The organism is Pantoea sp. 1.19 (assembly GCF_001922585.1).
Taxonomy (GTDB): Bacteria; Pseudomonadota; Gammaproteobacteria; order Enterobacterales; family Enterobacteriaceae; genus 1-19.
This window is the reverse complement of the sequence record NZ_MRBS01000008.1, coordinates 1-56,984: the sequence shown is the minus strand read 5'-3', so window position 1 is coordinate 56,984 and position 56,984 is coordinate 1. Positions and strand designations below refer to the sequence as shown.

The window sequence follows — 56,984 nt, the reverse complement described above, 5'->3', positions numbered from 1 at the left end:
TGGTTAACTGGACCGGCCATCCGGTGGGCGGCGTCTGCCCGTTCGGGCTGGAGACACCGCTGCAGGTATACTGCGATGTGTCGCTGAAAAGTTTTGATGAAGTGCTGCCCGCCGCCGGGTCGATTCGCAGCGCCGTGCGTATCTCGCCCGAGCAGATGGCCACGCTGACCGCGGCCAAATGGGTGGACGTTTGCCAGCTGCCGGAGGCCGGCCAGGACTAAGCCTTTGGGCGCCGGAGCCGACCGCGTGCGTCGATTACCGGCAGTCAGCCCCATGAAGCCTGCGCCCTTGGCTTCTCCGGTGCGGCATTGCGCTGCCCGCCCGTCACCGGGGCCTTTTCAGCGCAAAATTCGGTAAATAAGCGCCAGCCCCCTTCCGACAAACTACCGTAAATGGCCTGTTCGCGTATAATGAGCGCGCCTTTTTTAATGAGACCGATTGTGACCCTGCATCCGTGGCGCACCTCACGTCAACGTCCGGCCGGCTGGCTGGCTCTGTTGGCGATACTGTTGCTCTACCTCGCCCCGGCGATCTCCAAATCGTTGGCGGGGGCGCCCGCCCCTGCGCACCACGCGATGATGATGGACGGTGCGATAATAATGATGGACGACGCGATGCACGGTCGCGCGGTCAGTGACGTCCCTCTCGCGGAGCAGCACACCGCCCATCGGGCCATGTTCGATGACAGCGCCTGCGGCTACTGCATGCTGCTGGCGCACCTGCCGATGATAGCCGACAGCCTGCCGCGACCGTGGCAGCAGAGCCTGCAGGCGCGTGACGGTCCGCCACGCCTGGTTTCGCCCGCTCCGCTTTCCCGCCCGTTCTCCCCGTATCGCTCCCGCGCGCCGCCGCGCTCGCCCCTGCCCTGCTGATCTATTTCTGCTGTCGTTGACGGCATTCACCTGCACATCCCCATGCGGGAGAGGGTTGTATTATGTCTGAGTACTCCGCGCCGGTATCGCACCGGCACGCGCTAATGGCGCTGCTGCGCCGTCTGCACTTTTATGTTGGCCTGTTTATCGGCCCGTTTATTTTTGTCGCCGCCCTGACCGGTACGCTGTATGTCCTGACCCCGCAGCTAGAGAACCGTCTCTACGCCGACGTGCTGTTCAGTGACAGCCCGGGCGAGGCGCAGCCGCTGTCGCGCCAGGTCGCCGCTGCCCAGGCTTTTTACGGCACCGATAAGCGGATTGCCGCCGTCCGGCCGGCGCCGACCACCGGCGAAACCACCCGGGTAATGTTTGCTAATCCGGCGTTTGGCCCGTCGGAAACGGAAGCGGTGTTTGTTGATCCCGTCACCCTTCAGGTGCTGGGCGCCATGAAAGCCTACGGCACCAGCGGTATTTTACCGTTCCGTACCACGCTGGATTATCTGCACCGCAGCCTGCTGCTGGGCGATCTCGGCCGCAATTACAGCGAGCTGGCAGCCAGCTGGCTATGGGTTGCCGCGCTGGGCGGGCTGGTGCTGTGGATTGGCCAGCGCGCCCCGCGCGCGCGCGCCGGTGCCGCCGCCTCCCGCGGACAGCTGCGGTTGCGCAACCGCCGGCGCCATACCCTGCTGGGCGGCACGCTGCTGATCGGACTGCTGTTCCTGTCGGTAACCGGGCTGACGTGGTCTAACTGGGCGGGCAACAATATCGCCAGCCTGCGCCAGCACTTTGGCTGGCTGACGCCGCAGGTGAACACCGCGCTGGCGCCATCAACGACGCCCGCGGCGGCCGATCCTCACGCGGAGCACCATCACGCCATGGCCGGGATGCCGATGAGCGCCGATAAGGCACAGCCGGTCACCGCCGCGCAGTTTGACGGCGTGCTGCACAGCGCCCGCGCCGCCGGTATCAGCGCGGGTAAAGTGGAGATCCGCCCCAGCTACCTGGCCAATAAAGCCTGGACAGTCAGCGAAATCGATCGCCGCTGGCCAACCCGGGTCGATGCGGTAAGCATTAATGGCCATACCCTGCAGCCGGTCGACAAGGTGGAGTTCGCCCACTTTGGGCTATTAGCAAAACTGACCCGCTGGGGCGTGGATGCCCATATGGGCGTGCTGTTTGGCCTGGCGAATCAGCTGCTGCTGGTGCTGTTTGGCGTCGGTCTGTGTACGCTGATTGCCCTTGGCTACCGCCTGTGGTGGCTACGCCGTCCGGCGGTGAACAGCGCGCTCAGTCCGCTGGAGACCCTGACCGGCTGCTGGTGCCGGCTGGGTGCGCCAGGTAAAGTATTCATCCTGCTGCTGGCCGCGCTGCTGGGCTGGAGTCTGCCGCTGATGGGCCTGAGCCTGCTGGTGTTTATCGCGGTGGATCTGCTGCGCTGGCGACAGGCGCAGCGTCAGCTACAGCCCGCCTGAGGGCGATGATCCGACCGGCGGTGGAGTCAGGGAGGGCAGTCGGCCCGTTATCCGCTCCGCCGCCATCGGTTTCCCCAGCAGATACCCCTGCAGCGAATCGCAGCCAAGCCGGGTCAGAAACGCCTGCTGCTGTGCGGTTTCCACGCCTTCCGCCACGACCCGCAGATTCAGCGTTTTGGCCAGTGCCACAATCGCCGACACCAGCGTGGCGTCGTCGCCGGTGGTGCCCAGCTCACGGATAAACGCGCGGTCGATTTTCAACTCGCGGGCCGGTAGCTGCTTCAGGTAGAGCAGACTGGAATAACCGGTGCCAAAATCATCAATCGAGGTGTGCACGCCCATGGCGGCGAGCGCGGTCAGAATTCGCACGCTCTCCTGCGGATTGCGCATGGCGGTGGTTTCGGTCACCTCCAGCGTCAGCTGCGCGGGCGGGATCTGATGCGTCGCCAGCGCGCGGGGGATGGTGTCCAGCAGAGAGCGCTGTTCAAACTGCTGCGCCGAAAGGTTGACCGCCACCGACCAGCAGCGGTGCCCCTGCAGGTGCCAGATACGGAGCTGACGGCACGCCTCTGCAATGACCCAGTCGCCAATCGGCACAATCAGTCCGGTTTTTTCCGCCAGCGGTAAAAAGCAATCCGGCGTCAGCAGCCCACGCTGCGGGTGCTGCCAGCGCAGTAGCGCTTCAAAGCCCAATACCGGACCGTTCGGAGCGGCAAATTTCGGCTGATAGTGCAGCCGCAGTTCGCCCTGCGCCTGCGCCTGCCACAAGTCATTAATCAGCTGCAGCTGCTCCTGAGCGTTCGCCGTCATCGACGGTTGAAAAAAATGGTAGCCGTTGCGGCCGCTGTTTTTGGTGTGATACATCGCCGCATCGGCATGGAACAGCAGTTCACGCGCGTCCTTCCCGTCTCCCGGATAGAGCGCGATCCCGATGCTTAGCGAGACCATGACGTCGATGGGCGCAAGGGGAAACGGCGCCGCGATGGCATTGACCAGCATCGCCGCCACCGTTGCGGCATCGCTGCTGTCCGCAACGGCGATCAGCAAGACAAACTCATCACCGCCCAGTCGCGCCAGGGTGTAATCACCGTTCAGCCGCGCGCGCATCCGCCGGGTGACCTCCACCAGCAGGGCATCCCCCAGCGGGTGCCCCCAGGCATCATTGACCGCCTTAAAGCCGTCCAGATCCATAAACAGCAGCGCAAACGGGATCTTGTCGCGCGCGGCGCGCGCGATCGCCTGCTCCAGTCTATCTTCCAGCAGGATGCGATTGGGCAGTCGGGTCAACGTATCGTGCAGCGCCAGCTGCGCCAGTTCGCGATTGGCCTGCGCCAGCGACGAGGCCAGCAGCGAGGTGCGGGACTGAATTCGCGCATCCAGCATTGAGACCAGCAGCGTTATCCCGAGAATAAACAGCGTCACCACGGTGACCAGTATCGCCAGCCACTGGCTGTTAACTCCGCGATGCGTCGCGTGGCTACCGACAGGGAACTGCGCGGCGGCCATGCCGGTGTAGTGCATCCCGGCAATCGCCAGTCCCATCAGCAGGGCGGCGGCCAGCCGCCACCCGATCAGCCGCCGGTCGCCCTGCCGCAGCACAAACGCCAGCCAGAGCGCCCCTCCAGAGGCCAGCCAGGCGATGAGCACTGACAGGGCGCCCCAGCCCAAATGCCAGATAATCCCCGGCGTCACCAGCAGCGCCGCCATACCGGTATAGTGCATCGCCGCCACGCCGCTGCCCATCACCAGCGCACCGCCCAACAGCCGGCGGATTGAGAGATCGGTGCGGCACACCTGCCGGAGCGCAAACAGCGAGGCCGCGATGGCAATCAGCAGCGACAGCGCGGTCAGTGGCGCACTGTAGCTGAAGGACATCGGCATCCGCATCGCCAGCATGCCGATAAAGTGCATCGACCAGATCCCAATGCCCATAGAGACACTGCCGCAGATAAGCCACAGCCGGGCCACGTGGCCCCGGACAGTGGCAACCCTGCCGGCCATATCGAGGGCAGTATAGGCGGCGACCACCGCCACCAAAACAGAGACGATCACCTGCAAGCGATCGTATTGAGTGACAAGCATCATGTTGCATTCCTGGTGTCATTGCCAGTCACGCTGACCGGCCAAAAAACGTGCTTCCCCGATCGTACGCAGCGGGCGGGGGGGAGAGGGTTATCGGCAACGCCGGGGCTGGCTTTATCCTGCGGGAAAAAAATGCGCACGCGACGGGGCCGTGACCACCAGCGCGCATTCGCCGGGCGGCCATCGCCGCGACCCGCGGAGTAAACAGGCGCGACGACTGTGTTCAGTCCGCTGCCGTCATCCGGTGCAGGCACATTCGCTGACGATCGTTCGGGCCAAACGCATCCGTGCCGATTTGCCCCTAATGGAGAGCGCCTGGCGATGAGCGCCGCGCAGATAAGCGGCGTAATCTCCCCTCTTCGTCGCGAGGCGCGGATAGCGTGCACCGCAACAGACGGCAACGGAACCGTTCGCGGTCGCCTTTCAGGTATCGTGCATTCCGGCCATCGCCCCGCGCGGCGCAGCCTGCGCCATGTGCACGTCAACGCAGGCGCGGCAGCCGCAGTCCGGGACGTGTACGCCCTCCCATTAAGCATTAAATTTATGTGTGTATTATTCCTTCCGGACATCGCGAAGGGGGGGGTAACACTCCCCTACCCAATCATAAAACGCTCTCTCCGTACAGAAAAATAATGATTAATACATTTAAATCATCAAGATAAAAAAGAACCCAGAAAATTCTTAGTTTTGCTGACAACCCCGTTCCGACTGCGTTATAGTAAATCTGACTTATGTATAACTCATAATTTATGGCCAGGTATCGGCTGCGACTAAGCAATCATTCTCACGCCCAGCGGGCACGTTGCCGCGTGAAGCTGACATCACCGGGTGAAAACTTCTCTTCTCCACTCCGTTTGGTAAGGAATGATGATGAAATTGAAGATTTTTTTCGCCACCTGCGGCCTCAGCGCCGCACTGCTGCCCGCCGCCTGGGGGGCCTCTACGACCGGTACCATCAATGCCACACTGACCCTGACCACCGGCTGTCTGGTGAACGGGCAGTCAGGGACCAGCGGGGTAAGCTTTGGTACCCTTGACTTCGGCGCGCAGGCTGCCACCTTCGATACCCTCAACGCAACGCTGCAAAACAGCGCCGGCAGCGGTATTTTTGTGCGCTGCACCACCGATCAGAGCTATAACGTTCGCATCACCAACAGCAATACGGCGCCGGCCACGGTGTACGGCGATCGCACCGCCGCGCCGCGCTACTTGCGTCTGAGCTCAGATAACACCGTCGGCATCGCCTACAGCCTGTACGGTTCTACCAGCTACACCACGCCCATCGCCAACGATACCGATCTGGTCGCGGTCGGCACGCCGGATCCGGTGAACGGTGATAACTACCCGATATACGGGCGCATCACCGGTGGCGGCTTCAATGCCGCCATCCCCGCCGGGACCTACACCGACACCATTAATGTGGCGGTGAACTACTGATTGCCGGGATGCGACCGCTGTTTCTCAGCATCGCCTTCGCGGTAGGCGGAGGGATGAGCACGGCGGCGCAGGCGCTGCCGACGCAGACTTTTCAGGTCACTGCTTCGGTGGTGGCCGGCTGCGTGGTCACCGGCGCCAGCAACGGCGTGTGGGGTACGCTGAATTTTGGTCAGTGGTCGGCCATCGACACGCGACCGGTCAGCGCCAGCTTCGTTGCCAGCAGCGCACTGCAGCTCGCCTGTACTCCCGGCACCACGCTCAATATGGCTATCAATGGCGGCAGCCACTTTACGACTACCCGTAATTTAAAGATCGCCAGTAACAGCGAGCGGGTGGCCTACCGGCTGTACCGCGAGGCTAACCACAATGCGTCCAGCGAGATTGGCGTTAATCAGAGCGTCGGCATCAGCTACGGCGATGCTAACCATATCACCCTCCCCATTTACGGGCTGCTGCAGCTGAGCGGACCCACGCGGGCGGGAGTGTACAGCGATACGCTGACCGTCACGCTGAGTTGGTGATCCCGGATGTGAAAAGGATTGTATGATGAATCTGTTGGCGACTCTGCTGCTGTGCGGCAGCCTGTTTTTTTCCGCCCTTGCGACCGCCGCTAATGCCCTGCTGATCTGGCCGGTTGACCCGACGTTGAATGAGGGCCAGCGGGCGACGGAACTCTGGCTGGAGAACCGCGGCGCGGAAACCACCCTGATGCAGGTGCGTATTTTTGGCTGGCAGCAGCGCGACGGTCGGGAACAGTTTTCCACCCAGCAAAACGTGGTCGCCAGCCCGCCGCAGGTGCGTATTGAGCCTGGCAAGCGCCAGCTGGTGCGGCTTATCGCTCAGCAGCCGGCTCCCGCCGGTCAGGAAGCAGCATTCCGGGTGGTGCTGGATGAGATTCCCACGCCGCCGGCGCCGGGCTCTTCTCCGGGCGGTCTGAACCTGCAAATGCGCTACTCGCTGCCGCTGTTTCAGTACGGCAGCGGACTGGACAAGGCCAGTGCCACACCGGTGCTGCAGTGGCGGGTGATTCAGCAGGCGGGCAAACCGCAGCTGCACATAGTGAATCGCGGCCGCGGCCACGCCCGCCTGAGTCGGGTCTCCCTGGCAGGACGGCCGATTAACGATGGTCTGCTAGGTTATGTATTAGCGGCCAGCACTCAGCGCTTTCCGCTGCCGTTTGCCGCCGGTAACAGCGGGGAGCTGCGCGCCGAGTTAGGGGGGCAGCGCACCCCGTGGCGCAGCCACAGCGCGCAGCCATAACGATGCGCGGCCGCGTTCTTCTCACCTCTCTGTCGCTGGCGGCCAGCGCGCCGCTGCTGCTACCGGTGGCGGCACGCAGTGAAACCTATAGCAGCCTGCCGCCGCCGCCCAGCGCCAGCAGCGCGCAGGATAAACAGCAATACTTACTGGATTTACAGGTGAATGGTCGCGTGAAAAACCAGCTGGTTACGGTAACTTTTCGCGATGGCCACTACCTGGTGCGGGCGGCGGATCTGATCCAGGCGGGGATTCCCTCGTCGCAAATCACCTCCACCGAGATGGATGTGTCGACGATGCCCGACGTTCGCGCCGAATACGATTCCCGCGGCCAGCGCCTGCTGCTGAGCGTTCCCCCGGCGTGGCTGCCGGCACAACATTTTGCCGGTGAGAGCGATAAGATTCGCTATCCGGGCAACACCTCACGCGGCGCGCTGCTGAATTACGATCTTTACGCCAGCAATACCCGCAGCAGCAGCAGGCTGTCGCTATGGAATGAGCTGCGGCTGTTTGGCGACAGCGGCCAGCTGGTAACCAACGGCGTCTGGCAGCACACCCTGCGCGGTAACGATAATACCGCCGGCGATCGCTGGCTGCGCTATGACAGCTGGTGGGCCGGTCAGGATGAAACCCGGGCGATCGGCTGGCGCGTCGGCGATCTTATCAGCGATGCCCTTGCCTGGAACAACAGCGTGCGGCTGGGGGGCGTACAAATCAGCCGCGACTTTTCAATCCGTCCCGATATTGTTACCTGGCCACTGCCGGGTTTTTCCGGGCAGGCCGCGCTTCCCTCAACCGTGGACCTGTTTATTGATGGCTATCGTAATACCCGCACGGCGGTTCAGCCCGGTCCCTGGTCGCTAACCAACCTGCCGTTTGTTAACGGCGCCGGTAATGCGGTGGTGGTCACCACCGACGCCGTGGGGCGCCAGGTGACCACTACCCTGCCGTTTTACGTCGCCAGCGATTTGCTGAAACCGGGGCTCAATGACTTTGCCTTCTCGGCCGGCGCGCTGCGGGAAAATTACGGCCTGCGCAGCGCCGACTACGGCGAAGTGGCGACGACCGTCTCCTGGCGACACGGCCTGCTGGAGTGGCTGACGCTGGAAAGCCACGCGGAGACGGCGCAATCGTTGGCGCTGGCCGGCGGTGGCGTGCAGCTGCGCGCCGGGGCGCTGGGCGTAGTTAACGGTGCGCTGGCGCGTAGCCAGCTCGCCGGCAGCAGCGGGCAGCAGCTCAGCGTCGGCTATCAATATCAGCATCCGGGGTTCAGCGTCGGCGCGCAGCACATTCAACGCAGCGTCAGCTACGGCGATTTGGCGCTGTATGCCGCGCGGCGCGCGGCGCCGCGGCAGGCGGAAAACGCGACCCTCAGCCGCCGCAGCACCACCCTCAACGGCAGCGTTTCGCTGCAGCGCTTCGGTAGCCTTGGCGCCGCCTGGATTGACGTCACCGGTGGCGAAGGTGACCGTACCCAGCTGCTCAATCTGACCTGGAGTAATAGCGTCTGGGGCAACAGCACGCTGTACCTCTCCGCCACCCGCGATCGCACCCGCGATAACTGGAGCGGCAGCCTGTCGCTGATTGTGCCGCTCGGCAGCCTGAGCAATCTCAGCGCCAGCCTCGAGCGCACCGCCGAAGGCCAGCAGGCGCAGCGGCTCGCCTGGTCGCGGGCGATGCCCTCGGACGGCGGGGTAGCGTGGGATGCTTCCTGGGGGCCGCCAGCAGCAGCATCGTGATTACCGTCAGGCCAGCCTGCGCTGGCGTAATCCGCAGCTGGAGGCCGGCGCCGGCACTTACGGCGACAGCAATGCCCGCGTTGACTGGGGCGAGCTGACCGGCTCTGTGGTACTGATGGATGGCCACGCCTTTGCCGCTAATCAGGTGAACGACGCCCTGGTACTGGTAAAAACCGGCTGGCCGGGCGTCGGCGTTCGCTATGAGAACCAGCGGGTCGGTACCACGGACAGCAACGGTTACCTGCTGGTTCCGCGCATCAACGCCTGGTATCCGGCACGCTACGAAATCGACGCGCTGGATCTGCCCGCGAACCTGACCGTAGCCACCACCGAGCAGCGTCTCGCCGTCCGGCGGCAGAGCGGTTACCTGCTGAACTTCCCGGTACAGCCGCTGCACGCCGCCAGCATCATACTGCACGACAGCCGCGGACAGCCGCTGCCGGTTTCCACGCAGATTATACGCCCCGGACGCCCAACCGGCTATGTTGGCTGGGACGGGCTGGTGTGGATGGAGACCCTGAGCACCAACAATCCGTTCGAGGCCATTACCCCGGATGGCGAACGCTGCCACGGCCGCTTTGTTCTTCCAGCCGGCACCTCGCCCACCCTTACCCCCTACGGACCGCTAACCTGTTCGCCCGGAGCCTTACCATGAATCTGTTTTGCCGTACCCTGCTGTTACTGATAGTTAGCCTGTGTGGCGGACGGGCGCTGGCCGCCTGCGGCCTGCCCGCCTCCACGGCCAGCTTTGGTACCCTGACCTCGTTTACCCTCAACAGCAGCACCGCCACCACCTCCGGCCAGGCCAATGTCAACTGCGGAAGCGGTAGCGTGCTCTCGCTGCTGGCGAATAACCGCATTATTCTGTCCCTGAGCGGCGCCAGCAGCACCCGCGGTAATCGGGCGACCCTGACCCGCAGCGGTGGCGACAGCGGCGATGTGATCCCACTGCAGCTCTGTACCGACGCCGCCTGCAGCAATGAACTGTTTGTCGGCAGCGGCTCCCGCACCTACAACAACGTTCAGCTGCTGGATCTGATTGGCTTACTGGGGGGGCTGAACTTCACCATGACGCTGACGCTGCGCACGGTGCCGGGGGCGGTGGTCTCTGCCGGCACCTACAGCGGGATCCTTAACGTCAACGCCGATTACCGCATCTGTACCGGGATCAGCCTGATCGGTCTCTGCCTGCTGGGAGCGGAGCGGTCCGGCAGTGGGCTGATTCCCCTGACCGTCACCCTCAACGTCAGCAATGACTGCACAACGATCGTCGCGCCGAACGTCAGCTTTGGCAGCGCGCCGCTGGTCAGCCGCTTTAACAGCGTCACGCAGAGCATCAATGTGATTTGCACTAAAGGCAGCAGCTACAGTGTTGGGCTGAGCAACGGCAACCACGCGGTCAACGGCGCGCGCAATATGGCCAACGGCAGCGCGCTGATGCGCTATGAGATTTATAAGGCCGCCAGCAATGACCGCTGGGGCCCCACCGGCAGCGAGCGCTGGCCCAGCGTCAGCGCCAGCGGCGTCAGCAGCGACGGTCTGACCCGCACCTACAACTATACGGCGCGGGTGCTGACCAGTCAGAGTACGCCGGCTGCCGGTGACTACAGCGACAGCGTGGTGGTGGATCTGGCCTTCTGAACGGGGTGCTCGACGCCCCGGCGGAGCGTCAGGCCGCCACCGGCGCGGCCGGCGGATGCTGACGCTGGTAGCGGACCACCAGCCGCTTGATCAACAGCGTGCCCAGCAGGCCGCAAACCGCGGCAATCGTCAACCAAATACCGGGCATCGCTTTATCGCCGGTGCTGTGAATCAGGTAGCTACAGACCGCCGGCGTGAAGCCACCAAACAGCGCGGTTGCCAGGCTGTATGCCATTGAGAAACCAGAAGCGCGTACCTCCGCCGGCATCACTTCGGCCAGATAGACCACCATGGCGCCGTTATAGCTGGCATACAGGAAGGAGAGCCACAGCTCTGCTCCCAGCAGATGCGCCAGCGACGGCGAGCCCACCAGCCAGTGCAGCAGCGGCCAGGCAGTGACGATCATCAGCAGGGTAAACAGGATCAGCAGCGGTCGCCGACCGTAGCGATCAGACACCGCCCCCATCACCGGCAGCCAGAACAGGTTGGAGACGCCGACGCACAGAGTGACCAGAAAACTCTGCTTATCACTGAGCAGCAGCACGGTTTTACCAAAGGTCGGGGTAAAGGCGGTGATCATATAGAACATCACCGTGGTGGTGACCACCATCAGCATTCCCGCCAGCACCAGCGGCCAGTTGCGCGCCACCGTCGCCACAATCTGCCCCATCGCCGGATGGCTTTTCCGCTGGGCAAACGCCTCGGTCTCCTCCAGCATGGTGCGGATCCAGAACAGGAACGGCACAATCAGGCAGCCGATGATAAAGGGGATCCGCCAGCCCCATTCGGTGACCTGGTCTTTCGCGAGCAGATGATTAAGCCCCAGTCCGAGCAGCGCCGCCACGATCACGGCGATTTGCTGACTGCCGGATTGCCAGGCAACGTAAAAGCCTTTTCGCCCCTTCGGCGCAATCTCCGCGAGGTAAACCGAGACGCCCCCCAGCTCAACGCCGGCCGAGAAGCCCTGCAGCAGCCGCCCCAGTAGAATCAGGATCGGCGCGGCGATGCCAAGCGTGCTGTAGCCGGGTACCAGCGCAATGGTCAGCGTACCGATCGCCATCAGGCCGAGCGTCAGCAGCAGCCCCTTACGCCGCCCGTGGTGGTCGATGTAGGCACCGAGGATCATCGCCCCCAGCGGCCGCATCAGAAAACCGGCGCCAAAGGTCATCAGGGTGAGCATCAGCGACGTCCAGGGATCATCGCCGGGGAAGAAGGTTTGGGCAATGGCGGAGGCGTAATAACCAAACACCATAAAATCATACATTTCGAGGAAATTACCGCTGGTCACGCGAAAGATATTCTTCGCGCCGCTCTGCGGCGAAGCGGACGGGGGTGAGACGGTGGTCATGGCATCATCCTTGCGGTTTTTGTTGGTTGTACCGCGCGGAGGGGGCAAAAAACGTGAGCCAGGTCACCGTTGACCATCAGCAGATATTAACATATGTAACTAAAATACAACAAAATCGATCGCGCAGCGGAAGCGGGACGGAATATCCCGTTTCCGCAGCAGATTATTTTGCGTCCTGCGCCATGCCCATCAGGGCAATCTTCAGATAACCGGCCGCACGCAGCCTATCCATCACCGCCATCAGCGTAGCGTAATCCACGCTTTTATCCGCCTGGAAAAAGAGGGTGGTCTCTTTATTACCCTGCGTCTGCGTCGCCAGGGCGTCGGCCAGCGTCTCGACGCTAACCGCCTCATTACCCACAAACAACTGCTTGTCCGCTTTGATTGACAGGTATACCGGCTTCTCCGGACGCGGCTGCGGCTGGCTGGTCGAGGCGGGCAGATTCACCCGCACGTCCACCGTGGCCAGCGGGGCGGCGACCATAAAGATGATCAGCAGCACCAGCATCACGTCGATAAACGGCGTCACGTTGATGTCGTGCATTTCGCCGTTGTGGTCATCGTCTCCGTCGTGTAAACGCATGGCCATGGTCACTTACCCTACGCGCAGCTTTTGGGCCGGTCGCGTCGCGTCACGCTGGCCGAGGTCCAGATCGCGGCTCTGCAGCAGCAGTACCTGGGCCGCGGTGTCGCTCAGCGACGCTTTGTAGCCCGCAATCATTCGCGCAAACAGGTTGTAGATAACCACCGCCGGGATCGCCGCCACCAGACCAATCGCAGTGGCCAGCAGCGCTTCGGCAATCCCCGGAGCCACGACCGCCAGATTGGTGGTCTGGGTTTTGGCGATGCCGATAAAGCTGTTCATGATGCCCCATACCGTCCCGAACAGGCCAATAAACGGCGCGACGGAACCGATGGTGGCGAGAAAACCGTTGCCGCTGCCGGCCGCGCGGGCCATGGCCGCCACCCGGCGCTCCAGGCGGAAACCGGTACGCTCTTTGATGCCGTCCGGATCGTCAGCACCGGCGGACAGCGTCCGCTCATCCAGCGCTTCGGCCACCAGCTGGCGGCTCTGGCTGGCGTCGCTAAACCCGGAGGCGATCTCGCGGGCCTCGTTCAGGGACGCGACGCCGGCCAGCGCCGCCTGCTCCTGACGCAGCCGACGCTTTGCGCCCACCAGACGGGTGCTTTTGGCAAAAAAGATGGCCCAGGTGACCACCGATGCCAGAAGCAGACCGATCATCACGGCTTTAACCACGATATCCGCATGCTGATACATGCCCCAGACAGAGAGATCTGTCTGCATCACGTTGCTGGTTACCACGCTGTTGTACCCTTTCTGTTGTGCAAATTTGGTTCAAAATTTCTCGCCGCATGATACCAAAAAGCGGCTGAATTGATAGTGGTTCTCATTACTATTTACATAGCCGCGGCATTTTTGCGCACGTTTTCCTTGTGCACGAACGGAAAACGCCATGAGATTAGTGAGCACCGGTGAGTCATGGTAACGTAAGGCATTCGTCAGAGGATGAGCCCGCATAATGACTCAAAAGAAGATAGAAACGCAGCTGGTCCAGGCCGGACGCGCAGCACGCTATACGCAGGGATCGGTTAACGGCGTGATTCAGCGCGCCTCCTCGCTGGTGTTCGACAGCGTTGCCCATAAGCAGCAGGCCACCGCCGGCCGCGCCGATCGCGCGCTGTTTTACGGCCGTCGCGGCACCCTGACCCACTTTTCGCTGCAGGACGCGATGACCGAGCTGGAAGGCGGCGCCGGCTGTGCGCTGTTTCCCTGCGGCGCGGCGGCAGTGGCCAACAGCCTGCTGGCGTTTGTCTCCGCCGGGGATGAAGTCCTGATGAGCGGCGCGGTGTATGAGCCAACGCAGGATTTCTGCACGCGGATCCTGCGTAAAATGGGCGTCACCACCACTTTTTTCCCACACACCCTCGGCGCTGAGCTGGCCGATCGGGTGAGCGCGAAAACCCGGGTCGTGTTTCTTGAGTCGCCCGCGTCCATCACCCTTGAGGTACAGGATATTCCGGCTATCGTCGCCGCGGTGCGGCGCAACGCCCCGGATGCGATCATCATGATCGACAATACCTGGGCGGCGGGCGTACTGTTAAAACCGCTGGCGCTGGGCGTCGATATCTCGATTCAGGCCGGCACCAAATATCTGGTAGGCCACTCAGACGCGATGATTGGGACCGCGGTCGCCAACGCGCGCTGTTGGCCGCAGCTGCGTGAAAATGCCTATTTGCTCGGGCAGATGGTGGATGCCGATACCGCTTACGTCACCAGCCGCGGGCTGCGCACGCTGGCGCTGCGCCTGAGGCAGCACGAGGCCAGCGCCCTGATTGTCGCCCAGTGGCTGGCTGAGCGGCCCGAAGTGGCGCGGGTCAATCATCCGGCGCTGCCCGACTCACCCGGCCACGCCGTGTGGCAGCGTGATTTCACCGGCAGCAGCGGCCTGTTTTCATTTGTGCTGCACCAGCGGCTCAGCGACGCGCAGCTGGCACATTTTCTCGATCATTTCCGCCATTTCAGCATGGCCTACTCCTGGGGCGGCTATGAATCACTGATTCTGGCTAATCAGCCGGAGGAGCTGGCGGCCATCCGCCCCTGCGGCGGCGTCGATTTCAGCGGTACCCTGGTGCGGTTGCATATTGGCCTGGAAAATACCGATGACCTGCTGGCGGATTTGGCTGACGGACTGGCGCGCATTGCCGCGACGCCCCCCGTCGGCGTGCGCTAACCTCAACCCGGCGTCAACGAAACGGGCGACTGCCCGCGCATTGACCGCGACGCCGGACCAGACAGGCTACACTCTGTTACTTTTTACTGACGGGACTGCACATGGGTGTGTTGCATGAGATTGTTCAGGCGCTGTGGCATCAGGATTTTGCCGCGCTGGCCAATCCGGACATTGTATGGATTGTTTATGCCATCATGTTCACGACGCTGTTTTTGGAAAACGGTCTGCTGCCGGCCTCCTTTTTGCCGGGTGACAGCCTGCTGTTGCTGGCCGGTGCGATGATAGCCAAAGGCGTGATGGGGTTTGTTCCCACGCTGCTGATCCTCACCGCTGCCGCCAGCCTCGGCTGCTGGCTAAGCTACCTGCAGGGGCGCTGGCTGGGCAATACCCGCCTGGTGAAGGGCTGGCTGCTGCATTTGCCGGCTCAGTACCACCAGCGCGCCTGGTCGCTGTTCCACCGCCACGGCCTGATGGCGCTGCTGATTGGCCGCTTTCTGGCCTTTGTGCGCACCCTGCTGCCCACAATGGCCGGGATCGCCGGCCTGAACAATGGCCGCTTTCAACTGTTTAACTGGCTGAGTGGCCTGCTGTGGGTTGGCATCGTGGTCACCTTTGGCTACGGTATCAGCCAAATCCCCTTTATTAAGCGCCACGAAGATCAGGTGATGGCAATCCTGATCCTGCTGCCGCTGGTGCTGCTGTTCGTCGGTCTCGCCGGCAGCATTGTCGTGGTACTGAGGCGGCGCAAAAAAGCTTAAGCCACGGGGGAAGTTTGCCGCAGCCGGGCGATCTCCTCCCCCGGCGTGATGCCAAAATAACGCTTAAATTCGCGTGAGAACTGCGAGGCGCTTTCGTAGCCCACCCGCATCGCGGCAGTGCTGGCGCGGATCCCCTCCTGAGCCAGCAGCCCGCGCGCCTGATGCAGCCGATAGCTTTTCAGGTACTGCAGCGGCGAGGTGCTGGTCACCGCTTTGAAGTTGTGATGAAACGCAGAGACGCTCATATTCACCTCCGCCGCCAGCCGCTCCACGCTCAGGTGCTCAGCAAAATGCTGCTCAATGCGCCGCAGCGCGCGCGCGATCTGGCTGACCTGGGTCTGGCGGTTGGCCAGCGCCAGCAGCGCACCGCCGCAGGGTCCGGTCAGCACGTAATAGAGGATCTCGCGGACAATCTGCGGCCCGAGCACCCGCGCGTCGCGCGGCGTGGCCAGCACATCCAGCAGCCGTTCTGCGGCGCACAGGATCGATTCCGTCAGCAGCGCGGCGTGAATGCCGTGATTGTCGGGTGGCGCCGGTAAATCGCCATCCGCATCCATCGCCATCAGCAGCTCCTGCAGCCTGAGCGCATCTACCCGCAGCGACAGGCCTACCAGCGGCTCCTGCGGACTGGCAAAGGTTTCGCATTCAAACGGCAGCGGCACGGTGAGCATCAGGTAGGCGTGTGCGTTGTAGTGAAATACGCGGTTGCTCAGATAGCCCGTTTTGTGCCCCTGAAACAGAATCACGATTCCCGGCTGATACATCACCGGCGTGCGTCCACTCGGCTGACTGGCATACAGCAGGCGCAGGTCCGGCACCGCCGCCAGCGCGCTCGTATCGCCGCGCATGATGGTTAACGTTTGCTGCGCCAGACGGCGACAAATGGCGTCCCGATCCATTGCTGATCTCCCTGAGTGTGTTGTTCCATCCTGACCTGGTCGCGGGAATTTCTCCAGTCCGGAAGCGGATTAGGCAAGAAAAGGCGCGAAACAGGCAAGTAGGCACGGCGTGCCCTGCGCGCCGACGATTTCCCTCAACCCGTGCGCGATCGTCTAGACTTAGTGCTCTGAGTCGAGGCATCGACCCCCATCACTCACTACCAGGAGGCCCTATGGCAGATCAACCCTATATTAAACTCCGCGACGGCAACAGCATGCCGCAGCTTGGGTTGGGCGTATGGCAGGCCAGCGATGATGACGCCCGCAACGCGGCGCTGAAAGCGCTCGAGGTAGGCTATCGCCACATTGATACCGCCGCGATTTATAAAAACGAAGCGGCCATCGGTGCCGCCCTGCAGGAAACCGCGGTACCGCGCGACGAGATTTTTATCACCACCAAGCTGTGGAACGACGATCAGCTGCAGGCGGAAAAAGCGCTGGAAACCAGCCTGAACAAGCTGCAGCTGGAGACGGTAGATCTCTACCTGATGCACTGGCCGTGTCCGGAGAAGGGCAACTATGTTGAGTCATGGAAGCAGATGATTGCCCTGCAGCAGCAGGGGCGGGTGAAAAGCATCGGCGTCTGTAACTTTAACAACGATCACCTGAAGCACCTGATTGACGAGACCGGCGTGACGCCGGTAATTAACCAGATTGAGCTGCACCCGATGCTCCAGCAGCGCGAGCTGCACGCCTGGAATGCAATGCATCATATTCAAACCGAATCCTGGAGCCCGCTGGCGCAGGGCGGCGAAGGCGTTTTCGATCAGCCAATCATTCGTCACCTGGCGAAAAAGTATGATAAGACGCCGGCGCAGATTGTCATTCGCTGGCACCTGGACAGCGGACTGGTGGTGATCCCGAAATCGGTCACCCCGTCGCGCATTGAAGAGAATTTCGCGGTATTTGACTTCCGCCTTGAGAAGCCGGAACTCAGCGAAATAGCCACACTGGATAAGGGGCACCGGCTGGGTCCGGATCCAAAAACCTTTAACGGCTAATCTCACCGGACGGGCTGCGGCCCGTCCCCCTTTTCCGCTTAACGCTTGCGCTGCTGACTCTTCACCGGAATATGCCGGGTAAGCGCCGGCTGCACGCCGCGCGGCGCGCGTGATGTCTGCCGCGCCTCATCGGCGCTGGCCGGCGGAATCAAACAGCCTTTCGCGTTGCCAATCAGGTGCTTTTTGCCCATTGCCACCAGCGCTTCGCGGATCAGCGGCCAGTTTTTGGGATCGTGATAACGCAGCAGCGCCTTATGCAGGCGGCGCTGACGTTCACCCTTCGGGATCGTCACCTCTTCCGTTTTATAGTTCACCCGATTGAGCGGGTTCTTACCGCTGTGGTACATGGTGGTGGCATTGGCCATCGGCGAAGGATAGAAGTTCTGTACCTGGTCGAGGCGGAAACGGTTCTCTTTCAGCCACAGCGCCAGGTTCAGCATATCCTCATCGGTTGTACCGGGGTGCGAGGCGATAAAATAGGGGATCAGGTATTGCTCTTTCCCGGCCTCTTTCGAATAGTGGTCAAACAGCGTTTTAAAGCGGTGATAGCTGCCCATCCCCGGCTTCATCATCTTCGACAGCGGGCCTTCTTCGGTGTGCTCCGGCGCTATCTTCAGGTAGCCGCCCACGTGGTGACTGGCCAGCTCCTTGATATAGCGCGGATCCTCCACCGCCAAATCGTAGCGCACCCCGGAGGCGATCAGGATCTTTTTGATCCCCTTGATACTGCGGGTACGGCGATAGAGATCGATGGTTGGCTGATGATTGGTATCCAGATGCGGACAGATAGCCGGCCAGACGCAGGAGGCCCGCCGGCAGGTCTGCTCGGCGCGCGGGGTTTTACAGCGCAGCATATACATGTTGGCGGTCGGCCCACCGATGTCCGAGATCACCCCGGTAAAGCCCGGCACTTTGTCGCGGATCTCTTCGATTTCCGCCACGATCGACTCTTGCGAGCGGCTCTGGATGATCCGCCCTTCGTGTTCGGTTATCGAACAGAAGCTGCAGCCGCCGAAGCAGCCGCGCATGATATTCACCGAGAAGCGGATCATGTCGTAAGCCGGAATTTTGCTGCTGCCGTAGCTGGGGTGCGGCACGCGGGCAAACGGCAGCGCATAGACGCTGTCCATCTCCGGAGTGGTCAGCGGGATCGCCGGTGGGTTGAGCCACAGATAGCGATCGCCGTGTTTCTGCATCAGCGCGCGGGCGCAGCCCGGGTTAGTTTCGTGGTGAACGATGCGCGAGGCGTGGGCGTACAGGATTTTGTCGTTCTTCACCTTCTCATACGACGGCAGCAGCACGTAGGTTTTTTCCCAGGGTTTCGGCTTTGGCATCTGAACCACAATCGGCTTCGCCGCGTCGTCAGCAGGCGCCGGTGCGCTGGTGGCGCAGGGTAAATCCTCGCCGTAGGGGTTGGGGATCGGATCGATGCGGCCCGGCTTATCCAGTCGGGTAGAATCCACGCCCTGCCAGCCGGGACGCGCGGTTTTCAGCATCATCGCCGTGTTACGCACATCGGTAATGCTGCCAATCGGTTCGCCGGCCGCCAGCCGGTGGGCCACCTCAACCAGCGGACGCTCACCGTTGCCGAACACCAGCAGATCGGCTTTGCTGTCCACCAGAATGGAACGGCGAACGGTATCCGACCAGTAGTCGTAGTGCGCGGTGCGACGCAGGCTGGCCTCAATGCCGCCAATGATCACCGGCACATCGCGCCAGGCCTCTTTACAGCGCTGGGTATAGACCAGCGTGGCGCGATCCGGGCGCTTGTCCGGGGCGTTGTCCGGCGTATAGGCATCATCATGCCGGCGTTTACGGTCGGCAGTGTAGCGATTAATCATCGAATCCATGTTACCGGCGGTGATGCCGAAAAACAGGTTCGGCTTGCCGAGGCGCATAAAGTCAGCCTTACTGCTCCAGTCCGGCTGGGCAATGATTCCGACGCGGAAGCCCTGCGCTTCCAGCATCCGGCCAATGATCGCCATACCAAAACTCGGGTGGTCCACGTAAGCATCGCCGCTGACGATAATGATGTCGCAGCTGTCCCAGCCGAGGGTATCCATTTCCTCTCGCGTCATGGGTAAAAAGGGCGCGGGGCCATAGCAGGCGGCCCAGTATGGCGGCCAGGAAAAGAGTTCACGATCCGGTTGGATCAGGCTGGTGCTGCTCATAGTGATGTTCCGGCGAAAAAAGGAGCGGCATTATAGGGGGTATTGCGCCATTGCACTACGGAAATTCACCGCTGCCCCCTCCTCCCCTCATCGCGAAAACGCCTTCATCGCCGGTCCTGTCTGGCCATCACGCCTCTTCCGATGATGATCCGCCGGTTCCGACTGACCCTGCTGGCCCCCGGGCGGTATTGACGCCCTTTTTGCCCTGATGGGTGCTCCGCTGCGCTGCGAGGATAACAGCAGCGCCAGCAGATGGGCATCGTCAGTTTTCACGCCCCCGCACGGGGGGAAATTGCGCCAATCGATTTCACCGGACTGACGATCTTCGGTGAAGGGAGAGAAGTTAACACGCAGGGTAAGGCGCGCCGCCGCATCGGGCGAAAGCAGCGTCAGGCCGTTGGCGGCAGAACGTACAAAATTATCAGGCGGGCCCGGCACTGAACTCGATGGCGGACTCAGCGGCCTGCCCGGCGCGTATCCGCCAGATGCACAGAAAAGTCAGACCCGCCGCAGCGAGCCGGGCTGATGGCACCCGACGCCGCCGCGGTGCGCTACGCCATAAGAGCATCAGCGCCCTCCTTTCTCCCCGGAGGAGAGCGGGCTACCGGCCCGGAGAGCCCGCAGAACGCAGCGGCTAATCCGCGTCTGCGGGGAACAATGTCCGGTGGACGTGCGCGCAGGCCGTCAGCTTAAACCGCTGCCCGGCGGCTCATTGACGCCGCGAGATGACACTCAGTCAGGTTACGGAAACGTTGACCCGGGGGGCGTTGAACACAATGATGCAGGCAGGCGTGCCTGAAAGCGTGCGTGTTGCCTGAAAACAGGTCCGGCTGACGGGCACGTTTGCCCGGGATCTTATTTATTCACCACCGCCTGCGTGAGGGGAAACCCCGGCTTTGCCACGTGACGTTCCGCACCGCTGGATAATGCACAGCTAAAGCCGGCAACGTAGCACGTGTTCGGCTTAATCACCATCGCGTCAGATGTGCTCAACGCGCGTCACGGCTCCAAAAAGGCGGGCAGCGACGCTGCGCATCGGCCCGCTAGCCGCTCAGGGCCGGCTGGACCAGCAGCTGTCCGGCAGTACCGCGATCGGCCATCTCCAGCATCTGGCTGTAGTAGACGAAAGGAAAATGCTCCGAGGAGGGCTGCGTGAAGGAGACCAGCAGTTCGACCTCGCCGTCGACCCAGACGGTGTCTTTCCAGCCGCGATCCTCCGGCGCCGGCGGCGCGCCGTTGACGCTTTTGACCAGGAACATGACACCCTGCAGATGCATCGCCTGCGGTGTATCGCTGTGGAACACCCAGCGCTCAAAGCTGCCCTGCTGGCTTTGCACATCGATGCGGGTCATGTCCCAGAGTGCCCCATTGATCCCCGGCAGGCTGTCGCCAAGCCGGAATTCGCGGGTGCGGCTGACCGCGCCATCCAGAATTTGATCGGAGAGCAGCCGCATCGGCAGATTATCAGTAACCAGCGGCAGCAGCCCGGTCGGCCGCAGGGTCAGTACGGTGGGGTTTATCAGGATGCTGGAGGGCTCAAACAGCCCGCGCAGCCGATCCATCACGCTGGCCCCTTCGCCGGCGGTGATGCTGACTTCATTTCCCTCGGTCATGTCCACCAGAATTTCCCGCCGCTCTCCCGGGGCCAGCGCCAGCTGCTTTACCGCCACCGGCGCAGGCAGGAAGCCCTGATCGCTGGCAATCACGTTAAACGAGCGCCCATCGCTCATGCTCAGCAGAAAACGCCGGGCGTTGGAGGCGTTAAGCAGCCGCAGTCGCACCCAGCCGCGTGAGACTTCAACAAACGGGCTCTGTACACCGTTTACCAGCAGCGTATCGCCGGTGAAGCCGCCGTTGGAGGGGGCCTGATAGACCGGGGCGCCAAAACTGTCCAGCCGCTTGTCCTGCAGAATGATTGGAAAATCGTCAACGCCGTAGTGGCTGGGAATCGGCAGATTTTTGCTGACCGCGTCTTCCACCAGCCACATGCCCGCCAGGCCATTGTAGACGTGCGGCGCCATCCGGTTAGGGGTATTGGCATGATACCAGCAGGTGGCGGCCGGCTGGCGGATCGGCATCACCGGCGACCAGTCGACGCCCGGCGACATCATCCGCGGCGCCCCGCCCATCAGTGCGCCCGGCACCTGCAGCCCGCTGATGGTCATCGCTACCGGTTCGCTAAGGCGATTGCTGTAAATCAGCTTGACGTCATCGCCGCTCCAGACGCGCACCGTTGGGCCGAGGTAGAGGCCGTTGATCCCCCACGCCGGCGCTTTGCCACCGCCACTGAAGGCCCAGTGGCAGCGTTGCAGCGTGAGAAACAGGGGCTGACCGCGGCGGGACTCCAGCAGCGGCGGAACCGGCAGCGCAATTTCACCTTCGGCCGCCGCCGCGCGGCGCGGCAGCGACGACGCGCAGATCGCCGCGCCGGAAAGCTGAAGAAAATGACGTCGACTGAAGGACATAGACTCTCCGTACCCGTGTCTGCGCTGGGGTCAGCCGCGCAGGTCCTTTTTAGTAATGCGCCCGCAGGACGGACAGTTAGCGTCCGGTGCGCGCTTCGCGCTCGGCCACTTCGGCGTTTAACGCCTCCAGTCGGGCCTGCATCAGCGCGCGACAGTGCGTGGCCAGCTTGCGCACCGACTCTTTTTCAAACGCCGAGACGTCGACCGGCGGCAGCATCTCCACAATCACCAGCCCGTTGTCCCAACGGTTGAGCTTGATTTTATTGTGGGTGTTAGAGACCACCACCGGAATAATCGGTACGTTGGCGGCTACCGCGGCGTGAAACGCGCCCGTTTTAAACGGTAGCAGACCGCGGCCGCGGCTGCGCGTACCTTCCGGAAACATCCAGAACGAAATCTGTTTTTTGTTAAATTGCGCAATCACTTCGCCGATGGTGCCGTGGGCTTTGGCGCGATTATCGCGATCGATCAGCAGATTGCCGGTGAGCCAGTAGAGCTGGCCAAAGAACGGGATCCACAGCAGGCTTTTCTTACCGATGGTCACCGTATTCGGCTGTACGACGTTTGCCGCGGTGATCATGTCGTAGTTATTCTGGTGATTGGCAATATAGATGGCGTTGCCATACTGCGCCGCATCCGCCGGGCGGCGAATCTCAACTTGCAGGCCAAACACGCGGTGCAGGCGGCCAAACAGTCGGCCAAACAGCGCCACGTGCCGGGGATTACGCGGCGAAAACAGGCACCAGATGCTGCCCAATACGCACACCAGAATGGAATAGATAACCACATAAATAACGCGAAAAATTGCCAGCATTACTACCTCATTAAATTCTGACCCGCCAGCGATGACGCGTCGATGCGCGCCGGACGCAGTGCGGGCGGTCAGCCGCGGCGGACTCACCGCCCGGCCATTCAGGCGTCGCTGTCGCTTACCGCCGGGCGTTCAGGCGTCTCGACATCGACGCGATCGATCCGCTGCAGGCCGCGCGGCAGCAGCGTACCGCGGCGCCCGCGTTCAGCGCGGAATTTTTGCAGCTCTTCCGGACGCATCTGCAGTTTGCGCTTGCCGACGTGCAGGGTGATGCGGCTCTGCGGCGAGAGCAGCAGCAGCCACGCCAGTTTATCTTCTCCGCTGGCCGCCTGCACCGACGGGATAGAGATAATCTTGTTGCCTTTGCCTTTGGCCAGCTGGGGCAGATCCCCTACCGGGAATACCAGCATCCGACCGGCGGCGGTAATCGCCAGCAGCAGATCGTCCGCGTGCTGTACCGCCAGCGGGGGCATCACCTGGGCCTGTGCCGGGAGCGTCAGCAGCGCCTTGCCGGCGCGATTGCGCGCCACCAGGTCGCTGAAGGTGCAGACAAACCCATAGCCGGCGTCGGAGGCCATCAGCAGCTTCTGGTCATCATTCTCCATCAGCAGGTGCTGCACGGTGGCGCCGGCGGGCAGCGTGACTTTACCGGTGACCGGTTCGCCCTGGCCGCGCGCCGACGGCAGCGAAACCGGATCGATGGCATAGCTCCGCCCGCTGCTGTCGAGGAACACCACCGGCTGATTACTCTTCCCGCGCGCGGCGGCAAGGAAACTGTCGCCCGCTTTGTAGCTTAGTCCGCTGGGGTCAATATCGTGCCCCTTGGCGCTGCGCACCCAGCCCATTTGCGACAGCACAATGGTCACCGGCTCGGAGGGCACCAGATCGGTTTCGCTGATCGCTTTGGCTTCATCACGCTCGCGCAGCGGTGAGCGCCGCGCGTCACCGTAGGCCTCAGCGTCGGCCTGCAGCTCTTTTTTCAGCAGGGTATTCATTTTACGCTCGGAGGCCAGCAGCCCCTGTAACCGATCGCGCTCGCTTTCCAGCTCGCTTTGCTCACCGCGAATTTTCATCTCTTCCAGTTTGGCGAGATGGCGCAGCTTCAGCTCCAGAATCGCTTCGGCCTGCGTTTCGCTGATACCGAACCGCGACATCAGCATCGGCTTCGGTTCATCCTCGCTGCGGATTATCTCAATCACCTCATCAATATTGAGGAACGCGACCAGCAGGCCTTCGAGAATGTGCAGCCGCTTCAGTACCTTCTCAAGGCGGAAATTCAGGCGGCGGCGCACCGTTTCGCGCCGAAACACCAGCCACTCGGAGAGGATTTCCAGCAGATTTTTTACCGCCGGGCGGTTATCCAGGCCGATCATGTTGAGGTTGATGCGATAGCTCTTTTCCAGATCGGTGGTGGCGAACAGGTGGTTCATCACCTGATTCATATCCACGCGGTTGGAGCGCGGCACGATAACCAGCCGGGTCGGGTTTTCGTGATCCGACTCGTCGCGCAGATCCTCCACCATCGGCAATTTTTTATTGCGCATCTGGCTGGCGATCTGCTCCAGCACCCGGGCGCCGGAAACCTGGTGCGGTAGCGCGGTGATCACCACATCGCCCTCTTCCTGCGTCCACACCGCACGCTGGCGCACCGAGCCGCGGCCGGTCTGGTAAATTTTACGGATATCGTCACGCGGCGTGATGATTTCCGCTTCGGTTGGGTAGTCCGGCCCCTGCACGATCTCCAGCAGCGCGTCCAGCGTGGCTTTCGGATTATCGATTAGCTCAACGACCGCGCGGGTCACCTCGCGCAGGTTGTGCGGTGGGATATCGGTGGCCATCCCAACCGCGATACCGGTGGTGCCGTTAAGCAAAATGTTTGGCAGCCGCGCCGGCAGCATCTTCGGCTCATCCAGGGTGCCGTCAAAGTTCGGCACAAAGTCCACCGTGCCCTGCCCCAGCTCGGCCAGCAGCACCTCGGCGTACTTCGACAGGCGCGATTCGGTGTAGCGCATGGCGGCAAACGACTTCGGATCGTCCGGCGCCCCCCAGTTCCCCTGGCCATCCACCAGCGGATAGCGATACGAGAACGGCTGCGCCATCAGCACCATCGCTTCGTAGCAGGCGCTGTCGCCGTGCGGATGGTATTTACCCAGCACGTCACCCACCGTACGGGCGGATTTTTTGAATTTTGCGCTGGCATTCAGGCCCAGCTCGGACATGGCATAAACGATGCGGCGCTGGACCGGTTTCAGACCATCGCCAATGGCCGGCAGCGCGCGATCCATAATGACGTACATGGAGTAGTCCAGGTACGCCTTTTCGGTAAATTTGTGCAGGGCAAGACGCTCTGCGCCGTCCTGCGTCAGATCACTCATGGCTTATCCTTTCTGCGTCGCGATTGTCATCAACCGCACTGCGGCATAGTTGGCGTGGATAGTACCTTTTTACCCGCCAATTCGCCAGAATGACGCTCGGGGAATGCCGCGCCGTGCGCCTCGTCTAGCGCGCCAGCCAGTGGCCTACCACCTGCGGATACTCACCGGTCGCCTTGCTGAGGTGGATCCACTGATCGAGGTACGCTTTCCAGCTGGCATCATCACGCGGCAGCATGTATGCCTTTTCACCGTACTGCAACGGCCGCTGCGGAGCCAGCGCGCACAGCGACGGGAAGCGTTTGGCCTGATACTGCGCTTCGGAGGCATCGGTTATCATCACGTCGGCGCGGCCGTCTGCCAGCACCTGAAAGATGGTGACGTTATCGTGAAACAGCGTCAGGTGCGCCCGCGGCAGATGCTGGCGGACAAACGCCTCATTGGTGCCGCCCGCCGGCTCAATCAGCCGCACCTCAGGGCGATTAAGCTGTTCTACCGTCCGGTATTTCGCGCTCTCCTCGCAGCGTACCAGCGGGATTTTGCCATCAGTGTCCAGCGGAGTGGCAAACCAGGCGCGCTGCTGACGCGGCAGCGTGACGGAAATGCCGCCGACGGCAATATCACACTGCCGGGCCTCGAAGTCGGCCATCAGGGTTTTCCAGCTGGTCTGAACCCAGCGCACCTCGGCCCCCAGCGTCGCGGCGAGCCGGGTCATCATTTCCGCATCAATGCCTTCCCAGCGGCCGTCGGGACGCAGGTAGGTGTAGGGCTTATAGTCGCCCGTGGCGCAGACCTTAAGGGTTTTGCTGGCCAGTACGCTGTCCAGATGCGAGGCCGCCTGTGCCCCTGTCGACAGCAGGGCCAGGATCACAAAAAGGCATTTATTCATCGTTCTCTCCGCGTTTTTATCGCGCTACTGTAGCGGTGTTTGCCGGATTATTGCTCGTTAAGCAAAAGTATTGTGACAAAGTGCACATTTATCTGCCGCCCGCGCCCGCGTAAGCTCACCGCCGATTGATTAACGGGAGATCCCATGAGCCAGATTCTTATTCTTGATGCCGGAAAAACCTTTGCCCATTCGAAAGGCGAGTTGAACCACACCCTGACCGATGTCGCCGCCGGTCAGCTGCGCGATCTTGGCCACCAGGTATCGGTGACCGTGGTGGATGACGGCTACGTCGTGGCCGATGAGGTGCAGAAATATCTCGCCAGCGACGTGGTGATTTATCAGATGCCGGGCTGGTGGATGGGCGCGCCGTGGACGCTGAAAAAGTACATGGATGAAGTGTTTACCGAGGGCCACGGCGTGCTGTACGCCAGCGACGGGCGCAGCCGCGCCGACGCCAGCAAAAAATATGGCTCCGGCGGACTGCTGCAGGGCAAACGTTACCTGCTGTCGCTGACCTGGAATGCGCCGCTGGAGGCTTTTACCGATGCCGATCAGTTTTTTGACGGCGTTGGCGTCGATGGCCTCTACCTGCACTTCCACAAGGCTAATCAGTTCCTCGGAATGCAGCCGCTGCCGACCTTTATTTGCAACGATGTGATTAAGCAGCCGGACGTGCCGCGCGACATTGCCCGCTATCGCGATCATCTGCAGGCGATTTTTGCCTAAGCTTAAAGTCCATCCGCCAGGAAAGAGAACATCATGCTGACCGTGATTGCTGAAATCTGCGTAAAACCGGGCCGCCGCCGCCACGTTGAGGCGGCGATCGCCGCCCTGACCCCAACGGTGCTGGCAGAGGCCGGCTGCGGCAAATACCAGAGGCTGCTGGATATCAAAGCGCAGGTGCCGTGGAAACAGCACTCTCCCGACTCGATTTTTATGCTCGAGCACTGGGCCTCGCTGCGCGATCTGGAGCAGCATCAGCAGGCGCCGCACATGGAGGCGCACCGCGCGGCCATCAAAGACGACATCGCCGACGTGAAGATTTTCGTACTGGAAGCCGCCGGTTAGCGCGGCTCCAGCCAGGGCTTGTCCGCCAGCTGCTCGCTCAGGAAGTCGAGAAAACAGGTGATGCGCGCCGACAGCGTGCTGTTTCGGTAGTAGACCGCATGAATCGGCTGAAACAGCGCGCGGGTCTCATCGGTGAGGATCGGGACCAGCCGACCGGCGCGGACATCGTCGTGAGTGAGAAAATCGGACAGGCGCACGATGCCCTGCCCGCCAATTGCCAGCTGACGCAGCGTTTCGCCGCTGGAGGCGCTCAGCGCCGGTACGATCTGCAGCAGGCTACCGTCCTGCTGTCCGATCGGCCAGAGGTTGTGCCGGTCCAGGTGGGAAAAGCCCAGCAGGGTGTGCTGCGCCAGCGCCGCCGCACTCTCCGGCCTGCCGTGCGCCGCCAGATAGTCCGGGCTGGCCAGCAGCCGCAGCCGGCTTTTGCCAAGCTGGCGGGCGCGAATGCTGGAATCCGGCAGGTCGCCCATGCGGATCGCGACGTCGGTTTGCTGCTCCAGCAGGTCGATCACCAGGTCATCGGTGTTGAGTTCCAGCTGAATCAGCGGATAGCGACGGCGAAACGCACCAACCAGCGGAACAATCACGTGCAGCATAAACGGGGTCGCGGCGTTGATCCGCAGGCGCCCGCGCGGGGTTTCGCGGCGGTGGGCGATGTGCTCCTCGGCCTGCTCGACCGAAGCCAGAATACGCCGGGCGTGCTCCAGAAATACCTCCCCCTCGTCGGTGAGCGCCAGCCGTCGGGTCGTGCGGTGCAGCAGGGTGGTGTCCAGCTTGCTCTCCAGCCGGCTGAGCGCACGGCTGATGCCCGATGTGGTCTGGTGGAGCTGCTCGGCGGCAGCGGTAATCGATCCGGTATCGACCACCACCACCCACGCTTTCAGCTCCTCAAGGGTCATTTTCATTCCCCCCGCTCCGCCTCGCGGCGGGCGGCCGCCACCGCCCGCCGGTGACTCATACCTCGAGATCCGCCATATCGCCCTTCTCCTGCAGCCAGTTGCGCCGATCTTCGGAACGCTTCTTCGCCAGCAGCATGTCCATGATCGCCAGCGTCTGCTGTTCGTTGTCATCGTCGAGGGTTAGCTGCACCAGACGGCGGGTATTGGGATCCAGCGTGGTTTCGCGCAGCTGAATGGGGTTCATCTCGCCCAGCCCTTTAAAGCGCTGCACGTTAGGCTTGCCGCGCTTGCGCTTTAGCTGCTCCAGCACGCCCGCTTTTTCCTCTTCGTCCAGCGCGTAGTACACCTCTTTGCCCAAATCGATGCGGTACAGCGGTGGCATCGCGACGTAGACGTGGCCATTCTGCACCAGCCGGCGGAAGTGACGGACAAACAGCGCGCACAGCAGGGTGGCGATGTGCAGGCCATCGGAGTCGGCGTCGGCGAGAATACAGATCTTGCCGTAGCGCAGCTGGCTGATGTCCTCACTGTCCGGATCGATGCCGATCGCTACCGAAATATCATGCACTTCCTGCGAAGCGAGTACCTCATCCGAGGAGACTTCCCAGGTGTTGAGGATCTTCCCCTTCAGCGGCATGATCGCCTGATATTCCCGATCGCGCGCCTGCTTGGCCGATCCGCCCGCCGAGTCCCCCTCGACGAGGAACAGCTCGGTCAGATTCAAATCTTGCGCGGTACAGTCGGCCAGCTTGCCGGGCAGCGCCGGTCCGGAGGTGAGCTTTTTGCGCACCACTTTCTTCGCCGCTCGCAGGCGGCGCTGGGCGCTGGCAATCGCCAGTTCGGCCAGCTGTTCGGCTTCCTGTACGTGTTGATTCAGCCACAGGCTGAACGCGTCTTTCACCACGCCGGACACGAAGGCCGCGCACTGACGCGAGGAGAGACGCTCTTTGGTCTGCCCGGCAAACTGCGGGTCCTGCATCTTAACCGACAGGACGTAGGCACAGCGATCCCAGATATCCTCCGCGGAGAGCTTCACGCCGCGCGGCAGAATGTTGCGGTATTCGCAAAAATCGCGCATCGCATCCAGCAGCCCCTGGCGCAGGCCATTAACGTGGGTGCCGCCCTGCATGGTCGGAATCAGGTTAACGTAGCTTTCCGTCAGCAGCTCGCCGCCTTCGGGCAGCCAGAGTAGCGCCCAGTCTACCGCCTCTACCTCGCCGGCCCAGGCGCCCACAAAAGGCTTTTCCGGCAGGGTGGGCAGGCCATTAACCGCCTCACAGAGGTAATCGGTTAATCCGTCCTGATAACACCAGCGCTGCTCGCTGTTGTTGACCTTGTCTTTGAACAGGATCTCGACGCCGGGGCAGAGTACCGCCTTGGCTTTCAGCAAATGGGTGAGCCGCGAGACCGAAAAGCGCGGGCTGTCAAAGAAGCTGGCGTCCGGCCAGAAGTGTACCCGGGTGCCGGTATTGCGCTTGCCGACCGTGCCGCTAACCGTCAGATCCTGCACCTTTGCGCCGTTTTCAAACGCCATATCGTAAACTTCGCCGTTGCGGCGCACGGTCACTTCCACCCGCGTCGACAGGGCATTAACCACCGAGATCCCCACGCCGTGCAGGCCGCCGGAGAACTGGTAATTTTTATTGGAGAACTTGCCGCCGGCGTGCAGACGGCAGAGGATCAGTTCGACCGCCGGCACCCCTTCTTCCGGGTGGATATCGACCGGCATACCGCGACCGTCATCAATCACTTCCAGAGACTGATCCGCGTGCAGTATCACCTCCACGCGCGACGCGTGGCCGGCCAGCGCTTCATCGATGCTGTTATCAATGACTTCCTGCCCGAGGTGGTTGGGGCGGGTGGTATCGGTGTACATGCCGGGACGGCGGCGTACAGGTTCAAGGCCGCTGAGTACCTCAATGGCATCGGCGTTGTAGCTGGATTGCGTCATCGTCGTAGTCTGATTGTTCGCTGAAACTGTGGGCCACTTCCTGCGGCACTTCAGTCGGGCGTGTGGAGCCCGGTAAAGTCGAGAATCTGCGGAAAGTAGCGTTCGAAGCCGGTAAAGGCGTGGTTGCCGCCCTCTTCTACCGTTTGCCGACAGCTGCTGTAGTAATCCAGCGCCTGGCGATAGTCGAGAACCTCATCCCCGGTCTGTTGCAGCAGCCAGATCAAATCCGGCGACTCCAGCGGGTCAACCTGCATCACCTTTAACTCGTCAATATGGCGAGACTCTAACACATAATGTTGCCCGGTGTATGGGTTCTGGTTGTCGCCGAGGAAGTCGAGCAGCAGCTCAAACGGGCGCACCGCCGGATTGACCACCACGGCCGGCAGGGTGAAGCACTGCGACAGCCAGGTGGCGTAGTAACCGCCCAGCGATGAACCGACGATGGAGAGCGGTTCACCGCTGTGCTCCAGCACCAGCCCCTCCAGCAGTTCGGCCGCGTCGGCCGGCAACGCCGGCAGCTGCGGCACCAGAAAGCGAATCTCCGGGTGGTGGCTCGCCAGCCAGGCACCGAAGGCGCTGGCCTTCGCCGAACGCGGCGAACTGTTGAAACCGTGCAGGTAGAGCAGCGTTGCCATACTCAGTAGCCCTCGGCGTCCATGTCCGGCGTAAAGCGATCGCCATCAAGCCGCGCCACCGAAGTTTGTAGCTCGCCCTGCGGTCCCAGCGTCAGCCAGCGCCAGCCCGGCGCGACGGTATCGATGGTAAAGTTGGTGCAGTGGGGTTTGAACTGCACGCAGGTCGATGGCGTCGCCAGCAGCCGGCGGCCGTGCCAAAGCATGTCTAAATCCTGATGGATATGGCCACAGACCAGGGTTTGCGCCAGCGGATGTTTTTGCAGCACCGCCTCCAGCATATGCGAATTGCGCAGGCTGTGCTGATCCAGCCAGGTACAACCGGAGGGACGCGGGTGGTGGTGTAAAAAGATCAGCGCGTGGCGCTGCGGATAGCGAGCCAGCGCATTATCCAGCCATTCGAGCTGGTAGTCGCTAAGCAGGCCGTGGGGCACGCCGGGCACCTGGCTGTCGAGCAGCAGCATCTGCCACTGCTCGCCAATCAGCAGGTGTTTTTCCTCACGCACGCCGCCGGCGGCGAGCATCGGTACCATGGTCGGCTGATAGTCGTGATTGCCGGGCAGCCAGAAGCAGGGTTTGTTAAGGCGCGAGATGCCCTCAATAAAGTGCTGGTAGGCTTCCGGCGTATGGTCCTGCGCCAAATCGCCGCTGGCGACGATGGCGTCGAACGGCTGTTGCCCGGCCAGCAGCGTATCCAGCACCGCCTCAAAGCTGGCCCAGGTATTGACCCCCAGCAGCGTTTCGTGTTTCCCCGCAAAAAGATGGGTATCCGTCAGTTGTAAAATTCTGAATGTAGACCCATGCGGCACAGGCAGTATCGACAGGCTATCCAATCAACATCCTTAAGGTTTCAGCAATGAGCGGCGCGGTAATACCCTTAACATACCGGCATCATCATCGCACCGTGAGACAAACAATAACGCAACCAGTCGGCCAGAAATTGGTTAATCTGATGTTTTTCATCCCGCTGATGCAGTTTTTTATTCGGGTAATCATAGCGCGCTTTGAAACGTGAGATCTGCTGCGTTGAACACACTTCCGCAACCCTCGCATCGTGATACAGCCGGACCGACATCGCCGGCAGGCTCCAGTAGCTGACCGCCGGCGCCGTCTGACGGATCTCCACCCGCGTCGTATAGCGGGTAGTCTCTTCGATGGTCAACCGGTAGCGCGCGCCGTTCACCTGATAACTGACCGCTTCGCCGGCCTGGTCATTACGCGGTAGCAGCCGACGCAGCTGGGCAAAGTTGGTTTCGCACAGCCGCATCATTTCAGGAAAATCAGGTGTATAACGCTTCATCATGCCGGGTTCCACTCGCTACGTAACGTGTTATGGTGCAGCGCCAGCCATTGCAGTGCAATCACCGTCGCCGCATTGTCGATAATCCCCTCTTCGACCCAGCGGTAAGCCTGTTCGCGGCTCACCACGTGCACCAGGATATCCTCGTGCTCCTCTTCCAGCCCGTGCGTGCCGGAGGCCAGGCTGGCATCCACCTCTCCCACCATCACCGACAGCCGCTCACTGGTGCCGCCGGGGCTGGAAAGATAGCTGATGATCGGTTTGATTCGCCCCACCGTCAAGCCCGCTTCTTCCCGCGTCTCGCGACGGGCGACATCTTCTACCGTCTCCCCCGCCTCGATCATCCCGGCGACCATCTCCAGTAACCACGGCGTCGGACTGGTGTCCAGCGCCGCAATGCGGATCTGTTCGATCAGCACCACGCGGTCGCTACGCGGATCGTACGGCAGCAGCACCGCCGCGTGTCCGCGCTCGAAGATCTCGCGCACCACCTCGCCGCTCATTTCACCATCAAATTTACGGTGGCGAAACCGCCAGCGCGAGAGTGAAAAAAAACCCTGCCACACCGTTTCCCGTGCAATAATTTCTACATCGTTTTTACCCAGACGCACAGGGGATTTTTGGCTGTTGTTCATGGGGGACGCTCCGGAAAAGTTGAGGGTAACGGCATCGATTATGCCCCGTTTAACCCGATGTTATGCGGGTTGAATGAATGTAGTAAATTAAGTCACTATGGCACGTCTAGCCAACTTAATCCGCGCGGGCTTTCTGGTAGAATCGGCGATTATTTTGACCTCAGTTTGCGCGTACATCGCAATTTTGCTGCACAACAAGGAATGCACATGAAGAAACTGCTCTCACTTTTGATTGGCCTGAGCCTGAGTGGCTTCAGCGCCACCAGCCAGGCAGAGAACCTGCTGCAGATTTACCAGCAGGCAAGACTGAGCAATCCGGATCTTCGCAGCTCCGCCGCCGATCGTGATGCGGCTTTTGAAAAGATCAATGAAGCCCGCAGCCCGCTGCTGCCGCAGCTGGGGCTGGGTGCGGACTACACCTGGAACAACGGCTATCGCGACGCCAGCGGCCTTAACAGCAATACCACCAGCGGCTCGCTGCAGCTGACGCAAACCCTGTTTGATATGTCCAAATGGCGCGCCCTGACGCTGCAGGAAAAAACCGCCGGCATCCAGGACGTCGTGTTTCAAAGCGCACAGCAGACGCTCATTCTGAATACCGCCACGGCCTATTTCAACGTATTAAGTGCCATCGACAGCCTGTCCTACATCGAAGCGCAAAAACAGGCTATCTATCGCCAGCTGGATCAAACCACCCAGCGCTTTAATGTGGGTCTGGTGGCGATCACCGACGTGCAGAACGCCCGTGCCCAGTATGACAGCGTGCTGGCCAGCGAAGTCGACGCGCGTAACACCCTCGATAACGCGGTGGAAACCCTGCGTCAGGTGACCGGCCATTTCTATCCGATGCTGGCCTCGCTCAACGTCAACGCGTTTAACACCCGCAAACCGGACGCCGTCAGTAGCCTGCTGAAAGAGGCCGAGCGCCGCAACCTGGATCTGTTAAGCGCCCGTTTATCGCAGGACCTGGCGCGCGAGCAGATTCGCTCCGCCGAAACCGGCCATATGCCAACCCTTGATTTGAAAGCCCAAACCGGCCTGAGCGACAGCAAATACAGCGGCAGCCGCGCCGGGACTAACGGCAATACGGACAGCATTTCCGGCAATAATCAGGTGGGACTGAGCTTCTCTCTGCCGCTGTACAGCGGCGGTGCGGTGACCTCGCAGGTGAAACAGGCGCAGTACAACTACGTCGCCGCCAGTGAGAAGCTGGAAAGCGCGCACCGCAGCGCGGTGCAGACCGTCCGTTCCTCCTACAACAACGTGAACGCCTCAATCAGCAGCATCAATGCCTACAAGCAGGCGGTCGTGTCGGCGCAAAGCTCGCTGGATGCCATGGAGGCCGGTTACAGCGTCGGCACGCGCACCATTGTTGACGTACTGAACGCCACCCAGTCGCTGTATGACGCCAAGCAGCAGCTCTCCAACGCGCGCTACAGCTACATGATTAATCAGCTGAACATTAAGTCAGCCCTTGGCACGCTGAACGAAAGGGATCTGCTGGTGCTGAATAACCAGCTGGGCAAAGAAATTGCCACCGCGCCGGACGTGGTGGCGCCGGAAAATCCGCAGCAGGATGCCCGCGTGAATCAAAAACTGACCACGATGGAAAGCCATGCAGCGCCGGCGGCCGCGCCGCGCGGCGGCAACCGCAATCCGTTTGCGCAGTGATCCCCAGGGGCAGCGGCCGCTGCCCCGTTCACACCCCTCTGTATAACAACGTAAAGATCCCGTTCAGTCGCGCCCGGAGTGCTTCATTTCCCCCCCCGTTTCGCCTATTCTGTGTGCTACCTTTGGGCACAGGATGATTGCTATGAAACGGACGAAAAATATCCACCACGCCGCCTTTCGTAAGAGCTGGCGCGCTCGCCATTTAACGCCGGTGGCCTTTGCCGTCAGCAGCGTATTCTTCCTCGCGGGCTGCGAACAGTCCGATGAAACCGTGTCGATGTATCAAAACGCCGACGACTGCAGCAAGGCCAATCCGGGCCAGAGCGAGCAGTGCACCACCGCCTATAACAGCGCCCTGAAAGAAGCGGAAAAAACCGCGCCGAAGTACGCCAGCCGCGAAGCGTGCGTGGCCGAATTTGGCGAGAACCAGTGTCAGCAGGTGCCGGCTCAGGCGGCCACGACGGCTCCCCAGGCTGAAGCCAGCAGCGGCGGCAGCTTCTGGATGCCGCTGATGGCCGGCTATATGATGGGCAGGATGATGGGCGGCGGCGGTTATCAGCAGCAGCCGCTGTTCAGTTCGAAAAATCCGGCCAGTCCGGCTAACGGCAAGTTTGTTGATGCCAGCGGGCGCAGCTACGGCCCGGCTACCGGCGGCGGCCGCACCATGAGCGTGCCAAAAACCGCGCTGGCGCCCAAGCCGGCCACCACCAGCACCGTTACCCGCGGCGGCTTTGGTGAAACGGTTGCTAAGCAGGCCAGCATGCAGCGCAGCGCCGCATCCGGCACCTCCAGCCGCTCAATGGGGGGCTAAGCCCGGCGATGAAGCGTATTGCAATTACCGAGCGCCCGGACTGGCGTGAAAAAGCCAATGAGTTTGGCTTTCGCTTTCATACCCTCTACGGCGAACCCTACTGGTGTGAAGACGCCTGGTATCAGTTCACTGCCGCCCAGATCGATCGGCTGGAAACGGTAACCGCCGAGCTGCATCAAATGTGCCTGCAGGCCGTGGAGAGGGTAGTCAACAGCGACGCGCTGATGACCCGCTTCTGCATTCCAAAACACACCTGGGCCTTTGTTCGTCAGTCCTGGCTGACGCGTCAGCCGTCGCTCTATTCGCGCCTTGACCTGGCGTGGGACGGCAGCGGTGACATCAAGCTGCTGGAGAACAATGCCGATACCCCGACCTCACTGTATGAGGCCGCCTTCTTCCAGTGGATTTGGCTGGAAGATCAGCTCAAGGCCGGCGCACTGCCGGCCGGCAGTGACCAGTTCAACAGCCTGCAAGAGAAGATCATCGATCGCTTTGCCGAGCTGCATCAGCAGCATGGCTTTAGCTGGATCCATTTTGCCTGCTGCCGCGACAGCGACGAAGATCGCGGTACCGTTCAGTATTTGCAGGACTGCGCGACCGAGGCCGGACTGCCGAGCGAATTCCTCTACATCGACGAAATTGGCCTCGGCGAGAAAGGACAGTTCACCGATCCGCACGATCAGGTAATTGGCAACCTGTTTAAGCTCTATCCGTGGGAGTTTATGCTGCGCGAGATGTTCTCCACCAAGCTGGAAGATGCCGGCGTGCGCTGGCTGGAGCCGGCGTGGAAAAGCATTCTCTCCAATAAGGCGCTGCTGCCGCTGCTGTGGGAGATGTTCCCGGATCACCCCAACCTGCTACCGGCCTATTTTGCCGATGATGACGTGCCGCCGATGGCCAAATACGTGGTGAAGCCGCTGTTCTCCCGCGAGGGGGCCAATATTCGCATCGTGGAGAACGGTGAGGAGATCGCCCGCGTGGACGGCCCCTACGGCGAAGAGGGAACGATCGTGCAGCAGTTCCACCCGCTACCGAAGTTTGGCGACAGCTATACGCTGATCGGCAGCTGGCTTATCAACGATCAGCCAGCCGGCATTGGCCTGCGGGAAGATCGCGAACTGATCACGCAGGATCTGTCGCGCTTCTACCCGCACGCCTTCGTCGAATAATGCCCGCGGCGCGGTGGCAGCTGCCCCGCGCCGCTCTCCGCCGCCGGCCCCGCTACCCCACCTGAACCGACAGCATACTGATCGACGCCATCTCGATCCCCGCCACCGGCACGCTGATTGCCTCGTCGCGCCCGCGGCTGCCCAGCACGTAGAGCAGCGGCAGGAAGTGCTCCGCCGACGGGTTGGCCAGCGCCGCGTCGGGATGCTGCATAAAGTTAACCAGCGGATGCGCCGCCGCCTCGCCCTGCCAGTCCAGGCTGGCGCTCACAAACGCCTCAAAGGCCCGCGCCCACGGCCAGGGCGCGGCCGGCTCCTGCCAGACCACGCGCCGCAGGTTATGCACCACGTTCCCGCTGGCAACCAGCATCACCCCCTGCTCGCGCAGCGCGGCCAGCCGCTGTCCAAGCTGAAAATGACACAGCGCCGGTTGCGTAACATCCATGCTCAGCTGCACCACCGGAATATCCGCCTCGGGATACATTTTGATGAGGACGCCCCAGCTACCGTGGTCCAGTCCCCATGCGGTATCGGCCGCCACCGGCAGCGGCGCGAGCAGATCAATAATCTGCTGCGCCAGCGCCGGTGAGCCCGGCGCCGGATAGCCGGTCGCAAACAGCGCCTGAGGGAATCCGCCAAAATCATGCAGGGTCCGCGGCTGCGCCATGGCGGTGACCGCCGTACCTTCGGTCACCCAGTGGGCCGAAACCACCAGAATGGCGCGCGGCCGCGGCAGCGTCTCGCCCAGCCGACGCCAGGCGGCGGTATAGCGGTTTTCCTGCAGGACGTTCATCGGGCTGCCGTGCCCGAGGAACAGCGCCGGCGTGCGGGACAGGCTCATGATGTTCTCCAGAATTATTGAGCAATAATCCAAAGATACGCGCAATACTTCCGCAAAGAACCCGGATATCCGTGATGAAGATCGTCAGAAAAACTGATTGTCTGAAAAGTAAACAAATTAAGAACACTCCCAGAGGCACCCCGGACCGACTTAGTTACACTGCGTGACGTTTTCCTGAGTGACGGAGTTGAGATGGTTGTACAAGGCGCAATATTGTGCCTCGCGCTGAATATTTACCATGAGGCGCGGGGCGAGTCGTTGAAAGGGCAGATTGCCGTGGGCGCGGTCACCATGAACCGGGCCAACTGGAAGCCGAAGGAAGTGTGTGATGTGGTTTACGCGCCGGGGCAGTTCTCCTGGACGCATTTGAAACGGATGGCGCACCGTATCCCCTCTGACAAGGATGCGAGTTGGCAGCGGGCAAAATCGCTGGCTAATCGCATCGTTGCAGGGGAAGTGAAGGATATTACAGGCGGCGCAACCTATTATCATACCCGGCGGGTCAAGCCCTACTGGCGGGGATCGTTCCAGCAAACGCTGGTGATTGGCAACCACGTGTTCTATACCGCTAACCAGAGTTAATCCAGGCCGGATCCCTCCGGCCTTACTGCTTTCAGCTCGCCTGACGGGTCTCTTCCTGCTGTCGGCGATACATCACCAGATCCTCAATCGTCACTACGGGCATGTCGTGCGCCCGGGCAAAGGCGATGCACTCCGGCGCACGCGCCATCGAGCCATCGTCGTTGGTCAGCTCACACAGCACGCCTGCCGGCTTAAAGCCGGCCAGCGACACCAGATCGATCGTGGCTTCGGTATGGCCACCGCGGCTCAGCACGCCGCCTTCGCGCGCGCGCAGCGGGAACACGTGACCCGGACGATGCAGATCGGCCGGGACGGCGCGATCGGCGATCGCCGCGCGAATGGTGGTCAGGCGGTCAGCCGCAGAGACGCCGGTGGTGACGCCTTTGGCGGCTTCGATGGTCACGGTAAAACCGGTGCCGTAAGCGCTGGTGTTACTCTCAACCATCATCGGTAAATCCAGCTGCTGGCGGCGCTGCTCGGTGATGCACAGGCAGACGATGCCGCTGCCGTGGCGGATGGTCAGCGCCATCTGCTCGACGGTCATGGTTTCGGCAGGAAAAATCATATCCCCTTCGTTTTCTCGGTTCTCGTCATCGAGCACCATCACACCGCGACCTTCACGCAGTGCCGCCAGGGCCTGTTCCACACGCGCAATCGGCGTGCCAAATTCAGATAAAAGCGACTGATTCATGGTAAAAATACCTTCACAAATATAGGGGTTACCAGAACCAGGGCGTGCTTAGGAGTGTCTCTGAGACCTGATAATAACGGCGTGCCGGGGCCGTGCCCCGTCATGATACGTTATCCTCTCCCATCCGGACTGTTACCGTCGGCCCCGGAATCACACCGGATCTGCTGACCTTCTGCCGAGGCAGAAGCGCTCGCGGGCTTTCAGCGCGCTGCTGATTTACCGCCGGTGGGGAATTGCACCCCGCCCTGAGAATAAGCCCGCTAACTATAACGCCATAAACCTGGTGGAGCAATGTACAAAAAAGCCTAAACGGGTTCACCACCCGGGCGGGGCACCTGGCGATGACCGCTTTACGCTGAAAAAACGCCGGTCGGCCGATTTACAGTTTCCCCGATCGCACATTGGCATTACACTTATCTGCAAAATAGCCGCCTTCAGGACGCAACCATGATTGACCCCAAAAAAATCGAACAGCTCGCCCGTCAGGTGCACGAATCCATGCCGAAAGGCATTCGCGAACTTGGTGATGATGTGGAGAAGAAAATTCGTCAGGTGCTGCAGTCGCAGCTGTCGCGTCTGGACCTGGTAAATCGTGAAGAGTTTGACGTGCAGACTCAGGTGCTGCTGCGCACCCGCGAAAAGCTGGCGCTGCTGGAACAGCGCCTGAGCGCGCTGGAAAGCCAGGCAAGTACGCCGGACAGCACCCGTGGTGCGCCGGAGGTCGACGCCCCGGCAGACAGCGCGCCGCCGCAGGCGTAAGCCGGAGCCCCTTCCCGGCGGGAGGGGGCCACGATTACTTCGCGAGGATTTTGCTGACGATCCGGGTGGTCGAGATGCCATCTTCAAAGTTCAGCACCCGAACCTCCCCGCCGTTAGCCCACACTTCCTCACTGCCGGCAATCTCTTCCGGCTGATAATCTCCGCCTTTCACCAGCAGATCCGGCAGAATTTCGGCGATCAGCGCCCGCGGCGTGTCCTCTTCAAACGGCACTACCCAGTCCACCGCCTCCAGCGCGCCCAGCACGATCATCCGCTGTTCCAGCGGATTAATCGGCCGCGTCTCGCCCTTCAACCGGCGGGTAGATGCATCGCTGTTCACCGCCACGATCAGCCGGTCTCCCAGCTTGCGTGCGTTAGCCAGATAAGAAACGTGGCCGGCGTGCAGAATGTCAAAGCAGCCGTTCGTCATCACCACCTTCTCACCGCGCTGACGCGCCTGCGCCACCGCCAGCTTCAGCTGAGCCACGTCCATCACGCCGAAGCCGCTGTCCGGGCGGGCGTGGATGGCGTTCTCCAGCTCGACGATCGACACCGTTGATGTGCCCAGCTTACCGACAACGATGCCCGCCGCCGCATTGGCGAGAAAGCAGGCCTCCTCCAGCGAGGTGCCCGCCGCCAGCGCGGCCGCCAGCGTACCGATCACCGTATCGCCGGCGCCGGTGACGTCATACACCTCCTGCGCCTGAGTCGGCAGGTGCAGCGGCGCTTTGCCCGGCTGCAGCAATGTCATCCCCTGCTCAGAGCGGGTCACCAGCAGCGCCGTCAGGTTAAAGTCGGCAATCAGACGCAGGCCGCGCTCCACCAGCTCCTCATCGGTTTTGCATTTGCCCACCACCGCTTCAAATTCAGAGAGGTTGGGGGTCAGCAGGGTAGCACCGCGGTAGCGTTCAAAATCGGTGCCTTTCGGATCGACCAGCACCGGTACGCCCGCCTCGCGGGCAAGGGCAATCAGCGACTCAACCTGCGCCAGCGCGCCCTTAGCGTAGTCGGACAGCACCAGCGCGCCCACCTTGCCGAGCGACTGGCTGACCCGCTCGTTGAGCGGCGTGAAGTTGACCCCGTCGAAGCCCTCTTCAAAATCCAGCCGAATCAGCTGCTGATTGCGCGACAGAATGCGCAGCTTGGTAATGGTGGGATGCGTGGGTACCGGCACGAAATCACACTGCACATTGACCTTTTCCAGCGCCTTGCCCAGCGCCCTGGCGGCATCATCAATGCCGGTCAGTCCCACCAGGCGCGAATGCGCACCCAGCGAGGCGATATTCATCGCCACGTTCGCTGCGCCGCCGGGGCGCTCTTCCACGGTCTCGACTTTCACCACCGGCACCGGGGCTTCCGGTGAAATGCGCCCCGTCGGGCCATACCAGTAACGATCCAGCATAATATCGCCGACCACCAGCACGCCCGCGCGGTTAAAATCAGGCAGTGTTACCTTCATTCCAGTTACTCCAGACTGCAGTCATAGTGTGTTGCGCGAATCATACCACAGAACACCGCGATGCTTCTGCTGACGGGTTACTCGTCAGCCGCCGCCGGCGTCACCAGCCAGCGCTGCCAGCTGTCATCCACCTGCCGACGCAGCGCCAACCAGGCGTCCATCGCCACGTATCCCGGCTGCTCCTGCAGCGCCCGGTGATGCAGCGCATCACGCAGAGTCACATAGGCCTCGGTCAGCGCCTGTGCCTCCTGGTCAGACAGGCAATCGTAGTGCGCCATCAGCGCGAGGATCCGCACGTTATCCGACCAGCGGGTCAGCGCCGGCTCGCGGCTGGCGTTCGCCAGCACCAGATACTGGGTAATGAACTCAATATCGGTAATCCCACCGGCATCGGCTTTAATGTCCCAGCGATCTTTGTGCTTATTGCCGAGATGCGCACGCATCTTTTCGCGCATCTCGCGCACCTCGGTCTGCAGCGTCAGCGGATCGCGCGGCAGGCTGAGAATCGCGTGACGGATGGCATTAAAGCGCGCGCTGAGTGCGCTGCCGCCGTACACGATGCGCGCCCGTACCAGCGCCTGATGCTCCCACGTCCAGGCCTCGTCGCGCTGGTACGCGTCAAAGGCCGCAAACGTGCTGACCAGCATCCCGGCGGCGCCGGAAGGGCGCAGCCGCGCGTCGACCTCGTACAGAATCCCCGAGGCGGTACGGGTACTGAACAGGTGCATGACCCGCTGCGCCAGCCGCAGATAAAACTGGCGCCCGTCGATGCTGCGATCGCCCAGCGTCACCGCGTCGGCCGGGCAGTCGTGCAGGAACACCAGATCGAGATCGGAGCTGTAGCCCAGCTCCCAGCCGCCCAGTTTGCCGTAGCCGATCACCGCAAAGCCGCGTTCGCCATCGTCCGCCAGGTGCGACGGGCGGCCATAGCGCTGCACCATCATCTGCCAGGCTTGCTGCACCACCGCCTCAATCATCGCTTCGGCCAGCCAGGTCAGGTGATCGCTCACTTTCATTACCGGCAGGGTGCCGGCAATGTCTGCCGCCGCAATGCGCAGCAGCTGCGCCTGCTTAAACTGCCGCAGTGCCTCCAGCTGCTGCTCTTCGTCCTGCTCCGGAATGCGCAGCAGATACTGCCGTAGCTCATCGCGGTAGGCGTCGGTGGCGGTCGGCTGATACAGCGTGGCCGGATCCAGCAGCTCATCCAGCAGCAGCGGGTAGCGCGCCAGCTGGCTGGCAACGTGTGGGGAGGCGGCGCAGAGGCGGATCAGATGCTTCAGCGCCCCGGGGAACTCCATCAGCAGTTCCAGATAGGTGGAGCGGCTGACAATCCCCAGTAGCAGGGGGGTCAGGCGCGTCAGCGTCACGCCGGCATCGTCGCGCACGCACACTTCCGCCAGCAGGGTTGGCATCAGCTGATCCAGCGCCTGGCGCCCACGCGGTCCGATGGTGCGCTTATCAACATCAAGGCGAAATTCGCGCAGCGCCTGCCACAGCTGCCCGGCACCGGCGGAATCGAGGTGCGGCACCCACGGCGCCAGCTCCAGCCGATCCAGCGGATCCTGCCACAGCGCCGCCCAGTGGCCGCTGCTCTGCTCCTCCTGGCCGTCGGCCTCGTCGTCGCCAATCAGCTCGTTGAAAATGCCGCGCACCGCGGCCATGTGCGCGGCCAGCGTCGCGCTGAGCGCCGCCCAGTCCGCCGCCCCCATCGCCCACGCCAGCCGGGCACGATGCGCCTCATCGGCGGGCAGGGTCTGGGTCTGCTCGTCATTCAGACTCTGCAGCAGGTTTTCGAGGCGCCGCAGATAGAGGTAGGCCGTGCGCAGCGCCGCCACCTGCTCCGGCGGCAGCAAATGCAGCTCGCCCACCGCGGTCAGGGTTGGCAGCAGCGCGCGCCGCTGCAGCGCACGCTCGCGTCCGCCGCGAATCAGCTGAAACACCTGCACAATGAATTCGGTTTCGCGGATACCGCCGGCGCCGAGCTTGATGTTGTCGGTCAGGCCGCGGCGACGCACCTCGCGGGCTATCATGCTTTTCATATTGCGCAGCGACTGAATGACGCCGAAGTCGATATAGCGGCGGAAAACAAATGGGCGCAGCAGCTGGCGCAGCTCCTCGCTCCAGCGATCGTCAGCGTCGCCCATCAGCTTCGCTTTCACCATCGCGTAGCGCTCCCAGTCGCGCCCCTGCTCCTGGTAGTAATCTTCCAGCGCCGCAAAGCTCATTACCAGCGGACCGCTGTCGCCAAACGGCCGCAGCCGCATATCAACGCGATAGACAAAACCATCGACGGTAGGCTGATCGAGCACTTTGATCAGCCGCTGGCCGAGGCGGGTAAAAAACTGGGCGTTATCCAGCTCCCGCCGCCCGCCGCGGGTGCAGCCGTTTTCCGGCCAGGCAAAAATCAGGTCGATGTCCGATGAAAAATTCAGCTCACCGCCGCCCAGCTTGCCCATCCCGAGGATCAGCAGCGGCTGCGCGTCGCCTTCGGGATTACAGGGGGTGCCCCACTCCTGGCAGCAGGCGCGGTACAGCCAGTCGCGCGCGGCGACGATCAGCGTTTCCGCCAGCACGCTCAGCTGCTGCAGGGTAGTGGCCGTGTCGCTCTGCTGCAGCGTCTGCATCCACGCGACGCGCACCAGCATCTCACGGCGAAACAGCCGCAGCTCGCGCATCAGCGCCGCTTCGTCGCTCACGGTGGCCAGACGTTCTGTCAGCCAGTGGCGATAATCCTGCCACTCTTCCGGGCGCGGCGGCTGCGCCTGCAGCGCCTGCCACCAGGCCGGATGCTGACCGAGATTTTCCGCTACAAAATCGCTGAAAGCCAACACCGCCAGCTGCTGATCGGTAAGTGATGACTCACCTACTTTTTCTGCTAACGCCGCTCGCTGCGCCTGCCAGTCGGCAGGCAGAGGTAACACTGACATAGACACTCCCTGCGGGTTACTACGCGAGGCAGTCGTTAGTGACTGCCGTTTTTCCAAAAGGCGGCCTGTTTTAGCGCCTGCTGGCTGGTATACAGGGCCATCGGCTCATCGCCGTCGCTAATGGCCTGCGCCAGCTGCTGCCACGGCTCGAGCCAGCCTGCCACCGCCGCAGGCGGGTAGGCGCCGGCCAGTAGCCGCAGCGTCAGCAGCTGGCGCGTCAGGCGCGGCTGCTTATCGCGCAGCGCCGCCAGCGTCGGCACGCGCTGAAAAGCCTCTTTCAAATCGGCGGCCAGCCGTCCCAGCATAATGTCGGCAAACCGCTTCCACGAGCCCGCCAGCCGCGTGCGGGCCTTTTCATCGCAATAATCCCGCCAGCTGGCGCTTACCAGCCAGTGAGTAAGGGCTAACTGGGCCTGCACGGAGACCGGCGAGCAAACCGTCGCCTCTGCGGTGGCATCGGGCGCGGTCAGCCGCGTCTCCAGCTCACTCAGCGCCTCACGCAGTCGGGCGTTGGCCTTGCGCGGCACCAGCGCACCGCAAAGCGTAAAGGTTTGACGCATGGCCTCCAGCGCGGCAATGACGCCATCGCGCGCCGCCGCTTCGCCCTGCAGCCACAGCGCTTCGTGATACTGCCAGTGGCTGAGCGCCAGCAGCAGGGCGTCGCGCATCCCCTCTTCCACCGTGCTTTTCGCCGCCGGCAGCAGCGTGGGGAACGGACGGGACTCCCGCCGCGGCGCCCCCTGCGCCAGCCAGTAGCCGCGTGCCGCCTTGCTTTCACTGCCCAGCCGCAGGCCCGGCTGCGCCGCCAGCTCGGCGGCGAAGGCCAGCAGCGCATCCCGCTGCCCGCTTTTCAGCTCCAGCTCGATTTCGCTCAGCGGTTCCCGCCGCTCGCCCGCCGCCACCTCACCGCGGTCAAAAGCCACTTCTATCTGGCTGTCGCGGTAAGTGACCAGCCACTTCTCGCGGGTAAAGTGGGTACTGAACAGCGGGGTCAGCGCCTGCTGCAGGGCGCTCACGTCGGTGCCCGACGGCCACACGTCTGCCGGCAGCAACGCCACGTCCAGCGCCGGCGCGCTCAGCGACACGTTGTATTCAGCACGCTGGTGCAGCCCGCCGACCGTATCCCCGGCGGTTTTCAGCGTCATTTCATACTGCTGGTCCCAGCCGCGAATGCGCAGGCCCATGTCCCAGCGGCGCAGCTGCTTGTCGGCGGTCTCATAATAGATATTACTGAGCGCCTGCGGTGGGCAGGTCTGATGCGGCCAGCGCGACAGCAGGTCGGGCAGCGCCGCCGCGGCGGTTGCGTTAGCAATGAACTTTACTTCAATCTCTACGGTCATAATCTCTTAATCATGCTGACGGACAGGGTAAACGCCCTGCCGGACCCGCCGCCATCGGGCGGACAGGCGTGGATTCAGGCCCCCGCAACGCGGCATCGCTGCGCGCGCGCCTGAAGCGAATTCCCCCCCGACGCCTGCATTAGTTGCCAGAGTGCAGTATGACGGGGAGCCATGGCTCAGAGAGTAATGCAGAACGCGGTGAGCTGTCCTGGCTTTCTTGCGATTCTGTGGCCGTATGGCCGGGTGAGACCAGGAGTGTTCTCATTCAGCTTTGCGGTAAGCCACTCCACACTGTGCCGAGACCTTCTCAGGAACTAACGTAACTACAAACCCGAATGAAAAAAACAGCGCTAACTGGCCTCACTTTACTCGCCCTGAGTGCGGCATTGCCCGCTCACGCGGAACCGCAACGCTACATTTCTGATGAACTCTCCACCTGGGTGCGCAGCGGCCCCGGCGATCAGTATCGGCTGGTCGGCACGCTGAACGCCGGTGAGTCGGTCACCCTGCTACAAACCAACGGCGATTATGGCCAGGTGCGCGACGCCAATAATCGCACCGCCTGGATTCCACTGAAACAGCTGAGCGAACAGCCCAGCCTGCGTACCCGCGTGCCAGAGCTGGAGAAGCAGGTGAAAGACCTGACCGATAAGCTGGCCAATATTGACGCCAGCTGGAATAAACGCACCGCTGATATGCAGCAGAAAGTGGCAGGCAGCGATGACGCCATCGGTAGCCTGAAAGCAGAGAATCAACAGCTAAAAAATCAGCTGGTGGTGGCGCAGAAAAAGGTCAGCGCCGCCAATGTGCAGCTGGATGACAAGCAGCGCACCATCATCATGCAGTGGTTTATGTACGGCGGCGGCGTGGCCGGCGTCGGCCTGCTGCTCGGCCTGCTGCTGCCGCATATGATCCCGCGCCGCAAGAAAAACGATCGCTGGATGAACTGAGGCGCCGCGCGCCCTTTTCGTTGACGACCGCAGATAACCTGGCCACGCGCCGGGTTTTCCTGCAACATAGCTCCCCTGTTCCCTGCCTTTCTGGAGACGCCACGTGAAGAGTTATCTGGTCGGCGGCGCCGTGCGCGACGCGCTGCTCAATCTGCCGGTGAAAGATCGCGACTGGGTAGTGGTAGGCGCAACCCCCGACGCCATGCTGGCGCGCGGCTATCAGCAGGTGGGCCGCGACTTTCCGGTTTTTCTCCATCCTGATAGCCGCGAAGAGTACGCGCTGGCCCGCACCGAGCGTAAATCCGGACGCGGCTACACCGGCTTTATCTGCGACTTTACCCCCGAGGTGACGCTGGAGCAGGACCTGCAGCGCCGCGATTTAACCATCAACGCTATCGCCCGCGATACGGACGGCGCGCTGGTCGACCCCTGGGGTGGCCAGGCCGATTTGCAGGCGCGTCTGCTGCGTCACGTGTCGGCGGCCTTTAGCGAAGATCCGCTGCGCGTGCTGCGCGTGGCGCGGTTTGCCGCCCGCTTTGCCCACCTTAACTTTCGCATCGCCGACGAGACCCGGACGCTGATGCGCCAGATGGTCGCCAGCGGTGAACTGGCCGAACTGACCGCCGAGCGGGTGTGGAAAGAGACCGAGCTGGCGCTCGCCACCCCAAATCCGCAGGTCTATTTTCAGGTCCTGCGCGACTGCGGCGCGCTGGCGGTGCTGTTTCCCGAAGTGGATGCGCTGTTTGGCGTGCCGGCTCCGGCCAAATGGCACCCGGAGATTGATACCGGCGTACACACCCTGATGGCGCTGGCTATGGCCGCCCGCCTCAGTCCGGCGCTGGATGTGCGCTTTGCTACCCTGTGCCATGACCTTGGCAAAGGGCATACTCCGCCGGCGTACTGGCCCAGCCATCCCGGACACGGTCAGGCCGGCGTGCCGCTGATTACCGCGCTGTGCGCCCGTCTGCGCGTGCCCAATGCGCTGCGCGATCTGGCGGTACTGGTGGCGGAATATCATGACCGCATTCATACGGTGAGTCGCCAGTCGGCTGACACGCTGGTCGCCCTGTTTGACCATCTGGATGCCTGGCGTAAGCCGCAGCGGGTGGAGCAGCTGGCGCAGTGCAGCGAAGCCGACGCGCGCGGCCGCGCAACGCTGGAACATCAGCCCTATCCGCAAGGGGATTACCTGCGCGAAGCGTTTGCCGTGGCCGGTTCGGTGAGCAATAAAGAGGTGGTCGAGGCCGGTTTTCGCGGTCCGGCGATTCGCGAGGCGCTTACCCGCCAGCGCATTGCGCGCGTGCAGGAATGGCAGCGGCAGGCCGGTTAACCGGCCTGCCGGTCGCCTTACATGAACACCAGGTAGACCGCGCCCGCGACCAGAAAGCGGTAGATGGCAAACGGAATAAATGACATCCGCTTGATCAGGTGCAGGAAGGTTTTGATGGCGATCAGCGCGACGATAAACGCGGTGACAAAGCCGACGGCAAACATCGGCAAATCCGCCAGCGTCAGGAACGACAGGCTCTTATACAGATCGAGCACCGTCGCGCCCATCATCATCGGCACCGCCAGCACAAACGAGAACTCAGCCGCGGCATAGCGGCTGACGCCCATCAGCATCCCGCCGGAAATGGTGGCCCCGGAGCGCGAGAAGCCCGGCCACAGCGCCAGACACTGGAAGCAGCCGATAACCAGCGCCTGACGGTAGGTCAGGTCATCAATCCCTTCCGCTTTCGGCGTTTTCGGCTTCAGCAGTTCGGCCGCCAGCAGCAGCACGCCGCCGACCACCAGCGCGTACATCACGTTAATCGGATTAAACAGGCTTTTTATGGCGTCATGCAGCAGCAGGCCGATCACCACCGCCGGCAACATGCCCAGCAGGATATGCCCCAACGTCAGTCGTCCACTGCCGCTGCCCTCGTGCGGCACCTCGCCAAAGCGCAGACCGATCAGCGCAAACAGCCGGCGCCAGTACATCACCACGACCGCCAGAATCGAGCCAAGCTGGATCACTACCTCAAAGGTCGCGGCTTTCGGCCCCTCAAATCCGAGCAGGTGCCCAACAATTATCATGTGTCCGGTGGAGGAAACCGGCAGAAACTCGGTGAGCCCCTCCACCACGCCCAGTATTGCCGCTATCCACAATGCGTGTAGATCCGCCATGAATAAACCCTCTAGCCTCATTAAAGCCCACAAAAAAGCGGTCGCGCATCTGCGAGGCCGCTGGAAAATCGTGCCTGAAAATCCTTAACGTAGCGTTAAGGCCTGCTTACTGTGATCTGCTTTGGGTGTGATGGCAATCACACAGAATTTATTTCGGATTAGTCCCCCGCACGATCCGCACCCCGACCGTGGCGGCCTGCGCCACCGCACCGGGCTTGCTGACTTTGATGCTCACCCACGGCGAAGCAAAGCGGGCAAGCAGCAGATCCGCCAGCTCCTCGGCCACCCGCTCCACCAGCGCGAAGCGGCCGCCAGCCACGTGATCGATAATGGCCTGCGCCACGTCGGCATAGCTCAGGCAGTCATTGACGTCATCGCTGGCCGCCGCGCGGCGATTGTCCCAGGCCATCTCAACGTCGAACACCAGTTTCTGCTGAATGTGCTGCTCCCAGTCGTATACGCCAATCGTGGTGAAAACGGTGAGCTGCTCTATAAATACGATATCCATGATGTTAGTCTCTGTTTCTGCATTAGCCGGATACCACTCGCGGCAGATTATGCGTATTATCCACGGTTACTAAGAGCAAAACGACCCCAACAGACGGAACGACGCTATGAGTGCTATCGCGCTGGGCATGATCATTTTTGCGTATCTCTGCGGCTCTGTGTCCAGTGCCATTCTGGTGTGCAAACTGGCGCGCCTGCCCGATCCGCGCCAGCACGGTTCCGGCAACCCCGGCGCCACCAACGTGCTGCGCATTGGCGGCAAAGCCGCCGCCGCCGCGGTGCTGATTTTTGACGTGCTCAAGGGCATGCTGCCGGTCTGGCTGGCTTACTCACTCGGCGTCTCGCCAATCTGGCTGGGTCTGACCGCCATCGCCGCCTGCCTTGGCCATATCTATCCGGTCTTCTTCCGCTTTAAAGGCGGTAAGGGCGTCGCGACGGCGTTTGGCGCCATTGCGCCCATCGGCTGGGATTTGACCGGCCTGATGACCGGCACCTGGCTGCTCACCGTACTGCTCAGCGGCTACTCCTCGCTGGGGGCGATCGTCAGCGCGCTGGTGGCGCCCTTCTACGTCTGGTGGTTTAAACCGCAATTCACCTTTCCAGTCTCGATGCTCTCCTGCCTGATTTTGCTGCGCCACCACGACAATATTCAGCGTCTGTGGCGCGGTCAGGAGAGCAAAATCTGGAAGCGGAAAAAAACGCCCCGCCAGGACGATTAATCCGCCGACGCGGCGGGCACCGGCGGCAATTCCGCCAGCGGCCAGCGCGGCCGCACGGTTACGCCCAGCTCGCCGTTAACGCCGGCTTTCAGCCGCACCATTCCCGCATACGCAATCATGGCGCCGTTATCGGTACAAAATGCCGGACGGGCGTAAAACACCGCGCCGCCGCGGGCGCTCATCATCTCGGCCAGCCGGGCGCGCAGCGTGCGGTTGGCGCTGACGCCGCCGGCAATCACCAGGTTGGTAAAACCGGTCTGCTCCAGCGCGCGCCGGCACTTGATCGCCAGCGTCTCCACCACCGCATCTTCAAACGCACGCGCAATGTCCGCGTGGGTCTGCGCATCGCCGTCGTGGCTGCGGATGGTATTGGCGGCAAAGGTCTTCAGACCGGAGAAGCTGAAATCCAGCCCCGGACGATCGGTCATTGGCCGCGGGAAGGTGAAGCGGCCCGCCGTCCCCTGCTGCGCCATCTTTGACAGCAGCGGCCCACCGGGATAATCCAGCCCGAGCAGCTTGGCGGTCTTATCAAAGGCTTCACCGGCGGCGTCATCAATCGACTCGCCGAGCAGGCGATACTCACCGATACCGGTGACGGCAATCAGCTGGGTATGGCCGCCGGAGACCAGCAGCGCCACAAAGGGAAACGCCGGCGGGGTCTCTTCCAGCATCGGGGCCAGCAGGTGGCCCTCCATGTGGTGTACCGGCACGCCCGGCACGCTCCAGGCATACGCCAGCGCGCGGCCGACGGTAGCGCCCACCAGCAGGGCGCCGACGAGGCCGGGTCCCGCGGTCCAGGCCACGGCGTCAATCTGCTGCGGCGTCAGCTGCGCCTCCCGCAGCGCGGCCTGAATGAGCGGCACGGTTTTCCGCACGTGATCGCGCGAGGCCAGCTCCGGCACTACGCCGCCGTAGTCCGCATGCACCTTGACCTGGCTGTAGAGCTGGTTGGCCAGCAGGCCCGCCGCGTCATCATATATTGCGATGCCGGTTTCATCGCAGGACGTTTCAATTCCCAATACTCGCATGATTACCCCTCCGATCTGCGGCGCGCAGTGTAGCACAGCCAGGCGGCGCGGCGGCAGTGTTGCCCCTCCCCGCGAGCCGCCCGGACGGTAAAAAATTTTCGCCGCCGCCGCTTTACTGTATAATCATCTGCTTGCTGAAAATCGGGCCCGCGCCGGCGCAGATTCTGGCGCAGAATTGTGCACAGCGCTTTACAACGGACTGTCGGTTGAAGTAAAATTCCGCACCATTTTGAAATGCGCTGGCACCGACGCCAGCAATACCGAATTTATCGAGGTGAGAGTTACATGCCGGTAATTAAAGTACGTGAAAACGAGCCGTTCGACGTAGCACTGCGTCGCTTCAAGCGTTCCTGCGAGAAAGCAGGCGTTCTGGCTGAAGTTCGTCGTCGTGAGTTTTATGAAAAACCCACCACCGAGCGTAAGCGCGCTAAAGCGTCTGCCGTTAAGCGTCACGCCAAGAAACTGGCTCGCGAAAACGCACGCCGCACTCGTCTGTACTAATGACGGGAGGCTCGCCTCCTGCATGACAGATCAGTAAGCAGTTCGCAAGGCCGTGCTTTCCGAAAGGAATGCGCGGCTTGTTCTCGTTCAGGGCCTTCGCAATTTCGCCCGCGGGAGCAGTCACCCCCGGTCAGCCACGGGGCGGTCGTCGGCTCAGCCCGGACGGCATCCCACGTAGCAGACTGAGACATGAAGGGTAACGATGGCCGGAAGAATTCCACGCGCGTTCATTAATGACTTGCTGGCACGCACCGACATTGTTGATTTAATCGATGTGCGGGTGAAGCTGAAAAAGCAGGGTAAAAACTTTCACGCGTGCTGTCCCTTTCATAACGAAAAGACCCCCTCTTTCACCGTAAACGGTGAAAAACAGTTTTATCACTGCTTCGGCTGTGGGGCCCACGGCAACGCGATCGATTTTTTGATGAACTATGATCGCCTGGAGTTTGTCGAAAGCATTGAAGAACTGGCCAGCCAGCACGGACTGGATGTGCCGTATGAAGCGGGCAGCGGTCCTAACCAAATGGAGCGCCATCAGCGTCAGACGCTGTATCAGCTGATGGACGGCCTGCGCGATTTCTATCAGCAGGCACTGCAAGCGCCGCAGGCCGCGCCGGCCCGGGAGTATCTGAATCAGCGCGGGCTGAGCGGCGAAGTGATCGAGCATTTTGCGATTGGCTTTGCGCCGCCGGGCTGGGACAACGCGCTGAAACGCTTTGGCCAGAACGCGGAAAACCGCCAGTCGCTGACCGATGCGGGCATGCTGGTCACCAACGATAAAGGCCGCAGCTACGACCGCTTTCGCGAGCGGGTGATGTTTCCGATCCGCGATAAGCGCGGGCGGGTGATTGGATTTGGCGGACGCGTGCTCGGCGACGCGCTGCCGAAGTACCTGAACTCACCGGAAACCGATATTTTTCATAAAGGCCGGCAGCTGTACGGCCTGTATGAAGCGCAAAAAAACACGCCGTCGCCCCCGCGCCTGCTGGTGGTGGAGGGCTATATGGACGTGGTGGCACTGGCGCAGTTTGGCGTCAACTACGCGGTGGCTTCGCTCGGTACCTCGACCACCTCGGATCATATACAGCTGCTGTTTCGCGCCACTGACAACGTGATTTGCTGCTATGACGGCGATCGCGCCGGTCGCGAAGCCGCCTGGCGGGCGCTGGAAACGGCGCTCCCCTGGATGAGCGACGGCCGTCAGCTACGCTTTATGTTTCTACCGGACGGCGAAGATCCCGATACGCTGATTCGTAAAGAGGGGAAAGCGACGTTTGAGGCGCGGATGGAGCAGGCGATGCCGCTGTCGCGCTTCCTGTTCGACTCGCTGCTGCCGCAGGTCGACCTGAGCACCCCGGACGGCCGCGCGCGCCTGAGCACGCTGGCGCTGCCGCTGATAAGTCAGGTGCCGGGCGAGACGCTGCGCATCTATTTGCGTCAGGAGCTCGGCAATAAGCTGGGCATTCTCGATGACGCACAGCTTGACCGCCTAATGCCCAAAACGGCCGATGCCAATAAGGTAAGCGCAGCGCCACAGCTAAAACGCACAACCATGCGTATACTGATAGGACTGCTGTTGCAAAAACCGGCGCTGGTGAAATGGGTGCCGCCCCTGGACGGGCTGTCTGCATCCGGCATGGCGGGTCTGCCGCTGTTTGCCGATCTGGTCAGCACCTGTCAGGCCCATCCCGGACTGAGTCAGGGGCAGATTTTAGAGCACTATCGCGGAACAAAATTTAGCCAGCACCTTGAAACGCTGGCCACCTGGAACCACATGATCGTGGATGAGGAAGTCGACAACATGTTCCAGGATGCGTTAGCCCGGATGTACGACGCGGCGCTTGAGCACCGGCTCGAGTACCTTATTGCCCGCGAGCGAACTCACGGCCTGAACGCCAGCGAACGCCGCGAATACTGGACGTTGAACCAGGCGTTCGCCAAAAAGAGTACCCCGAAAGAGTCGTAGACGCTTTCTGCCGCTGCGGCGCGATCGCCGCAGTCGGGCACAACCAAACAACGCGGCTTCAGTGCCGAATACAGGTCAGCAGCAGGCTGACAGCCGCGATGAGGGCCGCGGCAATAATCGCAACGCCTTCGCTGTTATTGTTGGCTGACCCGCCGACCGATACCAATCTAATTAACAGAAGTGTGGATACCGTCTTATGGAGCAAAACCCGCAGTCACAGCTGAAGCTGCTTGTCACCCGTGGTAAGGAGCAGGGCTATCTGACCTATGCCGAGGTCAATGACCATCTGCCGGAGGATATCGTCGATTCCGATCAGATTGAAGACATCATCCAAATGATCAACGACATGGGTATTCAGGTGGTGGAAGAGGCCCCGGATGCCGACGATCTGATGCTGAATGAAAACAGCAGCGATACGGATGAAGACGCGGCGGAAGCGGCAGCTCAGGTATTATCCAGCGTAGAATCTGAAATTGGCCGTACCACCGACCCGGTGCGCATGTACATGCGCGAAATGGGCACCGTCGAACTGCTGACCCGCGAAGGCGAAATCGACATTGCCAAGCGGATTGAGGATGGCATCAACCAGGTACAGTGCTCCGTCGCCGAGTACCCGGAAGCCATCACCTATCTGCTGGAGCAGTACGACCGCGTCGAGGCGGGCGAAAGCCGCCTGTCCGATCTGATCACCGGTTTTGTCGATCCGAACGCCGAAGAGGATATCGCGCCGACCGCGACCCACGTGGGCTCTGAACTGACCGACGACCAGCGCGACGATGATGAAGACGAAGACGAAGAGAGCGACGACGACGACAGCAGCGACGATGACAACAGCATCGATCCGGAACTGGCGCGCGAGAAGTTTGTTGAGCTGCGTACCCAGTACGAAGCCGCGCGCGACGTCATCAAGGTAAAAGGCCGCAGCCACGCCGACGCCCAGATTGAAATTCAGAACCTGTCTGACGTGTTCAAACAGTTCCGCCTGGTGCCGAAGCAGTTCGACTACCTGGTCAACAACATGCGCGAAATGATGGAGCGCGTGCGGACCCAGGAGCGCCTGATCATGAAATTGTGCATCGAGCTGTGCAAGATGCCGAAGAAGAACTTCATCACCCTGTTCACCGGCAATGAAACCAACCAGACCTGGTTCCAGGCGGCGCTGGCGATGAACAAGCCGTGGTCGGAAAAACTGCGCGAAGTCGAAGAAGACGTGATGCGCAGCATGCAGAAACTGCATCAGATCGAAGAAGAGACCGGCCTGACCATTGAGCAGGTCAAGGACATCAACCGTCGCATGTCGATCGGCGAAGCGAAAGCGCGCCGCGCGAAGAAAGAGATGGTTGAAGCGAACCTGCGTCTGGTTATCTCGATCGCCAAGAAGTACACCAACCGCGGTCTGCAGTTCCTCGATCTGATTCAGGAAGGCAACATTGGCCTGATGAAAGCGGTCGACAAGTTCGAATATCGCCGCGGCTACAAGTTCTCCACCTATGCCACCTGGTGGATCCGCCAGGCGATCACCCGTTCTATCGCCGATCAGGCGCGCACCATCCGTATTCCGGTGCATATGATTGAGACCATCAATAAGCTCAACCGTATTTCGCGCCAGATGCTGCAGGAAATGGGCCGCGAGCCGACGCCGGAAGAGCTGGCCGAACGCATGCTGATGCCGGAAGACAAAATCCGCAAGGTGCTGAAAATCGCCAAAGAGCCGATCTCGATGGAAACGCCGATCGGCGACGACGAAGATTCGCATCTGGGCGACTTTATCGAGGACACCACCCTCGAGCTGCCGCTGGATTCTGCCACCTCGGAAAGCCTGCGCTCTGCCACGCACGACGTACTGGCCGGCCTGACCGCGCGCGAAGCCAAAGTGCTGCGCATGCGCTTTGGCATCGACATGAACACCGACCACACGCTGGAAGAGGTGGGCAAACAGTTCGACGTCACGCGCGAGCGTATTCGTCAAATTGAAGCCAAGGCGCTGCGCAAGCTGCGCCACCCGAGCCGTTCGGAAGTGCTGCGCAGCTTCCTCGACGACTAAGTCAGGCGGCGCCGCACGGCGCCGGCCTGTATCCCGCGTCTATCACCCTGCTTCGGCAGGGTTTTTTATTCGCCGCCCAGCGCCAGCCACTGCTCCAGCTCGCGATACGACTCGGCCATCTTCTCCACCGTGGCGCGGTTCAGTCCGCTGGGGTTCGGCAGTACCCACACCGCCGTCTCGCCGATGGTCACCGCTTGCCTGCCCCACTCCACCCGACTCTGACGAAACGCTTTCTTAAACGCATCCTTGCCCAGGATCGCCAGCGCCTGCGGCTGCCACAGCTGGATCTTCTCAATCAGCTGCCGCCCGCCATCGCGGAACTCCGCGCTCGTCACCTCGCTGGCCTGCACCGTCGGCCGCTCCACCAGCATGGTAATGCCGCAGCCGGTATCCAACAGCTGCTGCTCCTCCTCCGGCTTTAATAACCGATCGGTAAAACCGGCCTGCCAGATCACCTTCCAGAAGCGATTCCCCGGATGGGCAAAGTGAAAACCGGTATGCGCAGATGACTTGCCGGGATTAATACCGCAAAACACCACCCGCAGCCCCGGGGCCAGGATATCGCTAATGCCGTGTTCCTTATCACTCATCGTATGACTCCGTTTTATTCTCTCACTGCCCCTGCGCGGCGAATGATCGCCCAATGCCAGTATAACAGCGGCTAAGCCCTTCAGGCATAAGGTGTTTCTGCTGGTTAAAAAATGACGGAAAAACCGTCAGTCGGCGGCGAAATGCTGGATTGCGCCGCGCGGTTCCATTATACTTGCGCTCCGCAGGCCCCTTAGCTCAGTGGTTAGAGCAGGCGACTCATAATCGCTTGGTCGCTGGTTCAAGTCCAGCAGGGGCCACCAAATTTTAGCTTTAAAATCATATAATTAAGCCACTCTAGTGAGTGGCTTTTTTGTTTGTGGTTTCATCATTGGCGGCAAAATGGCGGCCGATTTTTTTGCATATACCCCTCTCCATTAACTTTTCGCTGGCGTAGGCCAAAAAAACCGCTAAGCAGGATTTTTTAGATCCATCAGACTTGTACGGTCGCGAAAAAATCATCAAGCCGGACTGGAAGCAGATCTTCGATCAGAAAGAGCTGGACCTGGAGATCGCCCGCATGCTGAAAATCGACGCCATCAGGCGTTAATTCGTCACGTCCCCTAAAAAACGCGCGGCCGGCAGTGTACCCACACTGCCAGCCAGCGATCGACACCTGCGCCAGCGGCTATAGCCAGCCCCGCAGCTGTATCTGCTCCATAATCAATTCCGGCACCGCCTCCACTTCGCGGATCGACCGCCGCTGAACAATGATCTGGCTGGCCTGAGGATAGCCAGGCGCCCAGAGATCGTTATTATCCACCACATTTTTATAAACCGACACCAGCGGCTTTTGCCAGGCTGCGGCAATGTGCACAATGGCGGTATCTGGCGAAATAATCAGATCCGCACGCCGTATCAGCGCCATCACGTGCTGCAGGGTGCTGAAGGGGTGAGCTGCCACGCCTGGCGGCAGGGGTAGCGTTAGCTGACGACGGTGATCGAGCAAAATAATCCTCACATCAGCATAGCGCTGACGGATCATCGCGATGATGCGGCAAAGCTGCGCCTCAGAAAAACACCGTTCTGGGCTGCCGGTAAAGATATTGATAATCACATTACGCGCTGAGCCAGATGTCGCCAGGTAGTTTTTTACCTCGTTATCTACTTCTACCGGCACGTGGAGATCGTAGGGCGGCAGAGTGATGGCCCGCAATCCAAAAAAGTCAGCCAGCACCGCCACCACAGCGCCGGCTCTCCTACCGGGATTATCCGGTCTATTCTTCGCTTTTGGTATCCGGCTTTTGTCTTACTGAATATTCCAACAATGGAAAAGCGAGGCTTAAACATCGCTTAAAAATTTTAAGATCCTCCACTGTTTTCTCATTTTTTTAGCGAATTTTATAAATTAAGACGTACCTAGTGATTATCAGGAAAGGCAGAGTACACCGTCAGCTGTACCGGCACGTGCCACCCCAAACCAGAAGCAGCGCGGCGCGCTACACCTACAGCCCCAGCATTAACCTGAAGGCGACTGGTTGTGTAAGTATCCCTACGTTAGTTCCACGTACTTTTTGAGATCCCCGGTTTTTCAGCCATCAACCGGTATTCTTCCGGCGTCAGGTTATTCAGGGATTCATGAGGTCGCTCGCTGTTGTATTCATTCAGCCAACGCTCCGTTATCTCCCGTGCCTCATTCAGTGTTCTGAATAGATAAAAATCCAGTATTTCTGTCCGGTATGTTCGGTTAAATCTTTCTATAAATGCGTTCTGTGTCGGTTTCCCCGGTTTGATAAATTCGAGAACCACACCATGCTCTTCTGCCCACTGCGCCAGA

52 protein-coding genes, 1 tRNA gene, 1 pseudogene and 1 riboswitch (1 of these 55 running past the window's edge) are annotated in these 56,984 nt (G+C 61.5%); of the genes and pseudogenes, 27 read left to right on the top strand and 27 right to left on the bottom strand.

Annotation, left to right across the window (positions count from 1 at the left end):
- The 3 genes from BS626_RS14400 to BS626_RS14390 all read left to right on the top strand — a co-directional run.
- A protein-coding gene (locus BS626_RS14400) for a YbaK/EbsC family protein (protein ID WP_075183085.1) crosses the window boundary here: on the top strand, positions 1–221 show its end. Its footprint begins 259 nt before the window's first position; only the last 221 of its 480 coding nucleotides appear in the window; the start codon falls outside the window, past its left edge; its stop codon occupies positions 219–221.
- Positions 222–428: 207 nt separating this feature from the next.
- Complete coding sequence (locus BS626_RS14395) at positions 429–872, top strand: DUF2946 family protein (protein ID WP_075183084.1); 444 nt, start codon at positions 429–431, stop codon at positions 870–872.
- Between the two features lie 62 nt (positions 873–934).
- Entirely contained in the window at positions 935–2,344 is a 1,410-nt protein-coding gene (locus BS626_RS14390) for a PepSY domain-containing protein (RefSeq protein WP_075183083.1), read from the top strand.
- Here the strand turns inward: BS626_RS14390 and BS626_RS14385 are convergent.
- Positions 2,330–4,426 (bottom strand): bifunctional diguanylate cyclase/phosphodiesterase, encoded by a 2,097-nt coding sequence (locus BS626_RS14385; protein WP_075183226.1) that lies wholly within the window; start codon positions 4,424–4,426, stop codon positions 2,330–2,332. The genes BS626_RS14390 and BS626_RS14385 overlap by 15 nt on opposite strands.
- A gap of 870 nt (positions 4,427–5,296) precedes the next feature.
- Here BS626_RS14385 and BS626_RS14380 point away from each other — a divergent pair.
- From BS626_RS14380 to BS626_RS14360, 6 genes are read left to right on the top strand one after another with little or no spacing between them, the layout of a single operon-like run.
- Positions 5,297–5,863 carry a spore coat protein U domain-containing protein gene (locus BS626_RS14380; protein ID WP_075183082.1) on the top strand — a complete coding sequence of 189 codons (567 nt, stop codon included), beginning with the start codon at positions 5,297–5,299 and terminating at the stop codon, positions 5,861–5,863.
- Between the two features lie 8 nt (positions 5,864–5,871).
- Positions 5,872–6,384 (top strand): spore coat U domain-containing protein, encoded by a 513-nt coding sequence (locus tag BS626_RS14375; RefSeq protein WP_139308839.1) that lies wholly within the window; start codon positions 5,872–5,874, stop codon positions 6,382–6,384.
- Between the two features lie 25 nt (positions 6,385–6,409).
- Entirely contained in the window at positions 6,410–7,123 is a 714-nt protein-coding gene (locus BS626_RS14370; RefSeq protein WP_371328506.1) for a molecular chaperone, read from the top strand.
- A 2-nt stretch (positions 7,124–7,125) separates the two neighbouring features.
- A complete protein-coding gene (locus tag BS626_RS14365) occupies positions 7,126–8,859 on the top strand; it encodes a fimbria/pilus outer membrane usher protein (protein ID WP_256374859.1) in 1,734 nt (577 codons plus the stop codon).
- Positions 8,825–9,514: a fimbria/pilus outer membrane usher protein gene (locus tag BS626_RS19000; RefSeq protein WP_256374858.1), complete on the top strand. Its 690-nt coding sequence runs from the start codon at positions 8,825–8,827 to the stop codon at positions 9,512–9,514. Before BS626_RS14365 ends, BS626_RS19000 begins: the two co-directional genes overlap by 35 nt.
- Entirely contained in the window at positions 9,511–10,500 is a 990-nt protein-coding gene (locus BS626_RS14360; protein WP_075183079.1) for a spore coat U domain-containing protein, read from the top strand. The genes BS626_RS19000 and BS626_RS14360 overlap by 4 nt, the downstream gene beginning before the upstream one ends.
- Before the next feature lie 28 nt (positions 10,501–10,528).
- Here BS626_RS14360 and BS626_RS14355 read toward each other — a convergent pair whose 3' ends face one another.
- The 3 genes from BS626_RS14355 to exbB all read right to left on the bottom strand — a co-directional run bounded on the left by BS626_RS14355 (position 10,529) and on the right by exbB (position 13,154).
- Positions 10,529–11,848 (bottom strand): MFS transporter, encoded by a 1,320-nt coding sequence (locus BS626_RS14355; protein ID WP_075183078.1) that lies wholly within the window; start codon positions 11,846–11,848, stop codon positions 10,529–10,531.
- A 163-nt stretch (positions 11,849–12,011) separates the two neighbouring features.
- Positions 12,012–12,437: a TonB system transport protein ExbD gene (gene exbD / locus BS626_RS14350; RefSeq protein WP_075183077.1), complete on the bottom strand. Its 426-nt coding sequence runs from the start codon at positions 12,435–12,437 to the stop codon at positions 12,012–12,014.
- Positions 12,438–12,443: 6 nt separating this feature from the next.
- Positions 12,444–13,154, bottom strand: a complete 711-nt coding sequence (gene exbB / locus BS626_RS14345) for a tol-pal system-associated acyl-CoA thioesterase (protein WP_075183225.1) — start codon at positions 13,152–13,154, stop codon at positions 12,444–12,446.
- Positions 13,155–13,389: 235 nt separating this feature from the next.
- On the opposite strand from exbB, the gene metC reads away from it, so the two are divergent.
- A complete protein-coding gene (gene metC / locus BS626_RS14340) occupies positions 13,390–14,601 on the top strand; it encodes a cystathionine beta-lyase (protein WP_075183076.1) in 1,212 nt (403 codons plus the stop codon).
- A gap of 101 nt (positions 14,602–14,702) precedes the next feature.
- Positions 14,703–15,359 carry a DedA family protein gene (locus tag BS626_RS14335; RefSeq protein WP_075183075.1) on the top strand — a complete coding sequence of 219 codons (657 nt, stop codon included), beginning with the start codon at positions 14,703–14,705 and terminating at the stop codon, positions 15,357–15,359.
- Here BS626_RS14335 and BS626_RS14330 read toward each other — a convergent pair.
- Positions 15,356–16,258: an AraC family transcriptional regulator gene (locus BS626_RS14330; protein ID WP_075183074.1), complete on the bottom strand. Its 903-nt coding sequence runs from the start codon at positions 16,256–16,258 to the stop codon at positions 15,356–15,358. The genes BS626_RS14335 and BS626_RS14330 overlap by 4 nt on opposite strands.
- Before the next feature lie 212 nt (positions 16,259–16,470).
- Here BS626_RS14330 and dkgA point away from each other — a divergent pair, with 212 nt between their 5' ends.
- Positions 16,471–17,298: a 2,5-didehydrogluconate reductase DkgA gene (gene dkgA / locus BS626_RS14325; RefSeq protein WP_075183073.1), complete on the top strand. Its 828-nt coding sequence runs from the start codon at positions 16,471–16,473 to the stop codon at positions 17,296–17,298.
- Between the two features lie 38 nt (positions 17,299–17,336).
- On the opposite strand, the gene BS626_RS14320 is transcribed toward dkgA, so the two are convergent.
- The 5 genes from BS626_RS14320 to BS626_RS14295 form a co-directional block, all read right to left on the bottom strand.
- Positions 17,337–19,469 carry a YgiQ family radical SAM protein gene (locus BS626_RS14320; protein WP_075183072.1) on the bottom strand — a complete coding sequence of 711 codons (2,133 nt, stop codon included), beginning with the start codon at positions 19,467–19,469 and terminating at the stop codon, positions 17,337–17,339.
- 1,043 nt (positions 19,470–20,512) lie between these two features.
- Complete coding sequence (gene ftsP, locus BS626_RS14310) at positions 20,513–21,934, bottom strand: cell division protein FtsP (RefSeq protein ID WP_075183071.1); 1,422 nt, start codon at positions 21,932–21,934, stop codon at positions 20,513–20,515.
- A 76-nt stretch (positions 21,935–22,010) separates the two neighbouring features.
- Positions 22,011–22,748, bottom strand: a complete 738-nt coding sequence (locus BS626_RS14305) for a 1-acylglycerol-3-phosphate O-acyltransferase (protein ID WP_075183070.1) — start codon at positions 22,746–22,748, stop codon at positions 22,011–22,013.
- 98 nt (positions 22,749–22,846) lie between these two features.
- On the bottom strand, positions 22,847–25,120 hold the full coding sequence (gene parC, locus BS626_RS14300; RefSeq protein WP_075183069.1) for a DNA topoisomerase IV subunit A: 2,274 nt from the start codon (positions 25,118–25,120) through the stop codon (positions 22,847–22,849).
- Positions 25,121–25,244: 124 nt separating this feature from the next.
- The gene (locus BS626_RS14295) at positions 25,245–26,006 is read right to left on the bottom strand and encodes a transporter substrate-binding domain-containing protein (RefSeq protein WP_075183068.1); all 762 of its coding nucleotides are present in this window, start codon (positions 26,004–26,006) and stop codon (positions 25,245–25,247) included.
- A gap of 144 nt (positions 26,007–26,150) precedes the next feature.
- Here BS626_RS14295 and BS626_RS14290 point away from each other — a divergent pair, with 144 nt between their 5' ends.
- On the top strand, positions 26,151–26,732 hold the full coding sequence (locus BS626_RS14290) for an NAD(P)H-dependent oxidoreductase (RefSeq protein WP_075183067.1): 582 nt from the start codon (positions 26,151–26,153) through the stop codon (positions 26,730–26,732).
- Between the two features lie 33 nt (positions 26,733–26,765).
- Positions 26,766–27,074, top strand: coding sequence for a putative quinol monooxygenase (locus BS626_RS14285; protein WP_075183066.1), 309 nt, complete (start codon positions 26,766–26,768; stop codon positions 27,072–27,074).
- Here BS626_RS14285 and BS626_RS14280 read toward each other — a convergent pair.
- Genes BS626_RS14280 through nudF form a run of 6 tightly spaced genes read right to left on the bottom strand, consistent with a single transcriptional unit; the run spans position 27,071 to position 32,491 of the window.
- Positions 27,071–27,979, bottom strand: a complete 909-nt coding sequence (locus tag BS626_RS14280; RefSeq protein ID WP_075183065.1) for a LysR substrate-binding domain-containing protein — start codon at positions 27,977–27,979, stop codon at positions 27,071–27,073. The genes BS626_RS14285 and BS626_RS14280 overlap by 4 nt on opposite strands.
- A 49-nt stretch (positions 27,980–28,028) precedes the next feature.
- The gene (gene parE, locus BS626_RS14275) at positions 28,029–29,924 is read right to left on the bottom strand and encodes a DNA topoisomerase IV subunit B (RefSeq protein ID WP_075183064.1); all 1,896 of its coding nucleotides are present in this window, start codon (positions 29,922–29,924) and stop codon (positions 28,029–28,031) included.
- Between the two features lie 50 nt (positions 29,925–29,974).
- The gene (yqiA, locus tag BS626_RS14270; RefSeq protein ID WP_075183063.1) at positions 29,975–30,559 is read right to left on the bottom strand and encodes an esterase YqiA; all 585 of its coding nucleotides are present in this window, start codon (positions 30,557–30,559) and stop codon (positions 29,975–29,977) included.
- Positions 30,560–30,561: 2 nt separating this feature from the next.
- Entirely contained in the window at positions 30,562–31,389 is an 828-nt protein-coding gene (cpdA, locus tag BS626_RS14265) for a 3',5'-cyclic-AMP phosphodiesterase (RefSeq protein ID WP_075183062.1), read from the bottom strand.
- 44 nt (positions 31,390–31,433) lie between these two features.
- Positions 31,434–31,859, bottom strand: a complete 426-nt coding sequence (locus BS626_RS14260) for a DUF1249 family protein (protein ID WP_075183061.1) — start codon at positions 31,857–31,859, stop codon at positions 31,434–31,436.
- Entirely contained in the window at positions 31,856–32,491 is a 636-nt protein-coding gene (gene nudF / locus BS626_RS14255; protein ID WP_075183060.1) for an ADP-ribose diphosphatase, read from the bottom strand. Before nudF ends, BS626_RS14260 begins: the two co-directional genes overlap by 4 nt.
- A gap of 207 nt (positions 32,492–32,698) precedes the next feature.
- Here nudF and tolC point away from each other — a divergent pair, with 207 nt between their 5' ends.
- The 3 genes from tolC to BS626_RS14240 all read left to right on the top strand — a co-directional run bounded on the left by tolC (position 32,699) and on the right by BS626_RS14240 (position 36,142).
- Positions 32,699–34,162, top strand: a complete 1,464-nt coding sequence (gene tolC / locus BS626_RS14250; RefSeq protein WP_075183059.1) for an outer membrane channel protein TolC — start codon at positions 32,699–32,701, stop codon at positions 34,160–34,162.
- Positions 34,163–34,304: 142 nt separating this feature from the next.
- The gene (locus BS626_RS14245) at positions 34,305–34,973 is read left to right on the top strand and encodes a DUF1190 family protein (RefSeq protein WP_075183058.1); all 669 of its coding nucleotides are present in this window, start codon (positions 34,305–34,307) and stop codon (positions 34,971–34,973) included.
- An 8-nt stretch (positions 34,974–34,981) separates the two neighbouring features.
- On the top strand, positions 34,982–36,142 hold the full coding sequence (locus BS626_RS14240; protein WP_075183057.1) for a glutathionylspermidine synthase family protein: 1,161 nt from the start codon (positions 34,982–34,984) through the stop codon (positions 36,140–36,142).
- A 52-nt stretch (positions 36,143–36,194) separates the two neighbouring features.
- On the opposite strand, the gene ygiD is transcribed toward BS626_RS14240, so the two are convergent.
- A complete protein-coding gene (gene ygiD, locus BS626_RS14235; protein ID WP_075183056.1) occupies positions 36,195–36,980 on the bottom strand; it encodes a 4,5-DOPA dioxygenase extradiol in 786 nt (261 codons plus the stop codon).
- Positions 36,981–37,172: 192 nt separating this feature from the next.
- Here ygiD and BS626_RS14230 point away from each other — a divergent pair, with 192 nt between their 5' ends.
- A complete protein-coding gene (locus BS626_RS14230; RefSeq protein WP_075183055.1) occupies positions 37,173–37,562 on the top strand; it encodes a cell wall hydrolase in 390 nt (129 codons plus the stop codon).
- 31 nt (positions 37,563–37,593) lie between these two features.
- Here the strand turns inward: BS626_RS14230 and ribB are convergent, their stop codons facing one another.
- Positions 37,594–38,253: a 3,4-dihydroxy-2-butanone-4-phosphate synthase gene (ribB, locus tag BS626_RS14225; protein ID WP_075183054.1), complete on the bottom strand. Its 660-nt coding sequence runs from the start codon at positions 38,251–38,253 to the stop codon at positions 37,594–37,596.
- Between the two features lie 108 nt (positions 38,254–38,361).
- Positions 38,362–38,510, bottom strand: a riboswitch (FMN riboswitch).
- A 190-nt stretch (positions 38,511–38,700) separates the two neighbouring features.
- Here ribB and BS626_RS14220 point away from each other — a divergent pair.
- Positions 38,701–39,012: an accessory factor UbiK family protein gene (locus BS626_RS14220; RefSeq protein ID WP_075183053.1), complete on the top strand. Its 312-nt coding sequence runs from the start codon at positions 38,701–38,703 to the stop codon at positions 39,010–39,012.
- Positions 39,013–39,046: 34 nt separating this feature from the next.
- On the opposite strand, the gene hldE is transcribed toward BS626_RS14220, so the two are convergent.
- The 3 genes from hldE to BS626_RS14205 form a co-directional block, all read right to left on the bottom strand.
- Positions 39,047–40,471 (bottom strand): bifunctional D-glycero-beta-D-manno-heptose-7-phosphate kinase/D-glycero-beta-D-manno-heptose 1-phosphate adenylyltransferase HldE, encoded by a 1,425-nt coding sequence (hldE, locus tag BS626_RS14215; protein WP_075183052.1) that lies wholly within the window; start codon positions 40,469–40,471, stop codon positions 39,047–39,049.
- A gap of 77 nt (positions 40,472–40,548) precedes the next feature.
- Positions 40,549–43,398, bottom strand: a complete 2,850-nt coding sequence (gene glnE / locus BS626_RS14210; RefSeq protein ID WP_075183051.1) for a bifunctional [glutamate--ammonia ligase]-adenylyl-L-tyrosine phosphorylase/[glutamate--ammonia-ligase] adenylyltransferase — start codon at positions 43,396–43,398, stop codon at positions 40,549–40,551.
- A 35-nt stretch (positions 43,399–43,433) separates the two neighbouring features.
- Entirely contained in the window at positions 43,434–44,738 is a 1,305-nt protein-coding gene (locus tag BS626_RS14205; RefSeq protein ID WP_075183050.1) for an inorganic triphosphatase, read from the bottom strand.
- A 335-nt stretch (positions 44,739–45,073) separates the two neighbouring features.
- Between BS626_RS14205 and BS626_RS14200 the strand changes: the two genes are divergently transcribed.
- Positions 45,074–45,688, top strand: a complete 615-nt coding sequence (locus BS626_RS14200) for a TIGR04211 family SH3 domain-containing protein (protein WP_075183049.1) — start codon at positions 45,074–45,076, stop codon at positions 45,686–45,688.
- A 103-nt stretch (positions 45,689–45,791) separates the two neighbouring features.
- The gene (locus tag BS626_RS14195) at positions 45,792–47,018 is read left to right on the top strand and encodes a multifunctional CCA addition/repair protein (protein WP_075183048.1); all 1,227 of its coding nucleotides are present in this window, start codon (positions 45,792–45,794) and stop codon (positions 47,016–47,018) included.
- Positions 47,019–47,035: 17 nt separating this feature from the next.
- On the opposite strand, the gene bacA is transcribed toward BS626_RS14195, so the two are convergent.
- Both bacA and folB read right to left on the bottom strand, forming a co-directional pair.
- The gene (gene bacA, locus BS626_RS14190; protein ID WP_075183047.1) at positions 47,036–47,854 is read right to left on the bottom strand and encodes an undecaprenyl-diphosphate phosphatase; all 819 of its coding nucleotides are present in this window, start codon (positions 47,852–47,854) and stop codon (positions 47,036–47,038) included.
- A 148-nt stretch (positions 47,855–48,002) separates the two neighbouring features.
- Complete coding sequence (gene folB / locus BS626_RS14185; protein ID WP_075183046.1) at positions 48,003–48,362, bottom strand: bifunctional dihydroneopterin aldolase/7,8-dihydroneopterin epimerase; 360 nt, start codon at positions 48,360–48,362, stop codon at positions 48,003–48,005.
- A gap of 106 nt (positions 48,363–48,468) precedes the next feature.
- Between folB and plsY the strand changes: the two genes are divergently transcribed.
- A complete protein-coding gene (gene plsY / locus BS626_RS14180) occupies positions 48,469–49,080 on the top strand; it encodes a glycerol-3-phosphate 1-O-acyltransferase PlsY (RefSeq protein ID WP_075183045.1) in 612 nt (203 codons plus the stop codon).
- On the opposite strand, the gene tsaD is transcribed toward plsY, so the two are convergent.
- On the bottom strand, positions 49,077–50,108 hold the full coding sequence (gene tsaD, locus BS626_RS14175; protein ID WP_075183044.1) for a tRNA (adenosine(37)-N6)-threonylcarbamoyltransferase complex transferase subunit TsaD: 1,032 nt from the start codon (positions 50,106–50,108) through the stop codon (positions 49,077–49,079). The genes plsY and tsaD overlap by 4 nt on opposite strands.
- 285 nt (positions 50,109–50,393) lie before the next feature.
- Here tsaD and rpsU point away from each other — a divergent pair, with 285 nt between their 5' ends.
- From rpsU to rpoD, 3 genes are all read left to right on the top strand, one after another.
- Complete coding sequence (gene rpsU / locus BS626_RS14170) at positions 50,394–50,609, top strand: 30S ribosomal protein S21 (protein WP_001144069.1); 216 nt, start codon at positions 50,394–50,396, stop codon at positions 50,607–50,609.
- A 202-nt stretch (positions 50,610–50,811) separates the two neighbouring features.
- On the top strand, positions 50,812–52,575 hold the full coding sequence (gene dnaG / locus BS626_RS14165) for a DNA primase (protein WP_075183043.1): 1,764 nt from the start codon (positions 50,812–50,814) through the stop codon (positions 52,573–52,575).
- Between the two features lie 196 nt (positions 52,576–52,771).
- The gene (gene rpoD / locus BS626_RS14160; protein WP_075183042.1) at positions 52,772–54,619 is read left to right on the top strand and encodes an RNA polymerase sigma factor RpoD; all 1,848 of its coding nucleotides are present in this window, start codon (positions 52,772–52,774) and stop codon (positions 54,617–54,619) included.
- 65 nt (positions 54,620–54,684) lie between these two features.
- Here rpoD and mug read toward each other — a convergent pair whose 3' ends face one another.
- The gene (mug, locus tag BS626_RS14155) at positions 54,685–55,209 is read right to left on the bottom strand and encodes a G/U mismatch-specific DNA glycosylase (protein ID WP_075183041.1); all 525 of its coding nucleotides are present in this window, start codon (positions 55,207–55,209) and stop codon (positions 54,685–54,687) included.
- A 185-nt stretch (positions 55,210–55,394) separates the two neighbouring features.
- Here mug and BS626_RS14150 point away from each other — a divergent pair.
- Positions 55,395–55,470 (top strand) — tRNA-Ile (locus BS626_RS14150).
- Between the two features lie 179 nt (positions 55,471–55,649).
- Positions 55,650–55,757 (top strand): annotated as a pseudogene (locus tag BS626_RS18410) (phosphogluconate dehydrogenase C-terminal domain-containing protein); the annotation flags it as partial.
- 78 nt (positions 55,758–55,835) lie between these two features.
- Here BS626_RS18410 and BS626_RS14145 read toward each other — a convergent pair.
- The gene (locus tag BS626_RS14145; RefSeq protein ID WP_075183040.1) at positions 55,836–56,393 is read right to left on the bottom strand and encodes a glycosyltransferase family 9 protein; all 558 of its coding nucleotides are present in this window, start codon (positions 56,391–56,393) and stop codon (positions 55,836–55,838) included.
- A gap of 311 nt (positions 56,394–56,704) precedes the next feature.
- Positions 56,705–56,984: integrase core domain-containing protein (locus BS626_RS14140; RefSeq protein WP_139308726.1), on the bottom strand; the 280-nt coding region annotated here is incomplete at its 5' end.

Coding starts and splice junctions, on each gene's coding strand:
- BS626_RS14395 (WP_075183084.1), top strand. CDS start 429: ATGAGACCGATTGTGACCCTGCATCCGTGGCGCACCTCACGTCAACGT.
- BS626_RS14390 (WP_075183083.1), top strand. CDS start 935: ATGTCTGAGTACTCCGCGCCGGTATCGCACCGGCACGCGCTAATGGCG.
- BS626_RS14385 (WP_075183226.1), bottom strand. CDS start 4,426: ATGCTTGTCACTCAATACGATCGCTTGCAGGTGATCGTCTCTGTTTTG.
- BS626_RS14380 (WP_075183082.1), top strand. CDS start 5,297: ATGAAATTGAAGATTTTTTTCGCCACCTGCGGCCTCAGCGCCGCACTG.
- BS626_RS14375 (WP_139308839.1), top strand. CDS start 5,872: ATGCGACCGCTGTTTCTCAGCATCGCCTTCGCGGTAGGCGGAGGGATG.
- BS626_RS14370 (WP_371328506.1), top strand. CDS start 6,410: ATGAATCTGTTGGCGACTCTGCTGCTGTGCGGCAGCCTGTTTTTTTCC.
- BS626_RS14365 (WP_256374859.1), top strand. CDS start 7,126: ATGCGCGGCCGCGTTCTTCTCACCTCTCTGTCGCTGGCGGCCAGCGCG.
- BS626_RS19000 (WP_256374858.1), top strand. CDS start 8,825: ATGCTTCCTGGGGGCCGCCAGCAGCAGCATCGTGATTACCGTCAGGCC.
- BS626_RS14360 (WP_075183079.1), top strand. CDS start 9,511: ATGAATCTGTTTTGCCGTACCCTGCTGTTACTGATAGTTAGCCTGTGT.
- BS626_RS14355 (WP_075183078.1), bottom strand. CDS start 11,848: ATGACCACCGTCTCACCCCCGTCCGCTTCGCCGCAGAGCGGCGCGAAG.
- exbD (WP_075183077.1), bottom strand. CDS start 12,437: ATGGCCATGCGTTTACACGACGGAGACGATGACCACAACGGCGAAATG.
- exbB (WP_075183225.1), bottom strand. CDS start 13,154: ATGCAGACAGATCTCTCTGTCTGGGGCATGTATCAGCATGCGGATATC.
- metC (WP_075183076.1), top strand. CDS start 13,390: ATGACTCAAAAGAAGATAGAAACGCAGCTGGTCCAGGCCGGACGCGCA.
- BS626_RS14335 (WP_075183075.1), top strand. CDS start 14,703: ATGGGTGTGTTGCATGAGATTGTTCAGGCGCTGTGGCATCAGGATTTT.
- BS626_RS14330 (WP_075183074.1), bottom strand. CDS start 16,258: ATGGATCGGGACGCCATTTGTCGCCGTCTGGCGCAGCAAACGTTAACC.
- dkgA (WP_075183073.1), top strand. CDS start 16,471: ATGGCAGATCAACCCTATATTAAACTCCGCGACGGCAACAGCATGCCG.
- BS626_RS14320 (WP_075183072.1), bottom strand. CDS start 19,469: ATGAGCAGCACCAGCCTGATCCAACCGGATCGTGAACTCTTTTCCTGG.
- ftsP (WP_075183071.1), bottom strand. CDS start 21,934: ATGTCCTTCAGTCGACGTCATTTTCTTCAGCTTTCCGGCGCGGCGATC.
- BS626_RS14305 (WP_075183070.1), bottom strand. CDS start 22,748: ATGCTGGCAATTTTTCGCGTTATTTATGTGGTTATCTATTCCATTCTG.
- parC (WP_075183069.1), bottom strand. CDS start 25,120: ATGAGTGATCTGACGCAGGACGGCGCAGAGCGTCTTGCCCTGCACAAA.
- BS626_RS14295 (WP_075183068.1), bottom strand. CDS start 26,006: ATGAATAAATGCCTTTTTGTGATCCTGGCCCTGCTGTCGACAGGGGCA.
- BS626_RS14290 (WP_075183067.1), top strand. CDS start 26,151: ATGAGCCAGATTCTTATTCTTGATGCCGGAAAAACCTTTGCCCATTCG.
- BS626_RS14285 (WP_075183066.1), top strand. CDS start 26,766: ATGCTGACCGTGATTGCTGAAATCTGCGTAAAACCGGGCCGCCGCCGC.
- BS626_RS14280 (WP_075183065.1), bottom strand. CDS start 27,979: ATGAAAATGACCCTTGAGGAGCTGAAAGCGTGGGTGGTGGTGGTCGAT.
- parE (WP_075183064.1), bottom strand. CDS start 29,924: ATGACGCAATCCAGCTACAACGCCGATGCCATTGAGGTACTCAGCGGC.
- yqiA (WP_075183063.1), bottom strand. CDS start 30,559: ATGGCAACGCTGCTCTACCTGCACGGTTTCAACAGTTCGCCGCGTTCG.
- BS626_RS14260 (WP_075183061.1), bottom strand. CDS start 31,859: ATGATGAAGCGTTATACACCTGATTTTCCTGAAATGATGCGGCTGTGC.
- nudF (WP_075183060.1), bottom strand. CDS start 32,491: ATGAACAACAGCCAAAAATCCCCTGTGCGTCTGGGTAAAAACGATGTA.
- tolC (WP_075183059.1), top strand. CDS start 32,699: ATGAAGAAACTGCTCTCACTTTTGATTGGCCTGAGCCTGAGTGGCTTC.
- BS626_RS14245 (WP_075183058.1), top strand. CDS start 34,305: ATGAAACGGACGAAAAATATCCACCACGCCGCCTTTCGTAAGAGCTGG.
- BS626_RS14240 (WP_075183057.1), top strand. CDS start 34,982: ATGAAGCGTATTGCAATTACCGAGCGCCCGGACTGGCGTGAAAAAGCC.
- ygiD (WP_075183056.1), bottom strand. CDS start 36,980: ATGAGCCTGTCCCGCACGCCGGCGCTGTTCCTCGGGCACGGCAGCCCG.
- BS626_RS14230 (WP_075183055.1), top strand. CDS start 37,173: ATGGTTGTACAAGGCGCAATATTGTGCCTCGCGCTGAATATTTACCAT.
- ribB (WP_075183054.1), bottom strand. CDS start 38,253: ATGAATCAGTCGCTTTTATCTGAATTTGGCACGCCGATTGCGCGTGTG.
- BS626_RS14220 (WP_075183053.1), top strand. CDS start 38,701: ATGATTGACCCCAAAAAAATCGAACAGCTCGCCCGTCAGGTGCACGAA.
- hldE (WP_075183052.1), bottom strand. CDS start 40,471: ATGAAGGTAACACTGCCTGATTTTAACCGCGCGGGCGTGCTGGTGGTC.
- glnE (WP_075183051.1), bottom strand. CDS start 43,398: ATGTCAGTGTTACCTCTGCCTGCCGACTGGCAGGCGCAGCGAGCGGCG.
- BS626_RS14205 (WP_075183050.1), bottom strand. CDS start 44,738: ATGACCGTAGAGATTGAAGTAAAGTTCATTGCTAACGCAACCGCCGCG.
- BS626_RS14200 (WP_075183049.1), top strand. CDS start 45,074: ATGAAAAAAACAGCGCTAACTGGCCTCACTTTACTCGCCCTGAGTGCG.
- bacA (WP_075183047.1), bottom strand. CDS start 47,854: ATGGCGGATCTACACGCATTGTGGATAGCGGCAATACTGGGCGTGGTG.
- folB (WP_075183046.1), bottom strand. CDS start 48,362: ATGGATATCGTATTTATAGAGCAGCTCACCGTTTTCACCACGATTGGC.
- plsY (WP_075183045.1), top strand. CDS start 48,469: ATGAGTGCTATCGCGCTGGGCATGATCATTTTTGCGTATCTCTGCGGC.
- tsaD (WP_075183044.1), bottom strand. CDS start 50,108: ATGCGAGTATTGGGAATTGAAACGTCCTGCGATGAAACCGGCATCGCA.
- rpsU (WP_001144069.1), top strand. CDS start 50,394: ATGCCGGTAATTAAAGTACGTGAAAACGAGCCGTTCGACGTAGCACTG.
- dnaG (WP_075183043.1), top strand. CDS start 50,812: ATGGCCGGAAGAATTCCACGCGCGTTCATTAATGACTTGCTGGCACGC.
- rpoD (WP_075183042.1), top strand. CDS start 52,772: ATGGAGCAAAACCCGCAGTCACAGCTGAAGCTGCTTGTCACCCGTGGT.
- mug (WP_075183041.1), bottom strand. CDS start 55,209: ATGAGTGATAAGGAACACGGCATTAGCGATATCCTGGCCCCGGGGCTG.